The following is a 53,932-nucleotide window of genomic DNA, read 5'->3' as shown; positions in this document are numbered from 1 at the left end:
TCCACTTATCGCGTGCTCTATCGCTCGACGGGGCTGAACGGTCGGCCGGTCTTTGTGTCCGGCGTCGTCATCGTTCCGCAAGGCACGCCCGCGCTCGGCGGACGTCCGATCGTTGCTTGGGCACATCCGACTTCGGGTATCGTCCCGCGTTGCGCCCCATCGCTCGCCATTTTTCTGTTCCAGCAGATCCAGGGACTTCGCTCGATGATCTCCCGTGGCTTCGTCGTTGCGGCGACCGATTATCCAGGGCTCGGTACGCCGGGCCCGCATCCTTACCTGGTCGGTGAGAGCGAGGGTCGAGCCGTGATTGATATTGTGCGCGCGGCACGCTCCGTTCCCCGCGCAGGCGATGGCAAGGACTTCACGGTTTGGGGGCATTCACAAGGCGGGCAGGCCGCGCTCTTCGCCGGGATGATCGCAAACGCCTACGCTCCTGAGCTGAAGCTTCTCGGTGTCGCTGCAGCGGCCCCGGCAACGGACCTCGTGAAGCTGATGAGCGACGACATCAACACGATCGGCGGCAAGAACATCACAGCGATGACGCTTTGGTCGTGGCACCGAGTCTACGGAGCCGCCATAGACAACGTCGTCGATCCGCGCGCCATGCCTGCAATCGACAGGCTGGCGCAAGAATGCATCGAAGGCCCTTTCGACCTGATCGTAAGGCAGAGGACAGGGCGGCCACTCGAGCAATATTTCCTGACCGTGCAAGATCCGAGCAAGGCAGAACCTTGGCGATCGCTTCTCGAACAGAACAGCACCAGGGTGCTCTCCCCTGAGATCCCCATCTTTCTTGCGCAGGGGGCCAACGACCAGGTCATCCAGTCCGCGGTCACGCAGGCCTACATGGACAAGTTGTGCAAAGCCGGCAGCAAGGTCAGGATGGTGGTGTTGCCCGGTATCGGCCACGGACGCGCAGCCCAGGCGAGCGCGATGGCGGCGGTAAATTGGATGACTGACCGCTTCACCGGAAAAAGACCTCCTGACGATTGCGTCAGATAGAGCTTGCCCAGAACGCCAAAGGAATTAGCCATCGGCTCTTTGGCTTCGGCTTCAACGTGCGGCGCTGTTCCAATTTTCGGGCTTGGGCGCGGACGAAAGTTCCGAAAAATCTTGAGCGCGATCTCCAGCGCCGAACTACTGCAGCGCGTGTCGATCCGACGATCAGAACAAACCACGTCGGTCATGGCATATCGAGTACGCTGATCGGGGTGTAATCGCGTGGAAGACACTTAGATGGAGAAGCAATCCATTCTTCTTTTGATGGAACCGATCGCGTCTACTTCGGTAGATTGACTAGACCCTACGACCGCTTTTGGCCCAACTCGGACGTCTGGTGAGCTGCCGTAATGGGCTGGTGTCAGAGGCAGAGCGGACGCATTCGCGCCGTCAGGGCAGCGCCCATGATGAGCACGCGCTCTGGCTTAGGCCCAATCCCAAAACCGTCTATCTGCGCCTGGCGCGGGACCGAGTTATTGCCGCCCCCATGATTATGGGTGTCACGACGTCCGTGCCGCGGTTAGACTTGGCTCGCGCCGCGGGGGACACGCGGGTCGCGGGACGATGAACATGAGCGAACAGGACGAGACGGGTGAGGCCATCACCATCCTCCTCGTCGAGGACGACGCGCCGACCTGCTGGCGGCTCCACGACGCGCTGGTCAAGGCCGGCTACGAGGTGCGCAGTGCCGGCACGCTCGGAGAAGCTCGCTCCGCGTTCGGGAAGGCGGCGCCTCGCGTGCTGCTGACCGATCTCAGACTTCCCGACGGGCACGGCATCGAGCTGATTCGCGAAACCCGGCAGCGCTTTCCCGACACCGAGATCATGGTGATCTCCGCGCTCGGCGACGAGGAAAGCGTGATCTCGGCGATCACGGTCGGTGCCACCGGCTATCTGCTCAAGGATGCCTTTCCGACCGACATCGCCACCACCGTGCGCGATCTGGTCGCCGGCCATTCGCCGATCTCGGCCTCGATCGCCCGTTTCATCGTCCGGCGTACGCAGAATTCGGCGGAGCCCTCGCCCGGCCCCGTGCTCAACACGGCCAAGCTGACCCCGCGCGAGATCGACATCCTCTGGGGCATTGCCAAAGGCTTCAGCTACGCCGAGATCGCGAGCCATCTCGGCCTGTCCAGGCAGACCGTGCCGGGCCACATCAAGAACATCTATCGCAAGCTCGAGGTGCACACCCGCAGCGAGGCGGTGTTCGAAGCCGTGCAGCAGGGCCTGATCAAGCTGTGAGCGAGATTGCGGCGAAGACACTCACGCGCCCGCGGCGCCGGCTGATTGCGTCGCGCCTCGTGCCCTATCTGCTGCTCCAGGCCCTGATCGTCATCGTCACCATCCTTGGGCTCCGGCTGCTGCAACCCGGCGATCCCGAAGAGTTCGCCGTGAGCGACTTTTCGGCGCGCGAGAATGGCACGATGCACGCGGTGACGCTGCCGCATTTCACCGCATCGCGCTATTCGCTGGCCGACCCGCCGCTCTACACCGCGGCCTTCACATTCCGGCGGAGCGATGTGGGATCAGGGTGGTCGGTGTATCTGCCGCGGTTCAGCAACGCGGTGGAGGTCGCCGTCAACGGCGTCGTGGTGCTGGATTCCCGGCGTGACGCCAATGCCAACCGGCCGGACCGCAACACGCCGCAGATCGCGGCGATTCCGTCCTCGCTGCTGCGCGACGGCGCCAACGATATCACGGTACGGCTGTTCGTATGGGGGCCGCTGAAGGGCTTTCTCGACAGCGTCTATGTCGGACCGGATGCCGCCTTGCGTCCTGCCTACGAGACGCGCGCGCTGCTGTTCGTCACGCTGCCGGTCGTGTTCTCCGCCTGGCAATCGATTCTCGCGGTCATCCTTGCGATCATGTGGTTGATGCGGCGCCACGAGCCGGTTTACGGCGTGCTGGCGGTGGCGATGGTGCTCGGCGTGGTGCAGGCATTCGTGCCCCCGCCGCTGCCGCCGGCCACGACGTCGCGGCTCGCCGCCGTGCTGTTGGCATCCGCACCGATCGAGAGCGCGCTGATCGTCGTGTTCGGCGTGCTGTTCTTCGGCTGGCGCTGGCCGCGTTACGGCACACTGCTGTTCGTGCCGGGCCTCATCGTGTTCGTGGTCGGGCTGATCGGGGGCCCGCCGCTGCCGCGCATACTCTTTCTGGTGCTCGGCATTCCCACGGTCGGGCTTTGCCTGTTCCTGATGGCCTGCGTGACCGCAGCCGCATTGGTCCGGCGCCAGGACGCGGCAAGCTTCACGATTGGCTGCGCCGTGACCATCGTGCTGGTCTGCTGGGTCCAAGACATGCTCACGGTGCTCGAGATCGTGAGCAACGATCGCATCTTCGTCTCGCGCCTGTCCTATTCGGCGATGCTGGTCGCGATCGGCGCCGGGCTGACCTGGCGCTTCGCCCGCGCGCTGAACCAAGTCGACAGCTTTGCCGGCCAGCTCGTCGCACGGGTGGCCGAGGCCGAGGAGCGGCTGAAGGCGAGCTTTGCCCGCGAGGAGGCGCGCGCCCGCGCCGCCGCGCTCGCCAACGAGCGCACGCGGCTGATGCGGGACCTGCATGACGGCCTCGGCGGCCAGCTCGTCAGCATCGTCGCGCTCTCCGAGCGCGGCCACGAGGGCGCGACCATCACGGAGGCCGCTCGCGCAGCACTGAAAGATCTGCGTCTCGTCATCGATTCCATGGACGACATCGGCGGCGACCTGATGCTCGCGCTCGGCTCCTGGCGCGAGCGCGCGACGGCGCAATTGCGCCCGCACGATATCGCGCTCGACTGGCGCGTGGCAACGCCGCAGGGGCTGCCGCTGCATCCCGAACTGCGGCCATGGCACGTCATCCAGATCGTGCGCATCCTCGACGAAGCCGTGACCAACGCCGTCAAGCACGCAGAGGCGCGCCACATCGCGGTCAGCATCGAGACGCTCGACGACGATCACGGGCCGTATGGCGTGATCAGCGTGACGGACGACGGCAAGGGTTTTGCGCGCGCCGACAATTGTGCGAGCGGCGGCCAGACCGCGCGGGGCTTGCGCAACATGCGGAGCCGCGCCGCACGCTGCGGCGCGGTGCTCGATCTGAGCTCGGACGCCTCAGGCACGTGCGTGCGGCTGCAATTGCCGCAGCGCTTTCCCGACAGCGACGCGGCTGCGGGCTGAAAGGCCCCCTCCCCGAACGTGTGGGGCGCACGGAGAGAGGGACGGGCCGGGTGATTGCCTCTGCGGAGGACGGGGGTGTTCGTCCGCATGGCTCCGTCGGCCCGAAGCAATGCAATCAAATCAACCGAATGGACGATCAGCGCACGCCAACGCGATTGACCGGGCCGCCGCGGTTCATCGGCGTCCCTGCGCGCACGCCGACACCGGGCGCGCCGACACCGGGTGTCGCGACTGCAGCCCGCGCAACCGGAGCTCCCGGCGCAACCACCACTGCCGCAGCCGGCCGCACCACGCAGCCCTTGGGCACGCCGACCGTCTTGCAATAGACCACGGCCTGCGCCGGGCTCGTGCCCAGCGACGCCATCGCCGCACCCGCCAGCGCCATGATTGTCAGCCCGGCGCTCAGCGCTCCCGCTCTTTTCGACATTTTGCTCTCCCGCTCCCGTTCGGCGACCCGGCGCAATCACCGGGTTTCGCAACCGACGTGCAGCCTGAATGGCAAAAGAGGGCGCGTGGATACATGCCATGAAGATGGGGTGCGGCGGCCGGAAGGGCGCACCCGGTGCCATGAACATGGCATGGACCTGCGCCCGGCTGTCGCGAGATCGTCCGGCCCGCTTGATCCCACTGGACCAACGACAATCCCAAAGAGGTGCTTTATGAAGATTTCGGTTCTTGCCGCGCTGCTGCTCGCCGCCACCGCCGTGTCCCCCGCTGCGCAATCCGGTCCGACGCCGCAGGAGCAAATGGCCTGCCGCGGCGATGCCAGCAAATTCTGCGCCGAACATATCGGCAAGCCGCCGCAGATGAATGCCTGCCTGCGCCAGAACAAGACCAAGCTCTCCGACTCCTGCCGCAAGGTCGTGGAATCTCACGGAGGCTGAGCCGGCCCTCAAGTCCGGGAGCGCCCCAGCAGAGCGAACCCGGACCCGGTTTTGCGCATCATGTTTTAGTCGTCATCAGGCCCGAACAGCCTGATCTGCGGGAAGCCGCTGCGCGAACGGCCGGCATAGTCGCGCGCATCGGAATCTTCGCGGATATTGCGCGCGACGTCGTCCCAATCGGAGCGGTCGCGCAGGCCGCGCGGCTCGCGGGACTCGTAATAGTGGCGGCGCTCGGCCCAGCGTTCACGCCGCTCCGCCCGGCGCCGTTCGGAGGCGGCGCGCTTCACGTCGGAATCCCGCGCCTTGGCATAGGCATTGTCCGGCGCGGCGGCCGGCTCTGTCGACGCCTGCTGCTCCGCAGGCCTGGGCGCGGCTGGTGCCGGCTTGGACTGTTCCTTGGGCGGCTCGACCGCGGCCGCTTGCGAGGGTCGCGGTGCCCGCGGTGCAGCGTTCGCCTGAGTGGTTGGCGTGTCGGGCTTGGCGGGTTCGGGCTTTGCTTCGGCCGGTGCGGCAATGATCGCGCCGAAAGCTTGCGAACCGGTGAGATAATTGACGCGCTCGGACGGTGCATTGGTTGCTGCCGGCGCGCTGCCGACTTCGGCGCGTTGCGCCATCTTGCTGGTATCGGGCCCCTGCTTGGGCGCGACCGGATTCATGATGTTGCCGGCGACGATGCCGCCGCCAAGGCCAATGGCGATGGCCGCGACTATGGTTCCGGCACCGACGAAATAGGCTGTCGAGGCGCGCATTGATCCACTCCCTCTTTGGGGCGAGCAACGCACGTTGATTGCCAGATGTTCCTGATCCGGAAGCAGTTCCCAAAGGAACTGAGGTCAGATCTGCTGCGCGACCTTCTCCAGCCCGATGATGCGGGCGAGCTTGCGCACTTCCTCTTTCTGGTCATCACGCAGCTGGAACAGCAGCGGCATCGCGGCCGACTTCAACTGCTGGACCTCGTCGCAATTCGGATCGATCGGCACGCCTGGCGCGTTCGGATTGGAGAGCTTGTTCGCCGAGATCTTGCGGACGACATTGCGGAGCGCCGTCTCGACCGAGGGCCAATAATATTCCTGCGACGAGGACAATTTCAGGCGATCCCTAATGCCCGCGATCTGTGCGTCGGACAGCAGCGAATAGGATTTCTGTGGCTGCGGCTTGGCCACGACTTTCGGCTTGGCCGGGACCTCGACGGCGGGAATCTCCGCTGCGGCGGGCGCTTGGTGCGCACTTGCCTTCGGCATCGGGAAATCGGAAGGCGTGGCTGCGGCAAAGGCCTGGCGCAGCGGCTCGGTCAGCACCGGAGCCTGGGCGAGTTTGTCGGCGGCGACCTGCACCGGCTCGATCGCGGCCGAGGCCAGTGCCAGCGTCGGAACCAGACGGTCGGCCTTGGCGGCGCGGTTGGCCGCGAGCGGCTTGGCCGGAGGCGTCTGCGAGATCATCTCGGCGCTGACGCTAGGCACGCTGTCGCGCCCGAGAATGGCGTTGGTGGCAGCCCCGAGGACCAGGAAACAGGTCAGCACGACGATGGTGATGGCTTTGGACAAACGTCCCTCCGCGCCCGGCTTCAAGTCCACGTGATCAGTGCCCGGAAACTGGGCGATAATTAAGGCTCAACCGTGCCATTGCGGCGGCAATCGCGCGGACTACAGCGACATCGCCCGGAAAACTCAAGAGAATCAGGCAGCTCGCGCCAGATCGTAGGCGTCCTGGATGTCGGCCACGATCTCGGAGGCCTCCCAGACCGCGCGCGGCTCAACCGATTGCAGCGTCACGGTCCAGTTGCCGCCCCGGCGGGTGCGAGGGACGCTGACGATGTCGAAGCGGACGTTGCGGCACAGCGGGTGGCGGGCCAGCGCGTGGGCCACGCGAACGCGGATTTCGTCCAGCGTCGCGGCTGTCTTGCAGTCGAGATAGTTGAAGTCCATCGCCTGTCCCTCTCGGTCCTGATTGGCGGCCGTGACGGGATTGTTGGCGGGCGATGGTTAATCTGCCGTTAAGGTAGCGGACGCCAGAAGTCCTTCTGTGACAGCGACTTCTTGCGCTGGTCAAATCAGAAATTAACTCTTGATTAACTCATTTCCTCCGAGGTGGGGCGGGTCGCCCACGACCTTGCCTCAGAGTTGTTTCGGCAACCTTGATGAGCTTGGCCCGCTCGCGCTGCTCCTGTGGTTTCCCATTATCGCGAAGCCGACGTCGCCAATCATCTCAACCACGGACGTTACTTCTCTAGGTCCCGATCTTTTCCTCCGCCGGGGATTTGGTACGCCGGTGTCATTTGTCCTGCCCGCGCCTTCTCGGCTTTATCGAAGTACTTTAGCGCAAGTACATGGAGAGCTTCGGCTCTGACCGGGTCGGACTCGGCTAATGCCATACGCGCCGTAACTTCGGCTTGTCGCAAGTAGTATTCGTTAGTTGGCATTTACGAAGTCCCGTCCCCCAAACCAATCCTAGATGACTCGTGCGGAGGTAATTGGTTCCCGACTGTCCAAAAATGAACAGAGCATATTAGTTCCAGCAAATACAACTTCTCTTCTCTGGAACATTCTCCGCTCTTATGTTCGATGCGATCGGCACCGTGCCAAAATTGGTGCCAATCAGACTTTGGCCCCCATCGGTTAACCCCGGCTGGGCTTTTCTTTTGGGGCACAGAGAGCCAGTATCGCGGTCAGGCAGCGCCGACGCCCAAGCCATGAGCCCACTTGCTCGGACGCTTCCTGCTGATGGGACACGTCCCGTCATGATGTGAGCTCCGAATTCCAACGCAAGAATCCCAGGGCGTAGGCGGCTCAACAGGTGAGCCCGTAGCCGAGTTGCCAAGCCTCGACGATGGTCCCCACAGCCATAAATCAACGATAGAACAGCCCATGAACACGGAGTCAACAGGTTCAGTAGACGGTTCCTTTTCAATGTAGGATTGTGCCCCGGCTGACTTTGTGGGGGAATCACTTGGCTGAGGGCACAGACGGCGAGGAGAACCGCAAGCGGTTCCAAGTCGCGTATGTCGGTGATGACGACAGCGATCACAGTATGGATGTCGAGGCACTAGCCCCGGCGCTACTTGCGTTCGGAAAATTGATCCGCGCCGCGAATGCCGAACTTAATCAGGACCGGGCACGCATGAAGGTTCTGGTGAACTCCGAGTTCGAGCACAAATGTTTTCTGATCAATTTCGAGACACTACAAACTATTTTGGATCAGGTGAAAGATTTCCTGAACGACGAGGGCGTGAAAAAGGCCGGTGACGTTCTGCAGAAAATCGGTGTGCTCGGTGGCACAGTCGCGGGTGGCGTGTTCGGATATTTGAAGTGGCGCAATGGCCGCAAGGTCGAATCGGTGCAAGAAGCAAAGGACTCGCCAGGCGCGCTCATTATCAAGCTCGAAGGTTCTGGACACACGCTGCAAATCGGCAAGGACGTGTTTCGTCTCGCGCAGAATCCCAGCGTGTTAGAAGCTGTAGAAGGCACGCTCGCGCCGATCAAGAACCACAACCAAGCTCACGCGATCGAATTTCTTCAGGACGACAAGCCAGTCAGTGTCTACGAGGAGCAAGATGTACAGGCCATCATCGCCTCGTGTGAAGATCCTGGCGGATTAGATCCAGTCGAGGAGGATGAGGAGCAAACGCCGAAGATCGTAACGGCAGTCCTATATTCACACGGACCGGTGTTCGACACGAAGGCTCCGAACTGGCGGTTCATTTATAAAAGAAAGCCAATCTACGCCGACATTAAAGGGACGAACATCGCGAAGGATGCCGTAAAGCGTGGCGCGGCCTTCATGAATGATCGGTATAAGGTTAGAATGGAAATCACTCCAGCAGCAACCGACGATGGTACACCACACTACAAGATCATCGAGGTTTTGGAGTTCACGCAGGGCGAGCAACAAATCAACATGGCGCTACGTGGGGGTCGGAAAAAGCGAGCGAAAAAGCGGGCGTGAAAGACTCGGATTCCATCACTAGAACCGAGGCGAAGTACCTCGCGCATCATACTCTTGAGTTCCATGACAGCTCTATAATGAAGAGGCCGCCAACTTACGCGGCTGCGTTTTATTTCGAGGTCTGATCAAAATTGAACATGCAGGATTGCCGAAGCGGTCCACCATAAGGGTCATGGCATCAGAAATAGAAATGTTAACTGATGAAGAGTTCGCATCGCTGCTTTTGCTTGGCAACGTGCCTGTAAATGGCCGGGCTGCCCCAATCCCCGCAGCACACGCCGACCGCTTGATTGCACTAGGCTACATGGTGGATATGTCGGGAACGCTGCGCATGACGACGCCGGGACGTTTTCGGATATACGCGGGCCAACTCACGTCCACTGAAGCCTGCACGCCGAAGAGTCTATTCCGGCGGCTGTAGCCCGGGCGATCTCAGCCACTCCTGTGCGAACCGGACGGCTGGGCGGCTCTTCGGATCCATCTCCTCCCGCGCGGTGCCATGTGGAAGCGACTTAGCCGGGCGACCGTTCTCATAGCAAAAACGCCGCCCGCTTAAATAAGCGCGGACGGCGGCATTCCAGCCCCGGGAGGGTGAGCAAAACCCCGATGCTGACACAAATTGCACATCCCTAGCGTGGGGTCTGAGCAAAATTGCACACTAAAGCAGGCCACGTGAGGCCGTGAAGCGACCTTACTCGTTCTCTATTCGCAGGCAGTGTTCACACCGGAAGACTGAGACCTTGCGGCGCAGTCCCATGGCGCCGATCGTGCTGAAAGGATTGGCCGTTTGGACTACGGTGTACTCTATACCCTGATGTTGTACGAGGTGCCCTTCATGTCGTTTTCGGCGGGCGCAATTCGCTGGTGGTCCAGGCTTGAAACTCCGGGACCTGCATTGGATCAATGTCGTCGCACTTGATACACCGAAACTTACGACCGCCTGTCTTGACGATAACGAAGTGCATCGGCTTACCGCAGTTCGGGCAGATCGGGCGGGGAGAGTTTTTTGGCATGGCTACTCACGCTGAAAAGGCGCGAGTCTTCTGCTCACAGTCGTCGGATAGCTGCCGAAGATGGGCCGACGATAGAACCACGTTAGTTAACTATTGTGACCGCTGCATCAAAAAAACGAACATGACTACGTATAGTTAGGTGGCCAGCCTAGTGCAACGGAGAGGTCATTTCCTTCGGTCGCCTCGACCCGAGCGTCTCGCTTCGCATCCTCGTCCGCCAATAGTCGTCGCCCGCAATCTCAGCCCAGACACTCTGATCTGATCGCGCAGCTGGTCCAATTCGTCCAACTGAGTTCTTAAATTAGCCGCCGTCGCAGCGACGGCTGCAATTCGCACTTCGGTGAGGGCTGCAATGCGCGAGTCGACGGCGGCTTCAATGCGCCGCTTAAGAGAACTCATTTGAGGACCTCGGGCCAATATAATGGAACCAACGGCAATTAACTCACTCTTCGATGAGTGGCAGTATGCACCCAAAGTGCCGCGCTCACTGGTCAATAATGCTCATATTCCAAATATTAATGGCGACGATTAGTCCTCGGTTTACGGGACGGCCGCAGGGCCACTTGGGGTCTTGGTTTTGTGGAAACGGATAGCTCAGAGGCGGCCGTGGTCGACAATCGTTGCAGGCCGCCGATGTTTTCGCGTCGGTCGTCTAAGTAGCGGCCAACGTATTCATAGCGCCGCGCGGCGGCGCCGTTTGACGGAGTTCCCCGCGCGGGCGTTGATCGAGCCGAAGGGATGCTCGACCTATCTCGCGCCGCGTCCGCATGGCGTCGGATGGAATTGAGCCGTCTCTCGACCTCCTCCACCACATGCACATGCTCCCCTGCGCGTTATGCGGCGTCCTCGTTTCCCTGCCTGTCCGTCCCGGACAAACCAAACAAAGATCGTGATCCCGCACCCATCGGCACGCAAACTTACACATGGTCCAGTTCAGGCACGTGACGGGGGCCATCCGAGCGGAGGTCCGTTCTGGACGAGCGTCGTTTCAGTACGCCTACAACCCCGATGCTGTAGCGGAGATTAGACCCGTCCACCTTGTCGGCCATTCCCTGCCTTCTTCTCATTGATAGCATTTCAGCTTGCCGGCCGAATGAAAGAGGTCGCCTGAGGTGGCCTAGCACTCGTCCTTGTCGCTGTGATGAAGATTAAAAGCTCTGTCGTACTTGTCGCGGGCTTCGGTACCAACGCTGTATCGGCCGGGCCACCACGAATGTGGTGGATTGTAGTTGTCGTTCTCAGCGTCTGCCTTGGCTTTCTCGCCTAGCTTCTCGGCCGTCCAAAGGGACATTGATTTATCTTTACCCCACATCTTGGTCCTCACTGACCATCCTCGACCATGACTTTGCTGCGGCCTATGGCGCCGGCAGCAATCTGAACCGAAGTGCCTAGCACCCAACAGCATGCCACCATAACGCTGAATCCATCCCGCATGATGTGGTCAAAGACAATGATGCCAACGGAGAGAAACACCGCTGTCGCGGCAAAGAAAGTTCCGGCCCCGCTAGCTATCGCCGCCGCGTCGGTGCCAAAGCTCCATTCTCCCGGTCTGGTGGATTTTACTGTCTGCGCAAGACGGCTAGGCAGATCGATGCCCACGTAAAAGCCAAAGCCCCCGTAAAGCATCATCAACAAGACGATCCATTCGTTTCGAAAAAAACCGTTCTCCATGCGCATCATTCCTACGGCCACGTACAGACCGCCCGCGGCCCCGACCATGGCAAGTCCGATTCTTTCAAGAATGTGCGCCAATTTGATCAGCACGGAGGGGCCGAGCCACGTGGTAGTGGCGACGCGGGCGTACTTCGCCAACTTTCTCTCCCCAAACGACAAAGCGCTAACAACAACTGCAATGCTCATTCTCATGATATTCGCCTTTCTTGCTCTGTAATTGGTCGCCCAACGCACGCAGGCGCTGCCTGAGCGCATCGTGATGCGATTTGAATATCAATGTTCAGGATGACGTGTGCCTACCGACGGCACTGGGCTGCCATTTGGTGGAAGCGGCGACTTCGGTGTGTCGCCGTTTTTGGGCAGCTCTCTCGGACAAGCAATCCACTCGGCCAAGTCAACAAGCTACGCCGTTTCCGTTCGAGCACCTAATGAATAACTTCCACATCAGGGCAATTCATCGCGATACCCCACCGAGGTCGTATTCGCACTTCAAGACGTCAGTTTGCGCCAACCTCTCGCGATCAGGGTGATCTTCAGGCCCGAAGGCTCTGAATGGAGACCCTGTTTCGTCGTGCAGTGCGGCCCAGCCGTTGAGTTCTGCGTGATAAACTGCCTGAAGTCGACATGATGCTCACGAGCCCAACAGCATACGCCTTGGAGAGCCAGAGCCGATTGGAATCAGTAATGGGGGCTGCCAGTTCACGACTGGGTTTGGTCGATGACCCGAATAAAAGAAACAGATAGCTATTCGGGCACAAAGAGCGCACCGTTGCGAGTGTTCGATTGTGACGCTGGCGCGGAGCTGTACTCCAGCGGGACGAAGCGTAGAAAAAGAAAAATAGCTTCAGCGCTCTCCACTCACTGTGGAGGCCAATTGAGTTTTCAATCGGAACGCATTCGCCCGAAGAGCTGAATGGCGTCGCTTGCACCCGGCGACATCGCCCCTGTGCTAGTGGCTACGGCGGCACCTCGTGGCCAATCTGCGAGAATGATCATGGTGATGACCCGATCGCGGAGCGAAACGGTAGTGTTCAAGCACCCATTCCGGATCGCAAGCGCTGAACGACTATTACCGGCCGGCTCATATGAGGTTATTACCGAAGAAGAGCCGACGGAAGGCTTGTCATTTCCGTCCTTTCGGCCCGTCGCCACCATGATGAAGGTGCCTGCGCCGCCATCCCGCAGCCCTTCAGTCGAGATGGTGACGATCAGTTCGGTCGATCTTTCGGATGCCCGGGAGCCGATGCGATGGCGTGAAGCGCCTGTCGACCTCGACAAGCATCGCGATAGCGCCGCGCCGAACACTGACTTTCGCCGAACGCCGGCGGAGATTGAACCCGATGCCAAGGTGTTGCTCGGTCGGCTTCTGCACCTCGAACCTGAGTTGCTCGCGACACCTGCGCCTAGGACGAGCGCGCTTCCGGAGCTGAAAGTGCCCGGCCGCGACCTACGAATCGATGTTTGCCGCGGCATCGCGCTCTGGTGCATCTTTCTGAACCATGTCCCCAACAACATCGGAAGCTGGCTGACGCTGCGAAATTATGGCTTCAGCGATAGCGCGGAAGTGTTCATGTTCGCCTCGGGCGTGACCTGCGCGATCGCCTACGGCAAGGCGCACGAGCGCGGCGGATGGACGGGCGTGCTCGGCCGTACGCTGCAACGTAGCTGGGACATTTACGCCGCTTTTCTGCTGCTCATTCTTGCTTGCGCCGTGGTGGTTTACCTCGCAGGCGGCGGCCGGCTTGCCGACGAGACCAATACGCGCATTCTCTTGGAACATCCGGGAGCGACGCTCGCGCAAGCGGCGATGCTGCAATACCGTCCTGTCAACACCGACGTCTTGCCTCTCTTCGTGATTTTCCATCTTTTGTTCGCGCCACTGCTGTGGCTGATGCTCCGAGTGCCGAACGTGGCGCTCGGCGCCTCGCTGTTGCTTTATGCGTCGGTGCATCTTTTCGGCTGGACCGTTCCGGCGTGGCCGAACAACGCTTGGTTCTTCAATCCGCTTGCTTGGCAGTTGCTGGTTGTGCTTGGTGCGTGGTGTGTCACGGAGGGCAAGAAGTTCTGGCCGCGGTTGAGCTCACGCTGGGCGATTGGACTTGCCGTTCTCTATCTGGCTTTCAGCCTGACTATCGCATTGGGTTGGAGCATCGGACCACCGGAGGTGCTTGTCCCACAGATCCTGGCGAAGTTGCCTTATCTGGCGGGCAAATCGGACCTCGATCCATTGCGATTGCTGCATTTTATTGCCCTTGCGATTTTGGCGGTATGGCTTGTGCCTCGCAATTGGCGAGGGCTGTCGACGCCGGTGATGCGCGGGGCGATCCGCTGCGGCGAGAACCCCCTGGCAATCTATTGCCTCGGCGTTCTGCTCGCGCTTGCCAGCCACATAGCGCTGGTCAAAATCTCAGATGAGCTTGCAATGCAGATCGCACTCAGTTTCTTCGGCATCCTGCTGCTGATTACGGCCGCGACGATGCTCAGCTCGATTAAGCAAACCAAGGCAACGACAACCCGCTCCTGACATCCGATTTCATTGCAGAGGATGCACACCATAACGCAGCTCCGGTCCGGCGACCAAACGGCTGATGTCGCGCGAGATGCAAAGTGGAATTGCTGCGGTGGAACCACTACCTGCCGAATCGTGGTGATCGAACCACTCCGCGAATCGGCCATCTTACCCGGAGGTCTGTCGCACCTGGAATGTCCGCATCCGAGGGCCGGCTCGAGATTTCAGTTAGCCAGACTCAAGAATCCATGGCGCTGTCGGAGGTCCGTTTGGCATGCATGACGGCCCCAGCGGCGCTGCTGAACTCGACAGGATGTCGTGACCATTCGCAACCACTCGCCGGGTCCGCCTCGGGTCAAAATCCGAAGAACTCACCGCGAGCAAATCTATTCCGCTGTGCTTCACTAACCGGACCTTGATGGGATGCGCCGCTACTTCGCTGACGGGGCGATAAGCGGAAGAACTGTTCAGTAAGCACAGTGCGGCTTCCTGTCCGTGAGCAGACGCCTTAACATCATCAAGGCATCTAGCCTTGCTTGTACCGTGAGGATAGAGCAGTGGTCGTAGTGTCAGTCGCACCAGGCTTTGCATCCTTACTGGAGACCTGCGCCGGAAGGGGGTAGATAGGTAATGCCATACTTCGCGTAGATCTGCGCTGGTATCTGCTGCTCGACCACTCGTGACACCGCAGCATCCACGGCTGCAAGCAGCGCATCGTCCGCTCGGCGAAGCCCGACTGAAACACTCCAGCGCAGTGCCGGTTCTGGCTCGTATCCGTCGGGTATCCTTACTGCCGTGCTGGGGTGTTCGTGCCGATACCAGCCGACAATCACGGGGTTTGTGGCGCCGACTTCGATTTCGCCTGCCTCGATCGCGGCAATTATGTCCTCCTGAGAGGCGAAGACCGAAACGCGGAAGTCGTGTTTGGCCAACCACTCGTGCTCAATGGTGCCAACCATGACGCCAATCTTCTGACCGTGCAAATCGTTAAGCCGACGAACCGAAGATCGAGATGAAATGACGAGGACAACACCGCTGTCTGCGTAAGGTCTCGAAAAGCGAAGAGGTAGATGGGTTGTCAGCGGCCCGGTAAGTCCCTCCCGATCGTAGCTTGCGGCGGAGGCGACGACGTCCATCAAGATATCGCAATCCGAGTTCTTAATATCACCGGCGTTTCGAACCCAGGTCACACCGAGCTCAAATCCCATCTCGTGCGCCAACGCTTCCGCGAGTTCGACTTCGAATCCGGCAAGACCGCCTCTATCGGTGAGGTTCGAATAAGGAAGTGCGGATGGGTTGGCGCAGAGGCGTAGGATACCGGTCTGCCGCACCTCGGCCAGAGATCTAGCGTCCGCACAATTTCTTGTGCCTGGGGCGATAAGCGTTGCGAGTACGGCAATGCCAAGCATCAGACCATGATGCATCAACGAGGCTCCAGATTCCAAAGCGCGCGCCGAGGCAAGTATTCACCCACCTTAAATATAGTAGCGGTGTCGTCAGGCGACAACCCGAGTACCGCCATCAACACGATCAGTTGCCCTGCTCCTCACATCTGAGGTTCGCATCTAGGCGCGATCGGAAGCGCGCTGCCAAGGTCGCCTTAGGGTCATTTTCGGACTTGGGGGCGCGCAGTTGCGCGGTCCGCTTTACCCCGATGGGCCGACATCGCGAGTTTGACTGCTTGCGCTCGACTCAGCCTACTCAGGTCGGGATGAAACGTCGTGTTCAGAAGCCTCGTTTCGCTCGCTGCTCTAGCTCATGCCTTAACGCGCGGACTTCATGAAAAGTATGCCTCTCTTTTGGTCACTGGGTATCAGCCGTCTCCTTTAACTCCTAGCATCGACTGCATGGCACGGGTGTTGGCCATGATCTCCGCCATCACCAGTTCCATGGTGTTGAGCTTGTCGATGAGATTGTCATCAGTGAATTCTCCAACGTCAAGCGGCAGCAGCGAGTGGAGATACACGTCGCGACGGATCAAGGCTCCGAGATCGTCCATCACCGATTCTCCCACGGCTTGCGACTCTGATGATCGGTATGGTCTCGAGCTTGCCGGGCAACCTTGACGGGGTCGCTTCGCGACTGCGGAGCCAGACGCAATCGGGTTGACAGCATGCACTGAAACTTGACGGCACTCTCCCAGGCCTTGAGGTCTTCGCCGGGCCCTGCTCTCGCTACGAGCGTGGCTTGTATATAGCTGCAGAGAAGTGGAAGGTCTGACTCAACGAAGTGTCTCAGGTCGCAAGCGCCGACAATTTCTACGAACAAGGACCTCTCAGGTTTGCTCAAATATGACGGTGGGGACAGTCGGGCTGGCTCGCCACTGACGCTCAATCTGAGTACGTTGGCCGCCGCTGCGGATTTGCGTCCTCGTTGTAGCATACGCGCTCCTTCTAAGTTGTGACGCTGAATAATTCCCTCAAGAATAAAGTCCTTTTATAAGGTTTGGACCAGCACGTGATCCGCGATCCAAAACGGTCTATTGTTTTGATACGCCCCCCTGGCCCCTGTCATTTTGTCGAGCGGCCGGCAGAAGAAAGAACGCTGGCCGCTCGCGAAGCCTGAACTGCCCTCAACACGCGGACTCCAACCACTTAGGAAAGAGCAGCGTCCCTTAGCGAGATGGTGTTGACGTGCTCGTCGGTATCATCATCGCTAAGGTCGCGCTCAACGAGACGGGTGCACGAACCTCCGCTCGCAACTCATTGCTCAAATGCTTCGTATGATTTGCATCGCATCGAGTAGAATATCTGAAGTTCACACCGCTGAATTCATACGATTTGTGCATATCTCGGCACATAACATCTCCAATTCGTTTCGTACAATTGCATTTCTTCCGCGATCAGCATCTCTGCGATGAGCATGTTGCGGCTTTCCTCAGTCGAAACATGTGCATCTTGGATCGACATGGACCTTATCCATTTCTCGCTGCTACATCTCGCAAAGCGGACTCGAATTTCGTTTGATCACATTTGGGCAGATACGTTGTCGCGGTTAGCATCGACTGAGTAGCACAAACAAAATCCCGCACCCTGCGCTGATCCTGATCTGACAAAGATTGCGCCCGCCGAATGACTTGACTTAAAAACGAAACAATCTGATCAACCTCATTGGTTGACGAATTGACCACATAAGAATCATTCCTTGCATCGATCGCGTTGTGCCCATCGCTAAGCGGGAGCGGCTGCCAAACCCCGTCAACTATCACCGCGACAACGCCATTCATCACTGCACCCTTCCAACAACATCGGTATGCCAAAACAAACCGCATGCTGCACGTTCGATATCGGCATAGCGCTCGTCAATCACAGACGTGATTCGCAGTTGTTCAATCGCCGCTTCACGGTGGCCCTGCAATAATTGTTGCCACTCTTCCTCGGTCAGGTCAGGTCCCACCATCAGGTCATCGCCGAATTCAATAATGATATTCTTTATCATGCTGCTCTTCATCTTTCGACTATCTCAACCGCGATATGGAAATTTCTGTCCGCGCCAAGTGACGTAGGACTCTATATCTAATGTCGGTGGGTCTCTGCGCGCCAGGTATTCCTGATGCTTTCGCGCCACCTTTTCCTTCTCGTATATTTTGACCTGCTCTCTCGCCCGTCGGAGAACTTCAGCGTTGTATTTGTCTTGCTCGATCCTCTCCTTTTGTTGTGGCGACAACAGAGGCGGTAATCTTGCCGGCAGCAACTTCGGTTGAGTTTTCGAGTTCGCCTTCTGCTGGTGTTTAGATGATCGCGCAAGTACCTCTTTCGCCTTACGGATGACGGCTGCTCTCTCTTGAGCGCTGTAGTGCTTGACGTTGGCACGCGCCTGTTTAATTCGTTCGGCGATAGTACGGTTCTCGTTCTGCTCCTTGAAAATCTTCTTGATCGTTTCATTGGAAACGCCGAGCCGCTTGGCTTCCAAAAGTGCGCTCGGCAGGGCTGGTGTCGCTACAAGGCTGCACTCGATCAATAATTGCCTAAGATAATGCCAGCCGCCAGTAGGTCTCGGCAGGCGTTCGAGCGCTCGAAAACCGACTGAACAGGCTTTTAGGCAGCCACTTTTTATAAGAGCCCGCACCTCATCCACAATTTTTGAAGTCCCAGATGGAGCTAGAACCAAACGCCCACGCAAGGCACCGCGCTCCCATCTCACGCCATCCCAGCGACCAACGATCGATTTAGAATCATGAAAAGCAAGCGCCGGAAGATTTCTTTGAGGAATTTCCCAGCCGCCGGTTTTTGTATCCTTGGAATTTCCGACGATATCGTCGTAATGATCAGGCAAAGGTTCTGACAGGATGAAGTCAAGCCGATTAAGATCGACATCGCTTTCAGTCGTCTTGTGAACTAGCGCGCTCATGGCGTTTCATTTCCTCAACGGCACGGCTTCCTAAAATCATTACTATACGCCATCAAATCCCACGTTCGCGTAACGCGTTACCAATTATTTTCGGGTCACCACCTTCACGACGATGGTCGCGATCACGTCGTTGATTAATTTGTCCCATTGCTTATCGGTGACCGGCTCGTCATCGGCCCGCTTGATCCTCAAGTCGGCGGCAATTTGATCGATCACCGAGCGAGGCAGCGGGATGTGACGAAATTCGACGGGGTCATGCCTGTCCGCTCTCGTGCGGCGGCGGGCCCGAAGCTCTCCGACGCGCTTGCGCGTTAAGAGGCGCCTTCTCACGACGCAGGTGGGAGTGATCTTCACTTCTGGATAAACGACAGGGAAAGTTTGGTGCGAGGCGAAGTGCTTGCCAACTATTTCGAAGAAGGTAGGCCACGTGTTCTTCTTCGGCGGTACTCGAATTCCGCGATCAATAATTTTTGGTACGTGCCACGGTAGCTTGGTCGTCATGCCGTGTTCTTTACCGCCTCAGCGAGTTTCAGATACATCTCATCGTGCGTGAGTTGATGGCCTAGCCGTCCTTGCGACGAACCTCACGGCGGACAGGAACGCTGCCGTGAAATGGGGGTGATGGCAAATTGGACCCATGGTCCTTTTTGATTTCGGTGCTCGCGGCTTTCGCGGCGGCCGCGGGTGGAAGAACACCCAGATGATCTTCGCAGGCCATGGCCCTGGCGATTCTGGGAAAGCTGTCTCGCGGAGCTTTACGGCTGCGGCCTGCTGCTCTGGCGTCAATGCGGGAACCTCTGGCTTCATGGGGCCCTCAGGCGGGCTGACAGGGGTTCGGTGAGGGTACCCCCTGTGTCATCGCGCTACCACGGCGCGCTTGAACCACGACGGGCCGGACGCAATGTGGCAGGGGTCGGGTGATTTTCCTTCCTCGTGGCAGGGGGGCTGACCTCAAAATCGAGGTCATGTAGGAGGTCAGCTAGCAAATTAAGCCTGGAACTAGGCCTGTATAGATGACCTAAATGACCTAGATGACCTCTTTAAGATTTAGAGAGTTCTAGAGCATAGAGGATAAAGGGTACATATCCGTGCATCCTGCCGGGGGAGTCTAGGATTGTAGAAAGGTCATTTGGGTCAGATGGTCAGCTTTTTTGCGGATAGCAATAGACATCGCAGAAGTAGCCGTTGACCTGCTTATCATCGATGGTGACCTTTCCGTGCGAGTGTCGCTCCCAGCCGATGTTCCTCATTGCGTCTGATAGCCTCATTGAGTGACCTCTATTCTGGTGACCGGGCCGGAGGCCCAAGGCGAAGTTCAGCAAGTCTGCAGTAGATGCCCGCCACTGAGTAGACACCTGACCGTTCACTTCCGCTTTTTTCACCTCGTGGACCACCTTCTTTTCGAAGCCATCGGGGTCTGCCACCACCTTTTGAGGAGTGAGGCTTGCCAGGACAGGCTCCCACGAATCCTTGACGCGTCGCTGTTCCTGAGCCTTCACGGCATCATTCCAGAGTTCGCCAAGCGTGATGCTCTCTCCCTGCGACTCGCACCTCGCGGCTTCGCCCCACAGCTGCAATCGATCTCGCTGTAACTTTTCAAGATCGACGCACTTGGTAATCTTCACCGGCCAAAATCTTCGGTTGCCGTCCGGTGATTGAAGATACTCGGACATTTTGTTCGTGGTGCCGACATCGATGCAATGCCGTGGCTGCTTCTTCGGGAATCTTCCATACGCAGGCCTTCCTCTGTCGATTTGCCGGCTCGCGTATGCCTTGACTTGCTCCACCTCTGCCTTCTTCATGCCTGCTAAGTCGGCGTTCTCGTGGATCCACACTTCCGCCAGTTGTTCCTGAATCTCCCGGTCCTTAGCTCCGAGAATGCTCTGATCCGAGAAGTTCTCGTCTCCTGCCAATATGCGAATGGCGGTGCTCTTGAACCAACCTTCCGGGCTCTCGAACACCACGATGTTGTCGAACTTGCAGCCGGGATGGCGAGCCCTCCGAACCGCCGCGATCATCATTTTGCGAACGAAGGCCCGGTTCAGCTTCGTGTCAGCGGCCTTGAAGTAGTCAACAGCCATCGCATCGAGTCGCTCGATGCCGTCCCAGTCGGCTTCGGCTTCATCGAGCATGTCGCAGACGGGGTCGAAGCAGTTCTCCAGCGCCAAGGAAATCACCGCGTCTCTGACGTACTGCTCCGTGAAGTCGAAGCCGTACTGCTCCGAGAGGATTTGCCTGAGCCTGATGATGACGTGGTCAGACACCTCTCCTTCGATCTGCGTCAGCTCGTGCTTTGCGGCATCCCCTTTAAAGCCCACGAGGAGCTTTTCGTGGAATGTATCGTAGCTGCACTCGATGCCGAGGGCATCGATCGCGATCCTCGCGTTGTAGAGGCTCGGAATTCCAAACCCGCCTTTGGCAGTTTCTCGCCACGTCACCAGATAGCGTCTCCGGATCAGAACGACTTGTGAGTCGTCTTTCATGACGGACCTCCTTCGCGAGGTCGGCAGCAAGGGTTCCCATTGCACGTCAAGAGCACAGCGCCTTGTACGCGTCTCCAAGATGCAGCGACGTCTGGGGATTGATCCTTCTCCACGCCCGCAACAACTCGCCAGCGGTCCGGCAACCGAGGGCGGCCGGACACGCATAGATTGTACATTTACTCAGGTGCGACCTGATGATAGAACGAGGCTGTTCACGACTCCTCGTAATTTTTCTCTCCGCGACCCGGCCGACATCGCGGTCGCGGATTTTTGTTGTGTAGTCCATGGTAATATCCCTTCATTGAAATGTTCTCCTCTCCCTGTGTGTGAAGTTGTCGTCAAGCTCATCCTCACTCAATGTCGGCGTGATATTGGTCCAGGCCTCGATGAAGGAGTTGCCATAACCGACGCCCTTACCGCTGGCAGGTTCTTAGCGGCGATATCGTAATCGGTCAGGGTCACTAACTATTGTCCTTTTTGGCAGACAATCTCCACGGCGAAATTTTGGGCGTCGTTCCTCCTGATTAAATCGACAGATTGCTCTCGGCTTCGTCCCGCTGTTCTTTGTCAGTCAATGTCACTTCCTCCCATGCCTCAGCGGGGCTTACTTTTGTGTCGCCTCCACCTCCTCAGCGCGAGTTTTGTACTTCCGCTGCGGCCTGCCCGTGATCCAGTCGTCGATCTCGGATGCGATCCATGCAACTTTCCCACCGACCTCGCGGCTCATGGGGAACCTGCCGGTCCGCATCCAATCCCAAAGAAGGGGATAAGATACGCCGACGCGATCTAGCACCTCAGGTTTGAACACGAGGCGGACTTTGGTTTCAGGTTTTGGCTTCTTCATTTTGAAGCGGACTCCTAATGAGGAGCCGAAAGCGGGGCGTAAAAAACAAAAAACGCCCACGAACCTCACGGCTCAAGTGGGCGCCCCGATTTGGATTTATAAGCCTCGCTGGGCGCGAGAAGCACGGGCTGATCGCGGCGGTCACCGCTTGTCCTTAATATAACCTATTCAGGACTAACTAGTAAATATTATTTCTGGGTTCCCGGCCGTCCTATCAGCCCATGATCTTGCTCGCCACCTTCTCCATGATCTTGCGATCTTCCTTCGCGTACTTGTGGCGATCGTAGATATCTGTGGTCGAACCCTCTACGTGATTGAGGATGCGATCCATCGCGTCCCTGCCGAAACCGAGACCGGTGATGGTGGAGCCGCAGGTCCGGCGGAGATCATGCGGCGTTGCTCGTTCAACTCCGAGCTGCTTGCAGATATCCCGCATCGCCTTATCGAGGCCGGAGATCGCTCCACCGCGCTGACCTGTGAACACGAAGCCGGTCGCATCCATCGCACTGATGATCTCTCGTGCCGTCTTCGAGAGCCAGACCCGGTTTGACTTGGTATTCTTCGTCCCGGGCCAATCCAGCCTGACGTCCCGCTCACCCGGCATCTCCCACCAGCCATCCTTGAGGTGCTCTACCCGCATGTGGCTGACTTCGCCCGGTCGTTGCCCGGTGAGCAGGATCATCTTCAGCGCGCTGCTCTTGACCAGACCCGCGTCGTCGAACGCGGCCCAGAATTTCGGTAGCTCGCTGTCTGCCAAGATCCGCTCGCGCTCGTTGGTCGCGTTGCGCTCGACGCCGATGCAGGGATTGACGAACCCCGACGCGATCAACTCTTCCTTCGCGCCCCACGTGAAGATCGCGGACGCGGCGGCTAACGTTTGATTGGCGACGATCGGTGCCGCAATCGCGGCCATCATTGTCCTCACGTCGGATCGCTTGATGTCGGTGACCTGAAGCTTGGCCCATCGCGGCAGGAGATGCTTCTTGACGAGATAGTCAGGTTGCTCCCAGCTCTTGTTTCGCTTCTTCTTGTGCTCGGCGTAGTCGCGATACTTGGCAGCCAGCTCTTCGAATGTCCCGGACAGCCGCTCCGCCTTGCGCTCGGCTTGCGGGTCCTCACCCTTGCTCGCCCGCAGTAGGATGGTGCCTGCCAGTTGGCGGGCATCTGCGAGGCTGATGACCGATGCATCGCCGATGTGATACCACCGTGGTCGCCCCCTCCGAGAGTAGATGGCCTTCCAGACTTTCCTGCCCGACGCGTGGACCACGAGGGCGAACCCTCGCATGCTCGTGTCCCACACCGTGTAGGGTTTCGCCCTCGGCTTGAGAGAGTTGATGACGAAGTTGCTCAGTTTGCGTTTGTCCGGAGCCGCTGCCGGGCTCCCATCGCTTCGAGGGCGTGCCATGACGAACCGATCGCTCTGTTAGGAATTTATTCCCATGCCCTGTAAGTCCAGTAATTAACTCTCAATTAACTCCAAGCCCTTCACGGATCTTAACCAAGGTTAATGGTCTTGAACAGAAAAAGTTCATTGGACCAAGGAGATAATGACCTTTTTGGGAGTTAATTAATGAGATTTAATGGGTCTGAAAGGGACCTTTTCTTAATCTGCCGTTAAGTGAGCGGGACGGAAGAGCGCGGGATTAACCGTGATCGGGAGACGGCGCCTCTCTACGCCTCCGGATTTGTACGGGGACTACCGCCCGCCGGCCTCGCGATATTCCGCGCGCGTCTGCGCAACGAGATCGCTCACCGCCACCACGTCTGTCACGCCCGACGTCGAATGCCCAGCACTCCAGATGTCGCGCCAGCGTTTTGGCCGGTTCTCGCGCGCGGCGACGTCGATGTCCTTGGCGATGTCGATCGCCCCGTGCGCCGGTAGGTCGTCGGGATCGAGACCTGCGGCCACGATCGACGGCCTCAGCATGCTGGTCTGCAGTCCCGTGACGGCGGTGGTGAGCAGGACGTCGTCGGCGCTGCTCTCGACCAGCATCCGCTTGTGGCGGTCATCGGCCATGCTCTCGCGCGTCGCGATGAACTTCGTGCCCATGTAGGCGAGATCGCAGCCGAGCACTTCGGCGGCATGCAGCGCGCGGCCGTCGCTGACGCCGCCCGCAAGCACAATGATGCCGTCGTAGAATGCCCGCACCGCGCGGACAAAGGCGAACGGGTTGAGCCAGCCGGTCTGCCCGCCGGCGCCTGCCGTGAGCAGCACCAGCCCGTCCACACCGGCTTCCGCTGCACGCTCGGCGTGGCGGATCGAGGCGACATCCGCCAACACCAATGCGCCGGCGTCATGCAGCGGCTTTGCGACCTGTGCGGGCGAGCCGACCGAGGTGATGACAATCTCCGGCCTGTGCCGCAGCAGTACGGCGAGATCCTGCTCCAGCCGCGCGTTGGAACGGTGCACGATCAGATTCGGGCAAAGCGGCGCCGCCTTGCGCCCGGTTTGCTCTTCGTGCTGCCGCAATCTGGTTCCGACCGCGGTGAGCCATTGGTCGAGCTGTTCCGGGCTACGGCAATTCGCGCTGGGAAAGCTGCCGATCACGCCGTTGCGGCAGGCCGCGACCATCAGCTCGACTCCCGACACCAGGAACATCGGCGCCGCGATCAGCGGCAGAGCGAGACGATCGCGGAAACGTTGCAGTCGATCCGACGGCATGCATGCCTCCCTGCGCGGGCTTCGTCGTTCCATCCCGCATTCGCTGTGCTAGCCTCATCAGCAACATTGGCACGCCAGAAGCCGATGACAAAGCAACGAGGAAACAGGAAGCATATGTCCGATCCGCTCCACGCATCGTCCCCGGCTTGTGCGCAGACGCTACGGGCACTGTCGCGCTATCCCGACCGCACCGCTTTCGCCTGGCCTGAGGGATCGCTGAGCTATCAGGGCACCATCGACCTGATCGGACGCATGCAGGCTGTGTTCATGCGGCTTGGATTGCAGCCCGGCGCGCGCGTCGCCTTCCTCACCGCCAACCGCGCCGACACCTGGTGCGCGGGCGTTGCTGCGCAATTGGCGCGGCTCTGCATCACCTGGCTGCATCCTCTGGGATCGCTGGACGACCAGCTGTTTCAGCTGGAGGATTCCGAGGCCGAGATGCTGGTGGTCGATGCGGCCGCCTTCCGCAACCGCGGCGGCGAACTCGCCGCGAAGGCCGGCCGGCTCAAGGCGGTCTTCACCATGGGATCCGCGGATTATGGCGTCGATCTCTTGCAGGCGATCGAGATCGAGGGCCACGCCAGCGCGCTGTGCCTCGCCGGCCCCGACGATCTCGCCACGCCGAACTACACCGGCGGCACGACCGGTAAATCCAAGGGCGCGCTGCGCTATCACCGCGAGAACGCCGGAGCTGCCGGCGCGATCCTCGCCGACTTCGAGATCCCCGACGCCGCGCGCTATCTCACGGTCGCGCCGATCAGCCATGTCGCGGGCACGAAGGTGCTGCCGACCTTGATGCGCGGCGGCACCGTGCACATGCTCAAGAGTTTCGATCCCGAGGCCATGCTGGCGACGATTGCGCGCGAGCGCATCAACTTCACGCTGCTCGTGCCGACCATGATCTATGTGCTGCTTGATTATCCCGCGCTCGGCAGGACCGATCTGTCTTCGCTCGAGCTGGTGCTTTATGGCGCCTCCGCGATGTCGCCGAGCCGGCTGGTCGAGGGCATCGAGCGCATCGGGTCGGTGTTCTCGCAGCTTTACGGGCAGACCGAATGCTATCCCGTCTCGGTGCTGCGCAAGGCGGATCACGATCCCAAGACACCGGAGCTGTTCCTGTCCTGCGGCTTCCCGATCGCGGCCTGCGAGGTCAAGATCCTCGACGACAACGACCAGGAGGTGAAGACGGGCGAGCCGGGCGAGATCTGCGTGCGCGCGCCGCACGTGATGGCGGAGTACTGGAAGCGGCCGGACATCACCGCCGATACGCTGAAGAACGGCTGGGTCCACACCGGCGACATTGCGCGCATGGACGAGCGTGGCTACATGTTCATCCTCGACCGCAAGAAGGACATGATCGTCTCCGGCGGCTTCAACATCTTCCCGCGCGAAGTCGAAGACGTGCTGTCGCAGCATGCCGACATCGCCATGGTCGCTGTCGTCGGCATTCCCGACGAGAAATGGGGCGAGGCCGTCACCGCCATTGTCGTGCCGCGCGAGGGCGCAAGGCCCGATCCGGACGAGTTGATCAACCTGGTGAAGACGCGCAAGGGCTCGGCGCACGCGCCCAAGCAGATCCAGTTCGTCAAGCAGCTGCCGATGACCGGCGTCGGCAAGGTCGACAAGAAGGTGCTGCGCGCCAGCTTCTGGAGCGGGCGCGACCGGATGGTGGGGTGAGCGAATGTCGCGAGATGCGACGCAGCGTCCATGCCTTCGCGGAGCATGACAGCGAAGCTGGGGCGCGGGCTTGCCCCCTCACCGCTTCTCGATCACCAGGCTCTGCACCGCCCGGCCGAAATAGCCTTGCCGGTCAGCCAAGCGCGACATTGCCAGCCCCGCGCCTTCTGGGCCGATCCAGGAGTCGCCATCGAGCAGGATCCACTCGCCGACCGGCTGACGTGCGAAGCTGATGGTGAGGTCGGCGTTGATGTAGGTCCAGGCGCGGAAATCCAGCGTCGAGGCGGTGCCGTTGGAGAAATCGGCGGCGACCACGGCGCGCATGGCCTGCGAGATCGCCTCGCCCTCGATCAGCGGATGATCAACGCGAAACCAGATGGCGCCGGCGCCGGCTTGACCGAAGCGGCCGCGCGCTGCACGCATCGAGACCGAGCGCACGAACGGGCTAGTGGCGGCGTGACCGTCCTCGGCCAGGGAGTCCTCCGGCGAGGGCAGCGTCACCGCTAGCTCCTTGACGTCCTCGGGCAGCGACAGTGCTTGGCGTCTGATCTTGAGCACGGTCGCACCGACGACCTGCACACCATCGGCCAGCAGCTTGATCTCGCAGAGCTGGATCTTGCGGCCCTCGCGCAGGACCTCGGTCACAATCGAGAGCGGCGCCACCGGCACCGGACGCATCAGATCGATCGTGACGCGCGCGATATCCATCGGCATCGGCGTCGGAATGCGTTCGGCCGCCCACGTCACCAGCGATGCCGGCGCCGAGCCGTGCTGCATGCGACGGTCCCAGGGTCCGGCGGCGTCCGGGCTGGTGACGACGCTGTTGCCGTCGACGCGGTAGATGGGAGGCATGCTGCACTCGAGCTCGGCGCGATTACAACGGCGGATCGATCGCTTCGTCGTATTCCTTCTTGAAGCGCGCGATCATTTCGGCGGCGGGCACGATGCCCTCGACGCTGCCGATGCCCTGGCCCGAGCCCCAGATCTCCTTCCAGGCCTTCGGCTTGGCGCGTTCGCCGGAGGCGTCGGTGCCGAAGTTCATCTTGGAGGGATCGGAGGTCGGCAGGTCGTCCGGATCCATCCCGGCGGCGAGGATCGAGGGTTTCAGATAATTGCCGTGCACCCCGGTGAAGAGGTTGGAATAGACGATGTCGTCGGCGCTCGAGCCGGCGATCATCTCCTTGTACTTGTCGACGGCGTTGGCTTCCTTGGTCGCAATAAAGGCCGAGCCGATATAGGCGAAATCTGCACCGAGGATGCGCGCGGCGCGGATCGCCTTGCCGTTGCCGATCGCGCCCGACAGCGCGATCGGCCCGTGGAACCATTTTCGCGTCTCGGCGACGAAGGCGAGCGGCGAGATGGTGCCAGCATGGCCGCCGGCGCCGGCCGCAACCAGGATGAGGCCGTCGGCGCCCTTCTCGATCGCCTTGTGCGCGAATTTCTGGTTGATCACGTCGTGGAAGACGATGCCGCCCCAGCCGTGCACGGCCTGGTTCAGCTCCTCGCGCGCCCCGAGCGAGGAGATGATCATCGGCACCTTGTACTTGGCGCAGAGCTGCATGTCGTGATCGAGCCGGTTGTTCGATTTGTGCACGATCTGGTTGACTGCGAACGGCGCCGACGGCTTGTCGGGATGCGCGCGGTCATAGGCCGCGAGTTCCTCGGTGATCCGCGCCAGCCATTCGTCGAGCAATTCCGGCGGCCGCGCGTTCAGCGCCGGAAACGAGCCGACCACACCCGCCTTGCACTGCGCGATCACGAGATCAGGCACCGAGATGATGAACAGCGGCGAACCGATCACCGGGATCGACAGGCGCCCCTTAAACAAGGCAGGCATGGACATTGCGGAACGGTCCTCTCTTGGCGGTCACACGGTTGGGATTATACCAACAAGGCAATCTTTCCACTGTCAAGTATTGCGTTTTGGCGCCGTGGCGAATGCGGTTACCGCAATTCCAAGGCGCGGAATTCGCGCTTCATAAGTCAGTGCGAGCGACGCGAAGCAATCCGGACTATCTGCGCCGAGAGACGCTGGATTGCTACGTCGCAAGGGCTCCTCGCAATCCAGGCGAGAGCTGCGGATGGCCGACAGCTACGAAATCAAATCCGGATTGATCAGCCGCTCGAACGAGAACATCTCGTCCCATTTCTCCTGCGTCAGCAGCCTGCGCTCGATTACCACGATCTGGTGCAGCGACTTGCCGCTCTTGTAGCCCTCGCGTGCGATCTCGGCGCATTGCTTGTAGCCGAGCAGGGGCTTCAGCACCGTGACGATACCGAGCGAGTTCAGCACCATGTTGCGGGTGTGCTCCTCGTTGGCAGTGATGCCGACGACGCAATTTTCGCGCAGGCTGTTGACCGCGCGCTCCATGGTGCGGATCGAGAAGAACAGCGCAAACGAGATCACCGGCTCCATCACGTTGAGCTGGAGCTGGCCGGCGCTTGCGGCCAGCGTCACGGTGGTGTCGAGGCCGATGACCAGGAAGCTGGTCTGGTTGACGACCTCCGGGATGACGGGATTGACCTTGCCAGGCATGATCGAAGAGCCCGGCTGAAGCTGCGGCAGGTTGATCTCGTTGAAGCCGGCGCGCGGACCGGAGGCGAGCAGGCGGATGTCGTTGCAGATCTTCGTCAGCTTGCTGGCGGTGCGCTTGAGGACGCCCGAGAGCTGCACATAGGCGCCGGTATCGGAGGTCGCCTCGACGAGATCGCCGGCGAGAACAAACTCGACGCCGGTCAGCGCGCTCAGGTGCCGGACCGCGAGCTTGGGATAGCCGACGGCGGCGGTGACGGAGGTGCCGATCGCAGTGGCGCCGAGATTGATCTCGCGCAGCAGCGCACGGGCCTCGGAGATGCGATCGACCTCCTCGCCGATCGTGGTGCCCCATCCACGGAATTCGGCCCCCAGCGACATCGGCACCGCGTCCTGAAGATGCGTGCGGCCCATTTTCAGCACACGATCGAATTCGCGGCCCTTGGCGAAGAAAGCTTCCTGGAGCTGGCGCAACGCCGTCATGTAGCTCTCGAGCCGCAGGATCAGCGCCAGGCGAAAGGCGGTCGGATAGGTGTCGTTGGTGGACTGGCCGTAATTGACGTGATCGTTGGGGCTGACGTGCTGGTAATCGCCCTTCGCAAAGCCGAGCGATTCCAGCGCGAGGTTGGCGATCACCTCATTGGCGTTCATGTTGGTCGATGTGCCAGCACCGCCCTGGATGAAGTCGGTGACGAACTGGTCCATCATATCGCCGGCAATCACGCGGTCGCAGCCCAGGATGATCGCGTCCGCAACCTTGGCGTCGATCGCGCCGAGATCGCGATTGGCCATGGCGGCCGCCTTCTTCACGTAACCAAGCGCCTTCACGAAGTAAGGCTCCTGGTTCATCGGAATGCCGGTGATGTGGAAGTTCTCCTTCCCGCGGATGGTCTGGACGCCGTAATAGATGTCGTCGGCGATGTCACGCTGCCCGAGGAAGTCCTGCTCCGTACGGCTCATAGGCGCTCCTTGTTGCATGCGCGCAACGTCGATCACGTCAGTTCTGGCATAGCGCGCTGGTCACGAAAGTATCGGTGCGGCAATCGTCCGGCTTGCGTTGCCGGCCCGGAATCAGGACCTTGGCCGAGCATTTCTCGGCGGAGTCGGCGTTCAGGCTCTTGCCTTCCTTATAGCCCTTGCTCTGGCAGAGCTGGTCGGCCGCCTGCTTGCAGTCGGGCGCGCCGTTCGCGGAGGCCGGACAGGCCACGCGCCCCGAGACCATGGTGGACGGTTTCGCCAGTCGCGACAAATCGTTCATGGTCTCGCCCGGGCTTTTGATCGGCGGCAGGATCGAGGGCAGCTTGTCGAACAGCTTGCCCATTTCGTTGATCAGCCCGGGATTTTCCTCGCGCGCCGGCGGCGCCGAAGGAGCGGGCGTCGACGGCGGCGGCGCGGCCTGCGTCCCCTGCTCCTGGAGGCCGAGCGCGGGCGCAGCTTGCGTCCACGCCGGCGTGGCGGCACGAAGCAGGAGCCAAGGCACGACGAATATCAGCGTCCCCAGCCGCAGGACCGGATTGCCGGATCGACCCATCATGACGGCAACCGTAGCCGAAGCCGGCCCGGTGGCAAAGCCGCCGCACCCTTAGATCAACTTGATCGCGACGACGAAGCCGAGCACCAGCACGATCGCGCCGATCGCGACCCACAATCCGAGATGCTTCTCGATCCTGACCCGGATCCAGTCGCCGTAGCGGTTGAGCAGGATCGCGACGACGAAGAAGCGTCCGCCGCGCGCGACGATCGAGCACAAGATGAACAGGACGATGTTGTAGCCGGCAAAGCCCGAGGTGATGGTGACGAGCTTGTAGGGGATCGGCGTCAGCCCCTTGAGCAGGATGATGATCGCACCCCATTCCGCATAGGAGGCGCGGAAAGCATCGACCTTGCCGCCGAGGCCATAGACCTGGATCAACCATTGGCCGACCGAGTCGAACAGCAGCGCGCCGATGGCGTAGCCGACGATGCCGCCGAGCACCGAGGTCGCGGTGCAGATCGCCGCATAGACCCAGGCGCGCTGCGGGCGCGCCAGCGACATCGGGATCAGCATCACATCCGGGGGGACCGGAAAGAACGAGCTTTCGGCGAAGGACACGGCTCCCATGATCCAGAGCGCGTAGGGCTTGTGGGCGGCGTCGATGCACCAGTCGTAGATACGTTTCAGCATGGCGCCGCGATGAAGCACCATGGGACGGATTTGTCCATCGCGAGTTTTGTGACGTTTTCGTCGCGCTTTAGTGGCGCTTTCGCGCGGCACGGCCCTCGATCGCGACAATTGGCCGCCTTGAGGCAATGCGCGGTGACGCAACTTTGGGCAATTTCACCGGTGATTTCGGCAGCTTCTCGGCGATGCCGAGCATGTCTTCACGCCGCGTCATCTCCCGCCAGACGTCCTCGGGACGCACCCCCGCCGACGCCCACAGCACGGTAAGATTGTAGAGCAGATCGGCGCTCTCCCGGATCACGGCCTCGCTATCGCCATTGACCGCATCGATCACGACCTCGATGGCCTCTTCGGCCAGTTTCTTCGCCATTTTGGAAGGGCCGCGCTGAAACAGCCGGGCCGTGCGCGATGTTGCCGGATCAAGATCTCTGGCCGCGAGCACAGCCAGATATAGCCGCTCAAGCGAATCACTCATGGTACTCAAACTACTCTAAAGCAATGGCGAGCGCGTTAACGCCCGGCAATAAAAGCAACGACAGGCCGGCGCAGCAAGCGCGACGGCCTGTCGGCGTTGCGCATAGGGCCGGCGGCTAGTAGCAGTTGGTGTAATAGCCTTGGCCGCAGAACTCGGACGGAGCCGTTCCGCCATAGCGCTGATATTGGTAGTTGGGGCCCGGACCATAATAGGGACCGTAAGCAGGGCGGCTGTAATAGACTGGCCCGCCGTAATAGCCATAACCCGGATCGTAGTCATAGGCATAGGCATCACGGGTGGCGGCAATGGCGAGACCTGTGCCGATGGCGGCCAAAGCTGCAGCTGCGGCCACGCCGCCTCCGCCGCCATGCCAGTGGCGGCCGCCGGCGTATGAAGCGGTCGGAGCAATCGCGGTCAGCGCCAGCGCCGTCGCGGTGGCAAGAACGGCCTTTCGGCCCGCAAACGTGGAGAATCGCTCAAACATATCTTGGGCCCTCCTTTGGGACCTGGAATGGACGCCTGCGGACAGGCTCATGCCTCTCAAACCCGCATAACCTAAGTTGGGTTCCCCAACCCCAACACAAGCTGAACGGGGTTGCGTAACGATGCCGCAATCGCCGCTCATCCGCCGTTCATGTTGGCGCGGAAAGACTGATCGCCAGCCGGCGCTGCGAGCGTCACGAAACCATAACAATGCCGGACCGGCGCAATTGATGTCGGAATTCAAGACGATCGCTCTTCGTTGCCTGCTGGCTCTCTCGATTTCGCTTGCGACACTAATTGCACGCGATGTGAGCGTGGCCGAGACCGTCGCCCCATCCGTTGCAATTCACTTCACCTTCGATCGCCCATTGGACGCGAGCATGGCGCCGTTCTTCCTGGCCGCAAAGGACGGCAGGTTCGGCGCCGAGCATCTCAGCGTGTCCTTCAACACCGCAGCCGGATCGTCGGAAGCCCTCGCGCGCCTCGCCAAGGGCGACAGCGAGCTCGCGCTCGTCGACATCAACGAGCTGATCCGCTTTCGCGACAAAGACCATGCGGCGCCGATCAAGGCCGTGTTCGTGCTGTTCAACCGCGCGCCCTATGCGATCGTCGCGCGCAAGAGCCGCGGCATCCACCTCCTGTCCGATCTCGACGGCAAGACCGTCGGCGTCGCCGACAGCGACCTGTCGATGCGGCTGTGGCCGGCACTGGCGCAGCAGAACGGCATCAATGCATCGCGGGTCAAATTCCACAAGATCAGTGCGGCGGTGCGCGAGCCGATCCTCTCCGCGGGCCAGGTCGATGCGGTCGCCGGCTTCAGTTACCTGTCGGCGGTGAACCTGCGCGACCGCGGCGTGCCCGCGGCCGATCTCGTCGTGCTGCGCTATGCGGATTACGGCTGCGAAGCCTACGGCTTCGCCGTGGTGGTCAATCCCGCCTTCGCCGCAGCAAAGCCGGATGCCGTGAAGGGCTTCGTCCGCGCCTTGATCGCGGGCGTCAACGCAACCGTGATGGAGCCGGGGCGCGCGGCGGAGGAGGCCGCCAGCCGCATCGAGGACGGCGACCGCAACCTGGAGCTGGAGCGCCTGCGCACCGCACTCGCTGACAACATCCTGACCGACGAGGTCAGGCGCAACGGCCTCGGCGGCGTCGACCCGGCGCGCCTCGAGCGCTCGATCGGCCAGGTCGCGCAGGACTTCAAATTCCGCAATCGACCGGCGGCGGCCGAGATCTTCGACGACCAATTCCTGCCGCCGCTGGCCGGACGGGTGATCAACTGAGCAAAACTGAAAGCTTCCGCTGTATCTCGCCGGCATCCCTGCTTAGAATACGAAGTCCGTCGTCGCCGAGTTCCTCGCCCGCATGTCCATCCTCCGTCTCTACACCCGCGTTCTTGAGTTGCTCGGCAAGGAAGCGCGGCTGGGCTGGCTGCTCGCGATTGCCAATCTGCTGCTGGCGGGCTCGCAATTCGCCGAGCCCGTGCTGTTCGGCCGGATCATCGACGTGCTCTCGGGCAAGTCGGTGGCCGGCTCGAACTCGGCCTGGCCGTTCCTGGCCGCCTGGGTCGTGTTCGGGCTGTTCACCATTGCATGCAGCGCGCTCGTGGCCTTGCAGGCCGATCGGCTCTCGCACCGCCAGCGCCAGGCGGTGCTGACCGACTATTTCGAGCACATCCTGCAACTGCCGCTGACCTTCCACTCCGGCACCCATTCGGGCCGGCTGATGAAGGTGATGCTCAACGGCACCGACGCGCTGTGGCGGCTATGGCTCGGCTTCTTCCGCGAGCATTTTGCCGCGATCCTCTCGGTCGTGGTGCTGCTGCCGCTGTCGCTCTACCTGAACTGGCGGCTCGCGATCCTGCTGTTCGTGCTCTGCATTGTCTTCACCGCGCTGACGACCTTCGTGGTGCGCAAGACCTTCGGCATGCAGATGGAGGTCGAGGAGCACTACAGCGAGCTGTCTGCGCGCGCCTCCGATGCGCTCGGCAACGTCGCGCTGGTGCAGAGCTTTGTCCGCGTCGAATCCGAGGTCAAAGGGCTGCGCTCCGTCGCCGACGAGTTGCTGGCCGCGCAGATGCCGGTGCTGTCATGGTGGGCGCTCGTCACCGTCATCACGCGCGCCTCGACCACCATCACGGTGCTCACGATCTTCACCATAGGTATCGCGCTGCACGACCGGGGGCTGACATCCGTCGGCGAGATCGTGATGTTCGTGAGTTTCGCGACGACGCTGATCCAGAGGCTCGAACAGGTCGTGAGCTTCATCAACAACGTGTTCATGGAGGCGCCGCGACTGCGCGAATTCTTCAATGTGCTCGATGCCGTACCCGCCGTGCACGACCGCCCCGACGCGATCGATGCCGGCAGGCTCTCCGGCCTTGTCGAGTTCAACGACGTCACCTTCTCCTATGACGGCAAGCGCCCGGCGGTCGAGGACCTCTCGTTCACGGCGCTGCCCGGCCAGACCATCGCGCTGGTCGGTCCGACCGGCGCCGGCAAGTCGACCGCGATCGCCCTCTTGCACCGTGCCTTCGACCCGCAATCCGGCTTCATCCGGATCGACGGCATGGACGTGCGCGGGATCACGCTAACATCGCTGCGGCGGAACATCGGCGTGGTGTTCCAGGAGGCGCTGCTGTTCAATCGCTCGATTGCGGAGAATCTGCTGGTCGGCAAGCCGGATGCGACCGAAGACGAGATGCGCAAGGCGGCCGAGCGCGCGCAGGCGCTCGACTTCATCGAGCGCAGCGGCGGCTTCGAGACCAATGCCGGCGAACGCGGCCGCATGCTCTCTGGCGGCGAGCGGCAGCGGCTGTCGATCGCCCGCGCGCTGCTGAAAGATCCGCCGATCCTGATCCTGGACGAGGCGACCAGCGCGCTCGACGCCGTCACCGAGGCCAAGGTGAATACCGCTCTCGACGAAGTGATGAAGGGCAGGACCACCTTCGTGATCGCCCACCGCCTATCCACCATCCGCAACGCCACGCGGATCCTGGTGTTCGAGACCGGCCGGGTGATCGAAAGCGGAACTTTCGATGAACTCGTGGCCAAAGGGGGCCATTTCGCCGAGCTCGCCAGGGCCCAGTTCATGGTTCAGGAAAACGCACGAGCCAGCGTGACGGCGGCAGAGACTGCCGCGATCACGGTCAAATCCCCGTAGCAAGTCCCCATAGGACCGTCGAAATTCGGCCTATTTCATTGCGGAATACCGCACCGGTCCCCCTATTCTCGAGGCATCAGCCGGTATAGGTTTGCGACGCCGCAAGCGGCGGCGCTGGATTTCAAAACCGAACATCAGATCACGAGAACCGCCCGGAACCGGGGGGTCTCCAAGGACCGGAATCGGATAGTGCACGCCCTTCGCCCGCTGCTTCGCAAGTCGCTGTTCAACCTGTTCGCTGCGAGCCTCGCATGCGCCGCATTGCTCGCTCCGCGCGCGGCGAGCGCCGAAGCGCTGCTGCTGATCGAGGCCGACAGCGGCAAGGTGTTGCAGGCCGATAATGCGACCATTCCATGGTACCCTGCGTCCGTTACCAAGATCATGACCGCCTATGTGACGCTGAAGGCGGTCAAGGACGGCAGGCTCACGCTCGACACGCTGCTCACGGTGTCGCCGACGGCAGCCTCGCAGTCGCCATCGAAGATGGGTTTCCGCCCGGGAACGCAGCTCACGGTCGACAACGCCCTGAAGATGATGATGGTCAAGTCGGCGAATGACATGGCCGTGGTGCTTGCCGAAGGCGTCGGCGGATCGATCGACGGCTTCTCCGCGATGATGAACGACACCGCGAAGAAGCTCGGCATGACGCAGACGAGCTACGTCAATCCGAACGGCCTGCCCGCCGACGGCCAGATCACGTCCGCGCGCGATCTCGGAATCCTGGCGCGCGCGTTCCTGCGCGACCTGCCGGAATACGAGTACTTCGTGCACATCCCGGCGATCCGCTTCGGCAAGCGCATCACCGGCAATTTCAACAAGCTGATCGGCCGCTATCCCGGCGCCGACGGTTTCAAGACCGGGTTCATCTGCGCCTCCGGCTACAATCTCGTGGCATCGGCCACGCGCAACGGCCGCCGGCTGATCGCGGTGGTGCTGGGCGCCAATTCCGGCACCGCGCGCGCGGTGAAGGCGGCGCAGTTGCTCGAGCGCGGCTTCGCTCAAGACAATCTCACCTGGCTACGACCCTCGCTCGGCACCGTCGACAATCTCGTGCCGGTTGACGCCTCGCCGCCGAACCTGCGCGACGAGATGTGCGGACCCAACCGCAAGCGGCCGGCCAGCGACGACGACGATGCGTTGATCGCGGCCAATGGCGGGGCGACCGGATCGGCCTCGGCCACCGGCGGCGAAGCCCAGGTCACTTTCTTCACGGCCGGCCTTCAGCCGCCCCTGATGAAGGCCTCCGAGTTGATGGCCTCTGCTCCGGCGGCCACGGAGCCCGTGCTGGTCTATACCGGCCCGACCCGCACCGGCACGGCGCTAATCGCCGCGGTCGCGGCCGATGCCGACCAACAGACGGTGGCGAAGCCGCGTGGCAAGAAGTCGCGCGTCGCCAAGAAGCCTGACGCCGCCGCCAAGCCGAAGGACGGGAATAAGGACGCAAGCAAGGAATCCAAGACAGCGGCGGCGAAGCCGGCTGCCAAGCCTGAGGCCAAGAGCGATACCAAGAGCGACGCGAAGGCCGCAGCCAAGCCGGCCGGGACCAAGCATGCCGCAGCGAAGCACGATGCGGCGGCGAAACCCGCCGAGAAACCGGCGGCAAGCGGCGATCAGGCTCCCAAGCCCGCCAAGCCCAAGGCCGCGACCAAGCCTGCCGCCGCCAAGCCGGCCAACAACAGTTAACGGCCACTCGCGGCTGGACCGCGCCCGCACTTCGCACCTGCGGCAGCGCGCTCAGTGAGGATTCCGGTAGCTACTCCCCGACCTTTGCCCTAAGCCTCGACGGCTTGCCACCCGTTCCGGCAGGCTCGATACTGACGGCAACGAGGCAAGCCCGAGACACAACGGGCTCAGTTAGATGAGGGGAGTTTCCATGGAGCGCATCTGGCTCAAGCAATATCCGCCCGGCGTGCCCGCCGATATCGAGCGGACGCAATACGCATCGCTGGTCGACCTGCTGGAGGAGAGCTTCACCAGGTTCGCCGACCGCAAGGCGTTCATTTGCATGGACAAGTCGATCAGCTATCGCGACCTCGACCAGATGTCGGTCGCGCTCGCCGCCTATTTGCAGGGCCGCGGGCTGCAGCGCGGCGCGCGGGTCGCCCTCATGATGCCGAACGTACTGCAATATCCGGTCGCGACCGCCGCCGTGCTGCGCGCCGGTTTCGCGGTGGTCAACGTCAACCCGCTCTATACTCCGCGCGAGCTCGAGCATCAGCTCAAGGATTCCGGCGCCGAGGCCATCATCGTGCTGGAGAATTTCGCCCACACGGTCGAGCAGGTGATCGCGAAGACACAGGTCAAGCACGTCATCGTCGCCAGCATGGGCGACCTGCTCGGCTTCAAGGGCGTGATCGTCAATCTCGTCGTCCGCCGCCTCAAGAAAATGGTACCGGCCTGGTCGCTGCCGGGCGCAGTGTCCTTCAACGACGCGCTCTCCGCCGGCCGCGGCATGACCTTCAGCAAGCCAAAACTCTCGCCGGGCGACGTCGCGTTCCTGCAATATACCGGCGGCACCACCGGCGTCTCCAAGGGCGCCACCCTGCTCCACCGCAACATCGTCGCCAACGTCCTGCAGAACGACGCCTGGCTCCAGCCGGCGCTCGCCGCGCCGCCGCATGTCGATCAGCTCATGATCGTCTGTGCGCTGCCGCTTTATCACATCTTCGCGTTGACGGCCTGCTACCTGCTCGCGGTGCGCGCCGGTGGCTGCAATCTCTTGATCCCCAATCCGCGCGACATCGCCGGTTTCGTCAAGGAGCTGGCCAAATACCAGGTCAACAGCTTCCCGGCCGTGAACACGCTCTACAACGGCCTGATGCATCATCCCGACTTCAAGAAGCTCGACTTCTCCAAGCTGAAGATCTCCAACGGCGGCGGCATGGCGGTGCAGCGCCCCGTCGCCGAGCAGTGGAAGGCGATCACCGGCTGCTTCATCGCCGAAGGCTACGGCCTGTCGGAGACCTCGCCGACGCTGACCTGCAACCCGGCGACGGCAACAGAGTTCTCGGGCACGATCGGCATCCCCGTGCCTTCGACCTGGATCTCGATCCGCGACGACGACGGCAACGAGGTCCCGCTCGGCCAGCCCGGCGAAATCTGCGCCAAGGGTCCGCAGGTGATGTCAGGCTATTGGAACAAGCCGGAGGAGACTGCCAAGGTGATGACCGCTGACGGATTTTTCCGCACCGGCGACATCGGCGTAATGGACGAGAAAGGCTACACCAAGATCGTCGATCGCAAGAAGGACATGATCCTGGTCTCCGGCTTCAACGTCTATCCCAACGAGATCGAGGAAGTCATCGCGACCCATCCTGGCGTGCTCGAATGCGCCGTGATCGGCATCCCCGATTCCAAATCGGGCGAAGCGGTGAAGGCGTTCGTGGTCAAGAAAGACCCCAACCTCACGGCCGAGGACGTGATCAAGTTCTGTCACGAGCAGCTCACCGGCTACAAGGTGCCCAAGCACATCGAATTCCGCACCGACCTGCCGAAGACCAATGTCGGCAAGATCCTGCGCCGGCAGCTCCGCGACGAGAAGAAGGCGGAGGCGGCGTAAGGCCGCTTTCATTCATGCTGGAGGTCGGCGACATCACGCCATCCGACGTTCTCGCCTTCTGGCGCGAGGCCGGCCGCGAGCGCTGGTATGAGCGCAACAACGCTTTCGACGCAGAGGTCAGGCGCCGCTTTCTCGGCCTGTGGCAGAAGGCGGCCGCCGGTGAGCTCGCATCATGGGAGACGAGTGACGAGGGCGCGCTCGCGCTGGTCATCGTGCTCGACCAGTTCCCCCGCAACATGTTCCGCGGCACGCCGCAAGCCTTTGCCAGCGATACGCTTGCGCGCGATGTTGCCCGCCGCGCCATCGAAAGGGGCACAGATCGCAAGGTCGATCCCATCCTGCTCGAATTCCTCTATCTGCCCTTCATGCATTCCGAGCACCTGAGCGACCAGCTGCATTGCGTTGCGCTGTTTCAAAACACCGACAATGCCGAGAACCTGAAATACGCTCGCGAGCACGCCGACATCATCCAGCGTTTCGGCCGCTTCCCCCACCGCAATCGCCTTCTCGGCCGTGACACGACTGTGGAAGAGCAGGCCTTCCTCGACGGCGGCGGTTTTGCAGGCTGATGACATCACGGTGAACGACCGGGGGCCTCGGCGCTTCCGCCGCCCGCAAATATTGTGCAGGCCCGCGCCACGGTCTAAAAGGCGGGACCGATATTCAGGGAGACTGACGATGACCATCCAAGTTGGCGACAAGCTGCCCGAGGCGAAATTCCGTGTGATGACGGCGGAAGGTCCGCAGGTGAAGACCACCGACGATATCTTCAAGGGCAAGAAGGTGGCGCTGTTCGCGGTGCCCGGCGCGTATACCGGCACCTGCCACAAGATGCATCTGCCGAGCATCTTCCTCAACGCGTACGCCATCAAGGACAAGGGCGTCGACACCATCGCCATCGTCTCCGTCAACGATGCCTTCGTCATGAACGCCTGGAAGCGCGACACCGATCAGCGCGACGAGGCCATCTTCCTCGCCGACGGCAATGCCGATTTCACCAAGGCGATCGGCATGGAGCTGGACGCCTCGGCCAACGGCCTCGGCATCCGCTCCAAGCGCTATTCGATGCTGGTCGAGGACGGCGTGGTGAAGAAGCTGAATCTCGAGGCTATGCCCGGCAAGGTCGAGGTCTCCGGCGGCGATACGCTGCTCGGTCAGCTGTAAGGCCCTTTCAGCCTTATCTGATGCTGTCATGCCCCGCCACGGCGGGCATGACAGCGTCAACCGCGATCAAACAGCCGTTGCGGCATTGGGCCAAACTGCGCATCATCCTCCGAAAATAAGAACAGGAGCATGCCTTGGCCAAATCGCAATGGAGTTTCAAGAGCGCAGTCGAGCTGTCGAGCGCGTTGACCGCCAAGAAGGTCTCCGCGGTCGAGCTCACCCGGGACGCGATCGACCGCATCGAACGTCACGACGGCAAGATCAACGCAATTTGCGTGCGCGATTTTGATCGCGCGCTTGTTGCGGCGCGCGAGGCGGACGCCGCATTGGCGCGCGGCGAACGAAAACCGCTGCTGGGCCTGCCCGTCACGGTGAAGGAATCCTTCAACGTCGCCGGCCTGCCCACGACGTGGGGCTGGACCGCGCAGAAGGATTTCAAGCCGGCGGAAGATGCACTGTCGATCACCCGGGTTAAAAACGCCGGCGGCATCATCCTCGGCAAGACCAACGTTCCCGTCGGCTTGGGGGATTGGCAGAGCTACAACGACATCTATGGTGTCACGAACAATCCGTTCGATGTCGGCCGCACCCCCGGCGGCTCATCGGGCGGCTCGTCTGCGGCGCTGGCGGCCGGCTATGGACCGCTCTCGCTCGGCTCCGACATCGGCGGCTCGCTGCGGGTGCCCGCCTTCCATTGCGGGGTCTATGCGCACAAGCCGACCTACAATCTCTGCCCGACGCGCGGCCATACGCCGCCGCCATTTCCCGCCATCCCGATGGAGCGCGACATGGCGGTGATCGGTCCGATGGCGCGGAGTGCGGCCGATCTGCCTCTGCTCCTGGAAGTGATGGCAGGCCCCGATCCGCTGGACCTCGGGATCGGATACAGGCTTGCGTTGCCGGAGGCGCGACATCACACGCTGAAGGATTTCCGTGTGCTCGTGATTGACAGTCACCCGTTGCTGCCCGCGAATGCCGACATTCGCGGCGCGATCGACAAGCTGGCGGGGCAATTGGCGAGCATGGGCGCCAGCGTCGCACGTGAGAGTCCGCTGTTTCCCGATTTTACGGAAGCCTCGCGCCTCTACATGCGCATGCTGATGAGCTTTCTCGGCGCCTTCTTTTCGCCGGACATTCTCGCCGGCGCACGTGCCGGAGCGGCACAGCTCTCACCAGAGGACAAGAGCCTTGCCGCCGAACGGCTGCGCGGCATGACCTGCACGCACCAGGCCTGGGTGTTCGACGAGGGCGCCCGCGCCGGGCTGCGCGCGCAATGGCGGCAATTGTTCCGGACATTCGATGCGGTGATCTGTCCGATCATGCCGACGGCGGCCTATCCGCATGATCATTCGCCCCAGCAGGAGACGCGCCGGATCAATATCGACGGCAAGGACTTTGCCTATCCGGACCAGCTTGCCTGGCCCGGCATCGCCACACTGACGGGCTTGCCCGCAACGGCCATTCCGCTCGGCCTGTCGAAGGACGGCCTGCCGGTGGGCGTGCAGATCATCGGGCCTTTCCTCGAGGATCGCACGCCGCTGAAGCTCGCCGAGCTGATCGAGCGCGAGTTCGGCGGGTTCGTGCCGCCGCCTTTGTTCAATGACTAGTCGCTTTCCGTCATTGCGAGGAGCTCTTGCGACGAAGCAATCCAGACTGTACCCGCAGAGACATTTCTGAATTGCTTCTCTTCGCTCGCAATGACGGCGGAAAAACAACATCGAGATTCCGGGGCTAGCGCTACGGGCATCTCGGATGGCAGGAGAGAGAGGTCATGAGCAACGATCTCGAACAGCTCACCGCGCTCAACCGCGACTATGTCGCTTCGGTCCAGAACTGCGACGTCAAGCGCTTCGACGAGATCCTGGCGCCGGAGTTCTACTGCTCCAATCCCGACAAGACGCTGGTCGATCGCACAGCCTTCCTGGAACAGACGGCGCGGCCGATCGCGATCCGCAATTTGCACGCGCATGACGTCATCATCCGCATCATGGGCGATTTCGCCATCATCCACGCCGAGACGAGCTACACCATGGCGGACGGCCAGTATGCTACCGGACGATATACCGATTGTTGGGCGAAGCAGAACGGCAAGTGGCTGGCGGTGTCGGCGCACGTGTCACGCTGAGTTGGGCACACAGCCGGCATCCTCAGCGCTGTCATGCCCCGCGAAGGCGGAGCATCCGCTACTCCGCGGCGGTCGTTCACGCAAGTTCCGCCGCGGGTGTTGGATCGCGCGGTCAAGGCCGGGCGATGACACAGTCGTTGTGTCAGCTATCGAACACGATCACGCTGCGCAGCGTCTTGCCGGCTTTCATGTTGGCAAAGCCCTCGTTGATCTCGCTTAGCTTCAGCTTGGCCGAGATCCAGTCCTCCAGGTGCAGCCGGCCGCGCAGGTAGAAGTCGACCAGGCGTGGCATGTCGACGCGGAAATGGTTGGAGCCCATCGAGGAGCCCTGGATCTTGCGCTCGCGCAGGAAGTCGAAGCCGTGCAGCTCGATCTTCTGTCCGAACGGGATCATGCCGACGATGGTAGCGGTGCCGCCGGAGGCAAGCATGCCGAACGCCTGCTCGGCGGTTTCCTTGCGGCCGAGCACCTCGAAGGAATGATGCACGCCGCCATTGGTGAGATCGCGCACCTGCTTCACGACGTCACCATCGGCGGGATTGATGATGTCGGTCGCGCCCAGCTTGGTCGCGAGCTGCAGCTTGGCCGGATTGGTGTCGATGGCGATGATGCGGCCGGCGCCGGCGATCTGCGCGCCGTTGATCGCGGCCATGCCGACGCCGCCGCAGCCGATCACCGCCACGGTCTCGCCGGCCGTCACCTTTGCCGTGTTCACCACCGCGCCGTAGCCGGTGATCACGCCGCAGCCGATCAGCGCGGCGAGATCGAGCGGCATTTCCTTCCGGATTTTGACGATCGCGTTCTCGTGCACCAGCATCTGCTCAGCGAACGACGAGAGGTTGAGAAACTGGTGCAGCTTCTCAGGCTTCGCCCACTGCATCCGGTCGGAGACGCCCGGCAGCATCTTCACCGTCGTGTCGGTGCAGAGCACGGTGCGCCCCGTCGTGCAATTGTCGCAAGTGCCGCAGAAGACCGAGAGGCAGGTGACGACGTGATCGCCCGGCTTGACGTAAGTGACGTCGGAGCCGACCTGTTCGACCACGCCGGCGGACTCGTGCCCAAGCACCGCAGGTAGCGGATGCGGATAGAGGCCTTCCATGAAGTGCAGATCGGAATGACAGAGCCCGGCGACTGCGGTGCGGATCAGGACCTCGCGCGGGCCAGGCTTCGGCAGGCTGATGTCCTCGATGACGAGCGGCTGATTGACTTCATAGAGGACGGCGGCCTTCATCGGTGTTTCCTCATGCTGTTTCGTTGAGTGCATTCCTCACCTCTCCCTATGGGAGAGGTGAAAGGAGCCTACGCCGCCAGAAACAGTTCGCCAACCTCACTCATGGTGGCGTCGCGATCGCCGAGCAGCAGCGCGGCGATCTTCTGCTGCACTGGATTTTCCGTCAGCCGGAACGGATCGCTCGGCAGGACGCGATGGTCGATCACGAGCCGCGACAGCAGCAGCCGGCGCGCGTCGCCGCGCATGTCGTGGATGCGATGCGATTCCCAGGCGAGCGCGACGGCGCTCGCGACATGATAGAGCAGGCTGGTGGCGCGCCGCGCATCGGCCTCGTATTCGACCTTGGCCGCGACCTCTCGTGCGAAGCCGACGGCGCGATCGGTGAGGCGGCGCAGATTATCGCGCCAGGCCTGTGGCACGGAGGCGCTGTCGTCGAGCCGGGCATGCAGATCGGCCGCGAGCGCGGACTCCGCGCCATGACGGCCGACCGCGCGCCGCAGCGCATCGATCGCGACAATGTTGCCGGTGCCTTCCCAGACCGAGCCGAGATGCGCATCGCGCAGCAGGCGCGCGGTGGCGAATTCCTCGATATAGCCGATGCCGCCGCGCATCTCGAGCGCATCGCCGCAGACCTTTCGCGCGTCGCGCGTGGCGCGGAACTTCAGCGTCGGCGTGAGAATGCGCAAGAGCGCCGCCGCATCCTGGCTGCCGGCTTCGGCGCGGTCGAGCGCGTCGGCGGTGAGGAAGCTCATCGACAGCGCTTGCTCGACCGGCAGCATGATTTTCAGCATCTGCCGGCGACCGAGCGGCAGGTCGATGATGCGATTGCCGAACACGACGCGGTTCTTCGCGACGGCAAGCGCGTCGTGATAGGCCCGGCGCATCAGCGCGGTGGATTTGACACCATTTGAGAGCCGCGACGAGTTCACCATCTCGGCCATCTGCACGAACCCACGGTCGAGCTTGCCCACTGCGTAGGCGATCGCGCCTTCGAGCTTGATCTCGCCCGAAGCCATCGAGCGGGTGCCGAGCTTGTCCTTGAGACGCACGATCCGGTAGCTGTTTTGCGAGCCGTCGTCGAGGAAGCGCGGCATCAAGAACAGGCCTACGCCGCGCGTGCCCGGGCCGGCGCCTTCAGGACGCGCCAGCAGCATCACGATCTTGGCGTCGGCGTTCGAGCAGAACCATTTTTCGCCGTAGAGGCGCCAATGGTCGCCTTCCTGCACCGCGCGGGTCGTCAGCGTGCCGACGTCGGAGCCGCCTTCTTTCTCGGTCATGAACTGGCCGCCCTGGGTCAGCTTGCTCATGTCGGTCTGGGTCAGGCCATCCAGATATTTCGCCTTCAGCGCTTCACTGCCGAAATTCGCCAACAGTTTTGCGCAGCCGTCGGTGACGTTGATCGGGCAGCCCATGCCGAATTCGGTCTGGTTGAACAGGAAGGTGAAGGCGTGCTTGGCCACCACGGGATATTTGTCCGGCCAGCCCATGATGCCCTTGCGGATCGAGAGCGCGTGGATGCCGAATTCGCCGAACGCGGCCTTCTCCAGCTCGCGATAGGCCGGATGATACTCGATCCATTGTATGTCGCGGCCGAACTTGTCGCGCTGATGCAGGATGGGCGTGTGCCGGTCGGCAAGCCGCGCGCATTCGTCGAGCTGGCCGCCGGCGAGTTCGCCGAGGCGATCGAGATGCGGCTCGATATGGCGGAACAGCGTGTCCGGCAGATGGATGCGCAAGAGGTCCGTCAGTCCGGGATCGGCGCGGTAGAAATTCATGCCAGTGGTATCGGGTGCCAGCAGGCCGGACGGCTCGACCGCGATACGTGTTGGCGGCGCTGGGATGGGCTTGTGCATGATCGTCCTCTCGTTTCCGCCCGCCGGCAATTTTTTGCGCTTGCCGCTTGGGATGATGTCGATCATGCTCCAGAGGCGAATGCGGATAAAGCCGCAAATCGTCAGGGAGGCATGATCGCCGTGAGGGAGCAATTCACTCTGCGGAATTGTGACCGCCCCCGGCTGGTCGTCCGCGCAGACCATGCTTAGATCAACGGCTCCTTGTCTGCGAGAGATCACGCCATGGAACACCCAAAATACAGGATCGCGCTCATTGTCGGCGCCGGCGAAGGATTGAGCGCCTCGCTGGCAAGGCTCCTTGCGGCCCAGAACATCCGCGTCGCCCTTGCCGCGCGCAAGATCGAGAAGCTGGGCGCGCTCTGCACCGAGACCGGGGCCAAAGCCTATGCCTGCAACGCCACGGAGCCAGAGGAGGTTGAGCGATTGTTCGGCCTGGTCGAGCGCGAGATCGGCACGCCCGATCTCGTCGTCTACAACGCCAGCGGGCGCACGCGCGGACCGCTCGTCGATCTGGTCCCTGCCGATGTCGCGCACGCTATCGCGGTCAGCGCTTATGGCGGCTTCCTGGTGGCGCAACAGGCGGCCAAGCGTATGCTGCCGAACAGGCACGGCGCGATCCTGTTCACCGGCGCCTCCGCCAGCGTCAAGGGCTATGCGCAGTCGGCATCGTTTGCGATGGGCAAGTTCGCGCTGCGCGGTCTCGCACAGAGCATGGCGCGCGAATTGTCGCCGCAGGGCATCCATGTCGCGCATTTCGTCATCGACGGCGCTATCCGCAGCGCGACGCGGACCGAGCCGGCCGACAAGCCGGACTCGATGCTCGACCCTGACGCCATCGCGCAGAGCTATTGGAACGTGTTGCAGCAGCCGCGCAGCGCCTGGAGCTGGGAGCTGGAGCTGCGGCCATGGGTTGAGACGTTTTGAGGCGCTGTTTTGAGGCAATAACGTCACAACAATCGTCATTGCGAGCGAAGCGAAGCAATCGAGATATCTTCGCGGAGACAAACTGGATTGCTTCGTCGCCAGCGCAGACTTGCTTCGCAATTTGTCGCGGGCTGCTCGCCATGACGAAGAGAGGGAGCGACATGACCACGGAAACCACCATCGATACCGGTACCAACGAGCTGCTCTGCGTCATCCGCGAGCGCGTCGCTGTCATCACGCTGAACCGGCCGGAGGCGCGCAACTCGCTGTCCGATACGTTAACGCCGGCGCTGCGCACGATGATCCGGAGCTGCGGCGAGAACCCTGATGTCGGCGCACTGCTGCTCACCGGCGCAGGCGAAGCGTTCTGCGCCGGCGGCAACGTCAAGGGCATGGGTGCGCATCGCGATTCAAAGAAGCTGGAGATGTCGCTTGAGGATCGCATCGCCGATCTCCAGGAGCGGCAGCGCCTGCTCACCGGCGCGCTGGTGTCGGTGCGCAAGCCCACCATCGCCGCCCTACCCGGCCCCGCAGTCGGCGCCGGGCTTGCCATCGCCATGGCCTGCGACATCCGCATCGCCGCGCAATCTGCGTTCGTTGTCACCGGCTACGCCCGCATCGCGCTCAGCGGTGATTACGGCATCGCCTGGCTGCTGACCCGGCTAGTCGGCACCGCGCGGGCACGCGAATTGATGTTCACCGGCGATCGCGTCGATGCCGCGCGTTGCGAGGCGATCGGCCTCGTCAATCGCGTCGTGCCCGACGACTTGCTGCAAGCCGAGGCTTTCGCGCTGGCCAAATCGCTCGCCGAAGGCCCTCGCCTCGCGCTGCGCTACATGAAGGACAATCTCGACGAGGCCCTGCTCTTCGACTTCGAGACCGCGCGCGACCACGAGGCCGAGCGGCTGGTGCGCCTCACCGCGACCGCCGATCACAAGGAGGCCGTGCAGGCCTTCATCGAGAAGCGCAAGGCGGTGTTCACGGGGAAGTAGGCCGAAGGAGACTGCGTGAAGGCAAAAAAATGCCCGGCTCTGGCTTCGCCAGGCCGGGCTCGGAGTGTATCAAGCCGAGGCTGAGGGGCTGTCGGCCTGACGGGAAAGAGCGGCGAGGCGCCAGCTCGCACAGGGAATGTCTTTCGGTGCGACCGCGATCTTCTTGTCGAAGCGCACCAGCTTCCAGTCGTCGGGATGATTGACGAAAGCGAAGCCGGATTTGCGGGCGAGCGAGATCATGGTTTCGTTGGAGCGCAGCGTTTCGCCAAAGATGTGCTCGGCGCCCAGCGCAGCGGCGCGGCATTCCAGGTTCTTCAGAAGCGCAGTGGCGATCCCGTGACCGTGCCAGCGGTCGTCGACCGACAGGCCGAACTCGACCGCTGCGGTCTCGGCATGGAGCGCATAGCGCATTTCGGCGACGATAGTCTCGAAGCCGTCGACCATCATGGTCGCGACCACGGTGAAGCGCTCGCGCTCTCCGACATCGAGGAAATCGTGCAGGAGCCCCTTCGGTAATTCGCTGATCGCGCCGAAGAAACGGTTGTAGCGGGACCGCGTCGAGAGCGACCGGAAATAGTGCTGGAGCTCCTCAGTGTCGCGCGGCTCGACGAAGCGAAGCTTGAACGTCTCACCTTCCCGGGTGCGCAGCGTATCGGAATATTGCCTCAGGTCTTCCAGACGAAGCGTACTCATGACACATGCCGCAAAGGGAAAGGGACCGCCGGCGCCCCTGTGATCAGGCGGCGCCGGCCTGGCGGCCGATCAGGCCCGCCAGAAGGGTTTGTCGGCTTCATAAGCCACATCGCTCCAAGTCAGGCCGACGTCCTGCAGATCACGCGCAGTCCAGTTGGTGAGTTCGCGCCGGGTCCGGTAGCGTTCGTGCCAGATATGGAGGGTGTCGCCGATCTGGTGAATCAGGCTCGGCGCATGATGATTTGTCATCGAATTTTGGGTCAAGGTAGACATCTTCAGCTCCTGGAGCTAACCTGACCGCTAATATCTGCTTGCTGCTGCGCCGCGACAAACGACAATTTGTACCTTTTCGCATGAAATAACGTCATGCACCCTGGTGCCAAATGACTGCCAGATTGCCATCCCTGAACGGATTGCGAGCGTTCGAGGCCGCCGCGCGCCATCTCAGTTTCACGCTGGCGGCGACCGAACTGAACGTGACCCAGACCGCGATCAGCCATCAGATCCGAAGGCTGGAGGAGGAACTCGGCATCCGCCTGTTCGTCCGGCAGAACCGCGCGCTGACGCTGACGCCGGAAGCGCGTGACTATTTGCCGGGCGTCCGCGCTGCCTTCAACGATCTCCGGCTCGCCACCGACCGGTTGCTGCGCAAGGACGACGACAAGGTGCTGACCGTGTCGACGCTGGCTTCGCTTGCCGCCAAATGGCTGCTGCCACGGCTGACCGATTTCCAGGAGCAGCACCCCGGTATCGACGTCCGTATCACCACCTCGACCAGTCTTGTCGACTTCCAGCGCGACGACGTCGATGCCGCGATCCGCTACGGCCGCGGCCAGTGGCCGGGCTTGCGCGCCGATTGGCTGATGGCGGACGAGCTGTTTCCGGTGTGCAGTCCCTCCCTGCTGCGCGGCGACAAGCCGCTACGCCGCCCCGAAGACCTGCGAAACCATTCGCTGCTGCACACCTCGAACGCCAACAGCGACGACTGGCGGCTGTGGCTGACGGCGGCGGGCCTGCCAGCCGATATCGCCAGGCAGCCTGGTATCACTTTCGACATGATCTTCATGACCATCCAGGCCGCGATCGACGGCATCGGCGTCGCGATGGGCCGGACCTCCTACGTTCAGGACGACATCGCCAAGGGCCGCCTCGTGGTGCCCTTCAAGATCGCGCTGCCGGCCGATGCCGGCTTCTACCTGGTCTCGCCGGAGGGCCGCCGCGAAGCGCCGAAATTGACCGCGTTCCGGGACTGGATGATCGCCGCAACGCAAAACAAGGCCTGAAAAATCATCAGCTTCCCCGGCAAAACCGATTGACTCGCCTCCCACCCTGCGGGAAGGGGTATGACAGATTGTCGCAGCATCAATCTGTCGCCTTGCCGTGAAGACGAGTTCCGGCCGGCCACGCTTTTCCAAGGGGAGACCGCAATGGCTGGATCAGCCGCATCGACCAATCCACCCGCAATCAAGTCGCGGATCGGCGCAATCCTGCGTGCCACCTCCGGCAATTTCCTCGAGCAGTTCGACTTTTTCCTGTTCGGTTTCTACGCCGCCGCGATCGGCAAGGCGTTCTTTCCCTCCGGCGATGAAACGGCGTCGCTGCTCAACACCTTCGGCGTGTTCTGGCTCGGCGCCTTGATGCGCCCCGTCGGCGCGATCGTGCTCGGCGCATACATCGACCGCATCGGCCGCCGCCAGGGCCTGATCGTCACGCTCGGCATCATGGCCTTCGGCACCGTCGTCATCGCGTTCTGCCCGAGCTACGCGACGATCGGTATCGCGGCGCCCGTCATCGTGCTGATCGGCCGCCTGCTGCAAGGCTTCTCCGCCGGAGTCGAGCTCGGCGGCGTGTCGGTGTATCTTGCGGAAATCGCAACGCCCGGCAATCGCGGCTTCTACACCTCGTTCCAATCGTCGAGCCAGCAGGTCGCGATCTTCATGGCTTCGATCCTCGGCTTTATCCTCTCCGAAATGATGCCGGCCGACACCGTCGCCGCTTGGGGCTGGCGCATTCCCTTCTTTGTCGGCTGCCTGATCATTCCGCTGATCTTCGTCCTGCGGCGGACGCTGGAGGAGACGCCAGCCTTCCTCGCCATGAAGAAGCACCCGACGGCCAGCGAGGTGTTCGCCTCCGCGCTCGCCAACTGGCGCATCGTCATGCTCGGCATGATGATCGCGATCCTGACCACCACGACGTTCTATTTCGTCACGGTCTACACGCCGACCTTCGGCAAGACCGTGCTAAAGCTGTCGACACAGGACGCGTTGCTGGTCACGCTGCTCGTGGCAGTCACCAACTTCATCTGGAATCCGGTCGGCGGTGCGCTGTCCGATCGCATCGGCCGCAAGCCGGTGCTGCTCGCCATCGCCGGCCTCTCGCTCGTCACCGCCTATCCTGCGCTGCACTGGCTGGTGGCGGCGCCGACTTTCGGCAAGCTGCTCGCGGTTGAGATGATGTTTTCGTTCTATTTCGGCGTCTACAGCGGCACCATGCTCGGTGCTCTCGTCGAGATCGTGCCGGCGCATGTGCGCACCACCTGCTTCTCGCTTGCGTTCGCGCTCGCCGCCGCGCTGTTCGGCACCTTCACGCCGCTCGCTTCGACCTGGTTGATCGAGCGGACCGGCGACAAGGCTTCGCCCGGCTTCTGGCTGATCTTCGCAGCCCTCCTCGGCATCATCGCGGCGTCGACGGTGTATCGCGGCGGCGGCAAGGCAGTACCGACATACGATGCGGTGCCGGAGCCAGTGGCGGGACACTGACGGTCACTCCGGAGGCACGCTCCTTCACCTCTCCCGTAAAAACGGGGCGAAGGAGCACGTCTCCGCTGCGGTTGCAGTTCGAGCTACAATTCCACCACCACGTAGTCGCTCTCGACCTTCACCGGGATAGTCTCCGCGACATACGGCCCCTTCACCACGGTCGCGCCCGGCTCGACATGGGCCGGATAGGCCTTCACGCGGAAGCGGCGAGGATCGCAATAGGACTGGCCGGTGCGGATGTCGAACTCCCAGCCGTGCCAGGGGCAGCGGATGATCTCGCCGAGTTTCGTATATTGGATCTCGCCGGGATCCTTCGATTGCGCGAGGCCGATCAGCGGGCCCTCGCACAGCGCCGCGCCTTGATGGGGGCAGCGGTTCATCAGGCCGAAATACTCGCCCTTGACGTTGAACACCGCGATCGGCCGTCCGTCGATCTCCAGTAATTTTCGCGTGCCCGGCGGAAGCTCGTCGACCGCGGCAATCACATGACGCGCCATATCTGTGTTTTCCGCATGATCTTATCGAAAAACCGCTTCACACTTTTTCGGATCATGCGGCTAGTCCGTAGAGCTTCTTGGCATTGCCTAGATAGAATGCCTCGCGATTGGCTTCGCTGACGCCGGCCGGCAGCACGCGCGAGGGCTCATCATAGTCCCAATGCGGATAGTCGGTCGCAAACAGGAGGCGATCCCAGCCGATCCAGTTGATGACGTCGAACAGCTCCTCGCGGCACTCCGGGTCCTCCATCGGCTGCGTTGTCCACCACACCTGCTCGCGGATATATTCCGACGGCGGCCGCTTCACATGTGGCACCTCACTGCGCAGCCGCTGCCAAGCCTTGTCGAGCCGCCACGCCAGCGACGGCGCCCAGCCGAAGCCGGCTTCGATCATCACCATCTTCAGTTTCGGGAACCGCTCGAACACACCTTTCAAAACCAGACTCGCGAGCGCCGATTGCTGGCACTGCGAATGTCCCACCATCTCCTCGATGTAGTAAGAAGGCCAGCCCGACGGCGTGATCGGATTGCCGCCGAAGCCGAAGGCGTGCACGCCGACGGGAAGGCCGGCTTCTTCTGCGGCTTGATAGATCGGCCAGTAGCGGCGCTGCCCGAGCGGCTCGACGTTGCGGCTGAGCAGCAGCACCTGAACGAAATTCTTGTCGCCGGCACGTTCGCGGATTTCGGCGGCGGCCGACAGCCCATCTTCATTGCCGACGACAATCGAGGCCTTTAGGCGCTTGTCCTTGCTGGTCCATTTGTCGATCTGCCAGTCGTTGATCGCCGAGCACAGTGCGGCCGAGAGTTCGTGATTGCGGATGCCTTGGCCGGTGTTGAGCGGATTGAGCACGCCGAGCTGCACGTTGTTGGGGTCGAGCAGTTGCTTCTGCATGAAAGACAACGAAGAGCCCTGCGGGCCGCCTTCCGGCGGATAGGCGTCGCGGCGCGAGGCGTTGGGCTGGGCCTTCGGATAGGGCGGGCCTTCCATCATGCCCTGATAGGCGTGGACGCCATAGATGTCGAGGTGATGCTGCCAGCGTTTGGCGAGGTAGGGATAAAGCTCGGTGTGGGTGGCGCGGGCCGGATGGATGTCGCAATCCGCGATCGCGGTCTTCGCAGTCAGTGGGGAAGCAGCTTCTGGACTTTCGCGAAACTGGATATTCATCGCCTTGCCTCCTTTGGCAGCGGGCTAAGTCAGGCGGGGATACGTCGCATACGGATTGTCGATCATGATCTTGCGCACGAGATCGGGGGACAGACCTTCGGGCAGCGCGTCCTGGCCGTCAAACTGCCAGTGCGGATAGTCCGTGGAGAATAGGACCAATTCGTCCGACTGCATATGATCAAACAGGCGAATTAATGTCTCCGGTTCCGGCGGCGCATCAAAGGGCTGTAACGAGAAGCGAATGTTGCTGCGCACAATCTCCAGCGGCGCGCGATCGACCCAGGGCGTCTCCATCCGCACCCCGCGCCAGAACTTGTGCAGGCGCCAGAGATAGGGGGCAATCCAGGAGACGCCGGACTCCAGCATCACCATTTTCAGCCGCGGATATTTGGCGAACACGCCCTCGACGATCAGGCTGGTGAGCTGGGTCTGGAACGCCTGGGCCTGACCGACATAATCCTCGATGTGATAAGACCCCCACCCCACAGCAGTGGGCGGATTGTGGTAGGCGGAACCGGCGTGGACGCCGACCGGGAGTTCCAGCCGCTCCGCAGCTTCATAGATCGGCCACAGCGCACGCTTGCCGAGCGGTATGTCGCCCATGACCAGCATGAGCACCTGCACGAAGCGGCGATCTTGCGCGCAGCGCTCGATCTCGGCGACCGCTTTCTCGACGCTTTGCGTGGGGATCACGATCGAGCCGCGCAGGCGCGGATCGCGATCGAGCCACTCCTTCACGAGCCAGTCGTTCAGTGCGCGGCAGAAGGCCGCCTGCATGTCCTCGGAGAACACCATCTGCACGCCGTACAGAGGATTGCAAATGGCGAGCTTGAGCTGGAAAGGATCGAGCACGTGGCGCTGCATATCCTGCAGGCTTTCGCCGGGCTTACCTTTCTCGGGGCGCCAATCGGGCCGCGCCACGATCGGCGAGTTCTGCGGATAGGATTGCGAGACGAGATCGACCATGCCGCGCGTCGTCACCTGATCGCGCCAATAATCGTTCAGGTACGGCAGCAGACTGGTCAGATGCGGCACGGCGGGATGCACGTCGCAATCGACAGCGCCGGCGATCAGGGACGCCATGACATCTCCTTCACGTTTCCCTGTGGAGTTCTTAATCTCGTCTTCTCGCGGGCAGCGCCTAGCCGCTCCGCTTTGTCTCCGCCATTCAAGCAGGCCTGCCCGCCGCCTGCAACTCGGCCAATGCTTCCGTCTATGCTAGCAAGGCTGAGCACAGTTGCGAGGATCAGAGGTGAAGGACATGAAAGAACTCGTCGGCATTGCGGAACAGGTCGCGGCCAAACTGATCGCGCGCAAACAGACGATTGCGGTGGCAGAATCCTCGGCCGGTGGCCTGATCTCGGCCAGCCTGCTCGCCGTGCCCGGCGCGTCCGCCTATTTCCTCGGTGGGGCCGTGGTCTACACGCGCGACGCGAGGCGCGTGCTGATGGATATTTCGGACGACGGCATGAAGGGCTTTCGATCCTCATCGGAGCCCTACGCGAAACTGCTTGCCGAGCGGATGCGAACGCGCTTCGGGTGCGACTGGGGCCTGTCCGAAACCGGCGCCGCCGGTCCCACCGGCAACCGCTACGGCGACGCCGCCGGCCATAGCTGCATGGCGGTGGCGGGCCCTACGGCAGAGGTGATGACGCTGGAGACGGGCAGCAACGACCGGTTCGGCAACATGCAGGTGTTCGCGGCAGCGGCGCTGAGGTTGTTGCTGAAGAAGCTGCAAGCCTGACGCAAGGTAGGGCGATCGCATATGACTTTTGGAGGCGCCTGAGCGCACGCCTCGTCCTTCGAGACGACCGCTTCCAGCGATCTCCTCAGAGCCTGACTCAAAAAGCGCGTGGACGCTATCAAGGTCTGGCTAGACGGCGAATTAGGAGCCTTAGATGGGCGGCGAGCAGCCAAGCGAGCTCGGTAGCGGCAGAGCGTTCGAAGTCTTTGGAGAGGCGCCGGCA

At 61.8% G+C, this 53,932-nt stretch carries 48 protein-coding genes and 1 pseudogene; 20 read left to right on the top strand and 29 right to left on the bottom strand.

The genetic code is table 11. The annotated features are described in order from the left end of the window. Nucleotides 1-12 precede the first annotated feature (12 nt). From IVA91_RS31245 to IVA91_RS31235, 3 genes are all read left to right on the top strand, one after another. Nucleotides 13-1,002 carry an alpha/beta fold hydrolase gene (locus IVA91_RS31245; RefSeq protein ID WP_247460082.1) on the top strand — a complete coding sequence of 330 codons (990 nt, stop codon included), beginning with the start codon at nucleotides 13-15 and terminating at the stop codon, nucleotides 1,000-1,002. A gap of 567 nt (nucleotides 1,003-1,569) precedes the next feature. After that, a complete protein-coding gene (locus IVA91_RS31240; RefSeq protein WP_247278934.1) occupies nucleotides 1,570-2,241 on the top strand; it encodes a response regulator transcription factor in 672 nt (223 codons plus the stop codon). Beyond that, nucleotides 2,238-4,154, top strand: coding sequence for an ATP-binding protein (locus IVA91_RS31235; RefSeq protein ID WP_247449024.1), 1,917 nt, complete (start codon nucleotides 2,238-2,240; stop codon nucleotides 4,152-4,154). The genes IVA91_RS31240 and IVA91_RS31235 overlap by 4 nt, the downstream gene beginning before the upstream one ends. Before the next feature lie 136 nt (nucleotides 4,155-4,290). Here the strand turns inward: IVA91_RS31235 and IVA91_RS31230 are convergent, their stop codons facing one another. Next, nucleotides 4,291-4,581: a hypothetical protein gene (locus IVA91_RS31230; protein WP_247278935.1), complete on the bottom strand. Its 291-nt coding sequence runs from the start codon at nucleotides 4,579-4,581 to the stop codon at nucleotides 4,291-4,293. Nucleotides 4,582-4,813: 232 nt separating this feature from the next. Between IVA91_RS31230 and IVA91_RS31225 the strand changes: the two genes are divergently transcribed. Then, complete coding sequence (locus IVA91_RS31225; RefSeq protein ID WP_247278936.1) at nucleotides 4,814-5,038, top strand: cysteine rich repeat-containing protein; 225 nt, start codon at nucleotides 4,814-4,816, stop codon at nucleotides 5,036-5,038. 65 nt (nucleotides 5,039-5,103) lie between these two features. On the opposite strand, the gene IVA91_RS31220 is transcribed toward IVA91_RS31225, so the two are convergent. From IVA91_RS31220 to IVA91_RS31210, 3 genes are all read right to left on the bottom strand, one after another. Beyond that, nucleotides 5,104-5,787 carry a hypothetical protein gene (locus tag IVA91_RS31220; RefSeq protein WP_247460080.1) on the bottom strand — a complete coding sequence of 228 codons (684 nt, stop codon included), beginning with the start codon at nucleotides 5,785-5,787 and terminating at the stop codon, nucleotides 5,104-5,106. A gap of 84 nt (nucleotides 5,788-5,871) precedes the next feature. Then, nucleotides 5,872-6,582: a hypothetical protein gene (locus tag IVA91_RS31215; RefSeq protein WP_247278938.1), complete on the bottom strand. Its 711-nt coding sequence runs from the start codon at nucleotides 6,580-6,582 to the stop codon at nucleotides 5,872-5,874. A 132-nt stretch (nucleotides 6,583-6,714) separates the two neighbouring features. Then, nucleotides 6,715-6,963, bottom strand: coding sequence for a hypothetical protein (locus IVA91_RS31210; protein ID WP_247278939.1), 249 nt, complete (start codon nucleotides 6,961-6,963; stop codon nucleotides 6,715-6,717). 1,021 nt (nucleotides 6,964-7,984) lie between these two features. Here IVA91_RS31210 and IVA91_RS31205 point away from each other — a divergent pair. Beyond that, entirely contained in the window at nucleotides 7,985-8,980 is a 996-nt protein-coding gene (locus IVA91_RS31205; protein ID WP_247460078.1) for a hypothetical protein, read from the top strand. Nucleotides 8,981-11,313: 2,333 nt separating this feature from the next. Here IVA91_RS31205 and IVA91_RS31200 read toward each other — a convergent pair. Next, nucleotides 11,314-11,805, bottom strand: coding sequence for a hypothetical protein (locus IVA91_RS31200; RefSeq protein ID WP_247460076.1), 492 nt, complete (start codon nucleotides 11,803-11,805; stop codon nucleotides 11,314-11,316). A gap of 856 nt (nucleotides 11,806-12,661) precedes the next feature. On the opposite strand from IVA91_RS31200, the gene IVA91_RS31195 reads away from it, so the two are divergent. Further along, complete coding sequence (locus tag IVA91_RS31195) at nucleotides 12,662-14,191, top strand: OpgC domain-containing protein (RefSeq protein WP_247460073.1); 1,530 nt, start codon at nucleotides 12,662-12,664, stop codon at nucleotides 14,189-14,191. 578 nt (nucleotides 14,192-14,769) lie between these two features. Here the strand turns inward: IVA91_RS31195 and IVA91_RS31190 are convergent. The 9 genes from IVA91_RS31190 to IVA91_RS31150 form a co-directional block, all read right to left on the bottom strand. Continuing rightward, nucleotides 14,770-15,600 carry a transporter substrate-binding domain-containing protein gene (locus IVA91_RS31190; protein WP_247460071.1) on the bottom strand — a complete coding sequence of 277 codons (831 nt, stop codon included), beginning with the start codon at nucleotides 15,598-15,600 and terminating at the stop codon, nucleotides 14,770-14,772. A gap of 389 nt (nucleotides 15,601-15,989) precedes the next feature. After that, on the bottom strand, nucleotides 15,990-16,175 hold the full coding sequence (locus IVA91_RS31185; protein ID WP_247460070.1) for a hypothetical protein: 186 nt from the start codon (nucleotides 16,173-16,175) through the stop codon (nucleotides 15,990-15,992). Nucleotides 16,176-17,401: 1,226 nt separating this feature from the next. Beyond that, complete coding sequence (locus IVA91_RS31180) at nucleotides 17,402-17,614, bottom strand: hypothetical protein (protein WP_247460068.1); 213 nt, start codon at nucleotides 17,612-17,614, stop codon at nucleotides 17,402-17,404. A 24-nt stretch (nucleotides 17,615-17,638) separates the two neighbouring features. Next, nucleotides 17,639-18,526: an HK97 family phage prohead protease gene (locus IVA91_RS31175; protein ID WP_247460066.1), complete on the bottom strand. Its 888-nt coding sequence runs from the start codon at nucleotides 18,524-18,526 to the stop codon at nucleotides 17,639-17,641. Between the two features lie 84 nt (nucleotides 18,527-18,610). Beyond that, nucleotides 18,611-19,027: a hypothetical protein gene (locus IVA91_RS31170; protein ID WP_247460064.1), complete on the bottom strand. Its 417-nt coding sequence runs from the start codon at nucleotides 19,025-19,027 to the stop codon at nucleotides 18,611-18,613. 641 nt (nucleotides 19,028-19,668) lie between these two features. Continuing rightward, complete coding sequence (locus IVA91_RS31165) at nucleotides 19,669-21,009, bottom strand: virulence-associated E family protein (protein ID WP_247460062.1); 1,341 nt, start codon at nucleotides 21,007-21,009, stop codon at nucleotides 19,669-19,671. Nucleotides 21,010-21,613: 604 nt separating this feature from the next. Next, nucleotides 21,614-21,853 (bottom strand): AlpA family phage regulatory protein, encoded by a 240-nt coding sequence (locus tag IVA91_RS31160; protein ID WP_247460061.1) that lies wholly within the window; start codon nucleotides 21,851-21,853, stop codon nucleotides 21,614-21,616. Nucleotides 21,854-22,067: 214 nt separating this feature from the next. Next, nucleotides 22,068-23,258 carry a tyrosine-type recombinase/integrase gene (locus IVA91_RS31155; protein ID WP_256466424.1) on the bottom strand — a complete coding sequence of 397 codons (1,191 nt, stop codon included), beginning with the start codon at nucleotides 23,256-23,258 and terminating at the stop codon, nucleotides 22,068-22,070. 291 nt (nucleotides 23,259-23,549) lie between these two features. Further along, nucleotides 23,550-24,515, bottom strand: a complete 966-nt coding sequence (locus IVA91_RS31150; RefSeq protein ID WP_247460056.1) for a nitronate monooxygenase — start codon at nucleotides 24,513-24,515, stop codon at nucleotides 23,550-23,552. Nucleotides 24,516-24,629: 114 nt separating this feature from the next. On the opposite strand from IVA91_RS31150, the gene IVA91_RS31145 reads away from it, so the two are divergent. Next, nucleotides 24,630-26,192 carry an AMP-binding protein gene (locus tag IVA91_RS31145; RefSeq protein WP_247278941.1) on the top strand — a complete coding sequence of 521 codons (1,563 nt, stop codon included), beginning with the start codon at nucleotides 24,630-24,632 and terminating at the stop codon, nucleotides 26,190-26,192. 78 nt (nucleotides 26,193-26,270) lie between these two features. Here IVA91_RS31145 and IVA91_RS31140 read toward each other — a convergent pair whose 3' ends face one another. From IVA91_RS31140 to IVA91_RS31110, 7 genes are all read right to left on the bottom strand, one after another. After that, the gene (locus IVA91_RS31140) at nucleotides 26,271-27,044 is read right to left on the bottom strand and encodes a thioesterase family protein (RefSeq protein WP_247278942.1); all 774 of its coding nucleotides are present in this window, start codon (nucleotides 27,042-27,044) and stop codon (nucleotides 26,271-26,273) included. Nucleotides 27,045-27,066: 22 nt separating this feature from the next. After that, entirely contained in the window at nucleotides 27,067-28,035 is a 969-nt protein-coding gene (locus IVA91_RS31135) for a nitronate monooxygenase family protein (RefSeq protein ID WP_247278943.1), read from the bottom strand. A 249-nt stretch (nucleotides 28,036-28,284) separates the two neighbouring features. Further along, nucleotides 28,285-29,685, bottom strand: a complete 1,401-nt coding sequence (locus tag IVA91_RS31130) for an aspartate ammonia-lyase (RefSeq protein WP_247278944.1) — start codon at nucleotides 29,683-29,685, stop codon at nucleotides 28,285-28,287. Between the two features lie 37 nt (nucleotides 29,686-29,722). Continuing rightward, complete coding sequence (locus IVA91_RS31125; protein WP_247278945.1) at nucleotides 29,723-30,259, bottom strand: hypothetical protein; 537 nt, start codon at nucleotides 30,257-30,259, stop codon at nucleotides 29,723-29,725. Nucleotides 30,260-30,307: 48 nt separating this feature from the next. Next, a complete protein-coding gene (locus IVA91_RS31120; RefSeq protein ID WP_247278946.1) occupies nucleotides 30,308-30,910 on the bottom strand; it encodes a YqaA family protein in 603 nt (200 codons plus the stop codon). A gap of 46 nt (nucleotides 30,911-30,956) precedes the next feature. Further along, a complete protein-coding gene (gene hisE / locus IVA91_RS31115; RefSeq protein WP_247278947.1) occupies nucleotides 30,957-31,361 on the bottom strand; it encodes a phosphoribosyl-ATP diphosphatase in 405 nt (134 codons plus the stop codon). A gap of 115 nt (nucleotides 31,362-31,476) precedes the next feature. Continuing rightward, the gene (locus tag IVA91_RS31110) at nucleotides 31,477-31,845 is read right to left on the bottom strand and encodes a hypothetical protein (RefSeq protein WP_247278948.1); all 369 of its coding nucleotides are present in this window, start codon (nucleotides 31,843-31,845) and stop codon (nucleotides 31,477-31,479) included. Between the two features lie 229 nt (nucleotides 31,846-32,074). On the opposite strand from IVA91_RS31110, the gene IVA91_RS31105 reads away from it, so the two are divergent. The 8 genes from IVA91_RS31105 to IVA91_RS31070 all read left to right on the top strand — a co-directional run bounded on the left by IVA91_RS31105 (nucleotide 32,075) and on the right by IVA91_RS31070 (nucleotide 41,851). Further along, nucleotides 32,075-33,124 carry an ABC transporter substrate-binding protein gene (locus tag IVA91_RS31105; protein WP_247449022.1) on the top strand — a complete coding sequence of 350 codons (1,050 nt, stop codon included), beginning with the start codon at nucleotides 32,075-32,077 and terminating at the stop codon, nucleotides 33,122-33,124. 82 nt (nucleotides 33,125-33,206) lie between these two features. Then, a complete protein-coding gene (locus IVA91_RS31100) occupies nucleotides 33,207-35,003 on the top strand; it encodes a glucan ABC transporter ATP-binding protein/ permease (RefSeq protein ID WP_247460054.1) in 1,797 nt (598 codons plus the stop codon). 189 nt (nucleotides 35,004-35,192) lie between these two features. Then, nucleotides 35,193-36,686 carry a D-alanyl-D-alanine carboxypeptidase family protein gene (locus IVA91_RS31095; protein WP_247278951.1) on the top strand — a complete coding sequence of 498 codons (1,494 nt, stop codon included), beginning with the start codon at nucleotides 35,193-35,195 and terminating at the stop codon, nucleotides 36,684-36,686. Nucleotides 36,687-36,876: 190 nt separating this feature from the next. Next, a complete protein-coding gene (locus IVA91_RS31090; protein ID WP_247460052.1) occupies nucleotides 36,877-38,562 on the top strand; it encodes a long-chain fatty acid--CoA ligase in 1,686 nt (561 codons plus the stop codon). Between the two features lie 14 nt (nucleotides 38,563-38,576). After that, nucleotides 38,577-39,131: a DUF924 family protein gene (locus tag IVA91_RS31085; protein ID WP_247278953.1), complete on the top strand. Its 555-nt coding sequence runs from the start codon at nucleotides 38,577-38,579 to the stop codon at nucleotides 39,129-39,131. Nucleotides 39,132-39,240: 109 nt separating this feature from the next. Next, nucleotides 39,241-39,726 carry a peroxiredoxin gene (locus IVA91_RS31080; RefSeq protein WP_247278954.1) on the top strand — a complete coding sequence of 162 codons (486 nt, stop codon included), beginning with the start codon at nucleotides 39,241-39,243 and terminating at the stop codon, nucleotides 39,724-39,726. A gap of 134 nt (nucleotides 39,727-39,860) precedes the next feature. Continuing rightward, a complete protein-coding gene (locus IVA91_RS31075; protein WP_247278955.1) occupies nucleotides 39,861-41,333 on the top strand; it encodes an amidase in 1,473 nt (490 codons plus the stop codon). 164 nt (nucleotides 41,334-41,497) lie between these two features. Then, entirely contained in the window at nucleotides 41,498-41,851 is a 354-nt protein-coding gene (locus IVA91_RS31070; protein WP_247278956.1) for a nuclear transport factor 2 family protein, read from the top strand. Nucleotides 41,852-41,993: 142 nt separating this feature from the next. Here the strand turns inward: IVA91_RS31070 and IVA91_RS31065 are convergent, their stop codons facing one another. Together IVA91_RS31065 and IVA91_RS31060 are read right to left on the bottom strand one after the other, a co-directional pair. Beyond that, on the bottom strand, nucleotides 41,994-43,082 hold the full coding sequence (locus IVA91_RS31065) for a Zn-dependent alcohol dehydrogenase (protein ID WP_247278957.1): 1,089 nt from the start codon (nucleotides 43,080-43,082) through the stop codon (nucleotides 41,994-41,996). Nucleotides 43,083-43,150: 68 nt separating this feature from the next. After that, nucleotides 43,151-44,935, bottom strand: a complete 1,785-nt coding sequence (locus IVA91_RS31060) for an acyl-CoA dehydrogenase family protein (protein WP_247278958.1) — start codon at nucleotides 44,933-44,935, stop codon at nucleotides 43,151-43,153. 222 nt (nucleotides 44,936-45,157) lie between these two features. On the opposite strand from IVA91_RS31060, the gene IVA91_RS31055 reads away from it, so the two are divergent. After that, entirely contained in the window at nucleotides 45,158-45,859 is a 702-nt protein-coding gene (locus IVA91_RS31055) for an SDR family NAD(P)-dependent oxidoreductase (protein ID WP_247278959.1), read from the top strand. 161 nt (nucleotides 45,860-46,020) lie between these two features. Then, nucleotides 46,021-46,851, top strand: a complete 831-nt coding sequence (locus tag IVA91_RS31050) for an enoyl-CoA hydratase (protein ID WP_247278960.1) — start codon at nucleotides 46,021-46,023, stop codon at nucleotides 46,849-46,851. A 69-nt stretch (nucleotides 46,852-46,920) separates the two neighbouring features. Here the strand turns inward: IVA91_RS31050 and IVA91_RS31045 are convergent, their stop codons facing one another. Next, nucleotides 46,921-47,544, bottom strand: coding sequence for a GNAT family N-acetyltransferase (locus IVA91_RS31045; protein WP_247278961.1), 624 nt, complete (start codon nucleotides 47,542-47,544; stop codon nucleotides 46,921-46,923). A 69-nt stretch (nucleotides 47,545-47,613) separates the two neighbouring features. Continuing rightward, complete coding sequence (locus IVA91_RS31040; RefSeq protein WP_247278962.1) at nucleotides 47,614-47,817, bottom strand: DUF1127 domain-containing protein; 204 nt, start codon at nucleotides 47,815-47,817, stop codon at nucleotides 47,614-47,616. A 110-nt stretch (nucleotides 47,818-47,927) separates the two neighbouring features. On the opposite strand from IVA91_RS31040, the gene IVA91_RS31035 reads away from it, so the two are divergent. Both IVA91_RS31035 and IVA91_RS31030 read left to right on the top strand, forming a co-directional pair. Further along, complete coding sequence (locus IVA91_RS31035; RefSeq protein ID WP_247278963.1) at nucleotides 47,928-48,827, top strand: transcriptional regulator GcvA; 900 nt, start codon at nucleotides 47,928-47,930, stop codon at nucleotides 48,825-48,827. A 144-nt stretch (nucleotides 48,828-48,971) separates the two neighbouring features. Beyond that, nucleotides 48,972-50,303 carry an MFS transporter gene (locus IVA91_RS31030; protein WP_247460050.1) on the top strand — a complete coding sequence of 444 codons (1,332 nt, stop codon included), beginning with the start codon at nucleotides 48,972-48,974 and terminating at the stop codon, nucleotides 50,301-50,303. Between the two features lie 83 nt (nucleotides 50,304-50,386). Here the strand turns inward: IVA91_RS31030 and IVA91_RS31025 are convergent, their stop codons facing one another. Genes IVA91_RS31025 through IVA91_RS31015 form a run of 3 tightly spaced genes read right to left on the bottom strand, consistent with a single transcriptional unit; the run spans nucleotide 50,387 to nucleotide 53,048 of the window. Further along, the gene (locus IVA91_RS31025) at nucleotides 50,387-50,800 is read right to left on the bottom strand and encodes a Rieske (2Fe-2S) protein (RefSeq protein WP_247278965.1); all 414 of its coding nucleotides are present in this window, start codon (nucleotides 50,798-50,800) and stop codon (nucleotides 50,387-50,389) included. A gap of 52 nt (nucleotides 50,801-50,852) precedes the next feature. Beyond that, nucleotides 50,853-51,965 (bottom strand): amidohydrolase family protein, encoded by a 1,113-nt coding sequence (locus IVA91_RS31020; protein ID WP_247460048.1) that lies wholly within the window; start codon nucleotides 51,963-51,965, stop codon nucleotides 50,853-50,855. Between the two features lie 24 nt (nucleotides 51,966-51,989). Further along, entirely contained in the window at nucleotides 51,990-53,048 is a 1,059-nt protein-coding gene (locus IVA91_RS31015) for an amidohydrolase family protein (RefSeq protein WP_247278967.1), read from the bottom strand. A gap of 178 nt (nucleotides 53,049-53,226) precedes the next feature. On the opposite strand from IVA91_RS31015, the gene IVA91_RS31010 reads away from it, so the two are divergent. Further along, nucleotides 53,227-53,709, top strand: a complete 483-nt coding sequence (locus IVA91_RS31010) for a CinA family protein (RefSeq protein WP_247278968.1) — start codon at nucleotides 53,227-53,229, stop codon at nucleotides 53,707-53,709. Between the two features lie 118 nt (nucleotides 53,710-53,827). Here the strand turns inward: IVA91_RS31010 and IVA91_RS31005 are convergent. After that, nucleotides 53,828-53,932 (bottom strand): annotated as a pseudogene (locus IVA91_RS31005) (IS5/IS1182 family transposase); the annotation flags it as partial.

Origin of the sequence: Bradyrhizobium sp. 153, from assembly GCF_023073835.1 — a bacterium.
Taxonomy (GTDB): domain Bacteria; phylum Pseudomonadota; class Alphaproteobacteria; order Rhizobiales; family Xanthobacteraceae; genus Bradyrhizobium.
The sequence above is the reverse complement of the archived record's forward strand: the minus strand, read 5'-3'. Positions and strand labels throughout refer to the sequence as shown.

Bases quoted from the DNA above. Each gene is read 5' to 3' on its own strand.
- IVA91_RS31180 (WP_247460068.1), bottom strand. From the start codon at position 17,614: ATGATAAAGAATATCATTATTGAATTCGGCGATGACCTGATGGTGGGA.
- IVA91_RS31170 (WP_247460064.1), bottom strand. From the start codon at position 19,027: ATGACGACCAAGCTACCGTGGCACGTACCAAAAATTATTGATCGCGGA.
- IVA91_RS31080 (WP_247278954.1), top strand. From the start codon at position 39,241: ATGACCATCCAAGTTGGCGACAAGCTGCCCGAGGCGAAATTCCGTGTG.
- IVA91_RS31130 (WP_247278944.1), bottom strand. From the start codon at position 29,685: ATGAGCCGTACGGAGCAGGACTTCCTCGGGCAGCGTGACATCGCCGAC.
- IVA91_RS31030 (WP_247460050.1), top strand. From the start codon at position 48,972: ATGGCTGGATCAGCCGCATCGACCAATCCACCCGCAATCAAGTCGCGG.
- IVA91_RS31155 (WP_256466424.1), bottom strand. From the start codon at position 23,258: ATGGCACGCCCTCGAAGCGATGGGAGCCCGGCAGCGGCTCCGGACAAA.
- IVA91_RS31010 (WP_247278968.1), top strand. From the start codon at position 53,227: ATGAAAGAACTCGTCGGCATTGCGGAACAGGTCGCGGCCAAACTGATC.
- IVA91_RS31060 (WP_247278958.1), bottom strand. From the start codon at position 44,935: ATGCACAAGCCCATCCCAGCGCCGCCAACACGTATCGCGGTCGAGCCG.
- IVA91_RS31070 (WP_247278956.1), top strand. From the start codon at position 41,498: ATGAGCAACGATCTCGAACAGCTCACCGCGCTCAACCGCGACTATGTC.
- IVA91_RS31050 (WP_247278960.1), top strand. From the start codon at position 46,021: ATGACCACGGAAACCACCATCGATACCGGTACCAACGAGCTGCTCTGC.
- IVA91_RS31135 (WP_247278943.1), bottom strand. From the start codon at position 28,035: ATGTCCATGCCTGCCTTGTTTAAGGGGCGCCTGTCGATCCCGGTGATC.
- IVA91_RS31185 (WP_247460070.1), bottom strand. From the start codon at position 16,175: ATGGACGATCTCGGAGCCTTGATCCGTCGCGACGTGTATCTCCACTCG.
- IVA91_RS31015 (WP_247278967.1), bottom strand. From the start codon at position 53,048: ATGGCGTCCCTGATCGCCGGCGCTGTCGATTGCGACGTGCATCCCGCC.
- IVA91_RS31045 (WP_247278961.1), bottom strand. From the start codon at position 47,544: ATGAGTACGCTTCGTCTGGAAGACCTGAGGCAATATTCCGATACGCTG.
- IVA91_RS31020 (WP_247460048.1), bottom strand. From the start codon at position 51,965: ATGAATATCCAGTTTCGCGAAAGTCCAGAAGCTGCTTCCCCACTGACT.
- IVA91_RS31055 (WP_247278959.1), top strand. From the start codon at position 45,158: ATGGAACACCCAAAATACAGGATCGCGCTCATTGTCGGCGCCGGCGAA.
- IVA91_RS31240 (WP_247278934.1), top strand. From the start codon at position 1,570: ATGAGCGAACAGGACGAGACGGGTGAGGCCATCACCATCCTCCTCGTC.
- IVA91_RS31040 (WP_247278962.1), bottom strand. From the start codon at position 47,817: ATGTCTACCTTGACCCAAAATTCGATGACAAATCATCATGCGCCGAGC.
- IVA91_RS31100 (WP_247460054.1), top strand. From the start codon at position 33,207: ATGTCCATCCTCCGTCTCTACACCCGCGTTCTTGAGTTGCTCGGCAAG.
- IVA91_RS31220 (WP_247460080.1), bottom strand. From the start codon at position 5,787: ATGCGCGCCTCGACAGCCTATTTCGTCGGTGCCGGAACCATAGTCGCG.
- IVA91_RS31160 (WP_247460061.1), bottom strand. From the start codon at position 21,853: ATGAAGAAGCCAAAACCTGAAACCAAAGTCCGCCTCGTGTTCAAACCT.
- IVA91_RS31190 (WP_247460071.1), bottom strand. From the start codon at position 15,600: ATGCATCATGGTCTGATGCTTGGCATTGCCGTACTCGCAACGCTTATC.
- IVA91_RS31065 (WP_247278957.1), bottom strand. From the start codon at position 43,082: ATGAAGGCCGCCGTCCTCTATGAAGTCAATCAGCCGCTCGTCATCGAG.
- IVA91_RS31090 (WP_247460052.1), top strand. From the start codon at position 36,877: ATGGAGCGCATCTGGCTCAAGCAATATCCGCCCGGCGTGCCCGCCGAT.
- IVA91_RS31025 (WP_247278965.1), bottom strand. From the start codon at position 50,800: ATGGCGCGTCATGTGATTGCCGCGGTCGACGAGCTTCCGCCGGGCACG.
- IVA91_RS31225 (WP_247278936.1), top strand. From the start codon at position 4,814: ATGAAGATTTCGGTTCTTGCCGCGCTGCTGCTCGCCGCCACCGCCGTG.
- IVA91_RS31195 (WP_247460073.1), top strand. From the start codon at position 12,662: ATGGTGATGACCCGATCGCGGAGCGAAACGGTAGTGTTCAAGCACCCA.
- IVA91_RS31145 (WP_247278941.1), top strand. From the start codon at position 24,630: ATGTCCGATCCGCTCCACGCATCGTCCCCGGCTTGTGCGCAGACGCTA.
- IVA91_RS31230 (WP_247278935.1), bottom strand. From the start codon at position 4,581: ATGTCGAAAAGAGCGGGAGCGCTGAGCGCCGGGCTGACAATCATGGCG.
- IVA91_RS31085 (WP_247278953.1), top strand. From the start codon at position 38,577: ATGCTGGAGGTCGGCGACATCACGCCATCCGACGTTCTCGCCTTCTGG.
- hisE (WP_247278947.1), bottom strand. From the start codon at position 31,361: ATGAGTGATTCGCTTGAGCGGCTATATCTGGCTGTGCTCGCGGCCAGA.
- IVA91_RS31120 (WP_247278946.1), bottom strand. From the start codon at position 30,910: ATGGTGCTTCATCGCGGCGCCATGCTGAAACGTATCTACGACTGGTGC.
- IVA91_RS31165 (WP_247460062.1), bottom strand. From the start codon at position 21,009: ATGAAAGACGACTCACAAGTCGTTCTGATCCGGAGACGCTATCTGGTG.
- IVA91_RS31210 (WP_247278939.1), bottom strand. From the start codon at position 6,963: ATGGACTTCAACTATCTCGACTGCAAGACAGCCGCGACGCTGGACGAA.
- IVA91_RS31175 (WP_247460066.1), bottom strand. From the start codon at position 18,526: ATGAGCGCGCTAGTTCACAAGACGACTGAAAGCGATGTCGATCTTAAT.
- IVA91_RS31150 (WP_247460056.1), bottom strand. From the start codon at position 24,515: ATGCCGTCGGATCGACTGCAACGTTTCCGCGATCGTCTCGCTCTGCCG.
- IVA91_RS31105 (WP_247449022.1), top strand. From the start codon at position 32,075: ATGTCGGAATTCAAGACGATCGCTCTTCGTTGCCTGCTGGCTCTCTCG.
- IVA91_RS31035 (WP_247278963.1), top strand. From the start codon at position 47,928: ATGACTGCCAGATTGCCATCCCTGAACGGATTGCGAGCGTTCGAGGCC.
- IVA91_RS31110 (WP_247278948.1), bottom strand. From the start codon at position 31,845: ATGTTTGAGCGATTCTCCACGTTTGCGGGCCGAAAGGCCGTTCTTGCC.
- IVA91_RS31140 (WP_247278942.1), bottom strand. From the start codon at position 27,044: ATGCCTCCCATCTACCGCGTCGACGGCAACAGCGTCGTCACCAGCCCG.
- IVA91_RS31125 (WP_247278945.1), bottom strand. From the start codon at position 30,259: ATGATGGGTCGATCCGGCAATCCGGTCCTGCGGCTGGGGACGCTGATA.